Raw genomic sequence first — 55,863 nt, 5'->3', positions numbered from 1 at the left:
GGGCCGATCTTCGCCTGGCTCTGGGTGTGGCTCGGCAAGCGAGGCTGGGAGCCATCGGCTCCGGCCAAGTTCGGTCTCGCGCTCGCGCAGGTCGGCGTCTCGTTCCTGATCTTCGTCTGGGGCGCGGAAGCCGTGGGCGTGGCGGCGATGACCCCGGTCATCTTCGTCTTCCTCATCTATCTGTTCCAGACGACCGGTGAGCTCTGTCTCTCGCCGGTGGGCCTCTCGGCCATGAACCGGCTTGCACCCAAGCAGCTGGCGAGCCTCATCATGGGCGCGTGGTTCTATATGACGGCGGTCGGCAATTTCGTTGCCGGCAAGATCGGCGAGGCGACCGGCGGCCATGATGGCGAGATGACCAAGGAAGGTACGCTTGCCGTTTACAACACCATCGGCTGGTGGACGATCGGCATTGCCGTCGCCGTGCTTGTCGTATCGCCGATCATCACCCGGCTGATGCATCTCGATACGCTGAAGGACGCCGATCCCGTACCCGATCCGCGGCCCGAAGAGGGACTGCGGCCGGCGCCCGGCAACTGACGGGAAGGGGAGGGCGGATGGTCCTCCCCTCTCAAAAATAGCTCGGAAGAAGTGCCGTGCCGCGCTTCAAATTGACCGTATGACCGGCTAAGGACGCCCCATGAGCAGACGCTTTTTTGGCACTGACGGCATCAGGGGACGCACCAACAAATCGCCGATGACGGCGGAGATGGCGATGCGCGTCGGCATGGCTGCGGGCCAGCATTTCCTGCGCGGCGATCATCGCCACCGCGTCGTGATCGGCAAGGACACGCGCCTGTCCGGCTACATGATCGAGAATGCGCTGGTCGCGGGCTTCACCAGCGTCGGCATGGACGTCGTCCAGTTCGGCCCGATCCCGACGCCTGCCGTCGCGATGCTCGCGGCCTCGATGCGCGCCGATCTCGGTGTGATGATCTCGGCCAGCCACAATCCCTATTTCGACAACGGCATCAAATTGTTCGGCCCGGACGGCTACAAGCTATCCGACGCGGACGAGATGAAGATCGAGGCGTTGATCGAGAATGGCGAGATCCCGCTTGCCGATTCCGCCCATATCGGCCGGGCCCGCCGCGTCGAGGACGGACGCGGGCGCTATATCCACTTCGTGAAGTCCACCTTCCCGGCCCATCTGCGGCTCGACGGGCTCAAGGTGGTGCTCGATTGCGCCAATGGCGCTGCCTACAACACCGCGCCGTCCACCTTCTGGGAGCTGGGCGCGGAGCTGGTTACGATCGGCGTTACGCCCAACGGCACCAACATCAATGACGGCGTCGGCTCGACCGCGCCGCTCGCGCTTCAGGAAACGGTCGTCGCATCCGGCGCGGACATCGGCATCGCGCTCGATGGCGATGCCGATCGGCTGATCGTGGTCGATGAGGCCGGCGAGATCGTCGATGGCGATCAGATCATGGCGCTGATCGGTACGAGCTGGGCACGCCAGGGCATGCTGAAGGGCGGCGGCGTGGTCGCCACCGTCATGTCCAATCTCGGCCTGGAGCGGCTGCTCGCCAGCCAGAACATCCCGCTTATCCGCACGAAGGTCGGCGATCGCTATGTGCTGGAGGAGATGAAGGCGCGCGGCTGCAACGTGGGCGGCGAGCAGAGCGGCCACATGATCCTCTCCGATTATGCCACGACCGGCGACGGCACGATCGCCGCGCTGCAGGTGCTTGCTGCGCTGGTCGAGAGCGGCAAGCCGGCCAGCGAACTGCTCCGCCAGTTCGAGCCGGTGCCGCAATTGCTCAAGAACGTCCGCTTCTCCGGCGGCAAGCCGCTCGAAGCAGACAGCGTGAAATCCGTGATCGCCGATGCCGAGCAGGAACTGAACGGCTCCGGCCGCCTCGTCATCCGCCCCTCGGGCACCGAGCCGGTCATCCGCGTCATGGCCGAGGGCGACGATGGCGAGCAGGTGAAGCGCGTCGTCGAGCGCATCTGCGACGCCGTGGCGAGCGCGGCGGCCTAGGAACGAACAATGCTGGATATGCGCCCCGATTGCGAACGCTGCGGCACCGATCTGCCGGCCGATGCCGGTGGCGCCTTCATCTGCTCGTTCGAATGCACCTTCTGCGCCGAATGCGCCGATGTTCTGGACGAGCGCTGCCCCAATTGCGGCGGCGAACTGCTCGACCGGCCGACCCGCGTCGGCAAGGCGCTGGCGAACAACCCGGCATCGACCGAGCGCAAATTTAGAGCTTAGGTGTGAGCAGCCTCAGACGGTCGGATGCGTGACAGGAGAGGGATGAGCGATGGCGGAAGCCGATTTCGAGTTCGTACCCGGGCCGCGTCCGTCCACCGTCCGAATCGTCTTTCGTGGGTTCTGGGATGAAGCGGTCGTGCAGCGCTATCGGCAGGCATTGCGCGAGCGGGCGATCCAGCGCGGTGCGTCGGCACCGGTCGGCAAGGTTCTGCTCGATTTTCGGGATTGCGAGACCCAGTCTCAAGCGGTGATCGATGCCATGGCCCAGATTCTGGTGGACTATGCGCATGACGTGGAAGGCTATGGCGTCGTCCTGCCCGGTTCCACGCTCTTCAAACTTCAGACGAAGCGGCTGATGACGCCGACCGGCGCAGCCATCTTCGAGGATGAGGAGAAGGCCGCGGCCTGGCTCTCGTCCTGACCGGAGCCGTTGCCGCTCTCACTTGCCCGTCGCGGCGCAATTTCAGACCTTCCCTGCTGGCTTCGTTGCGAAACTGTTTATCATGAGTAATAGTCTGCTCGCACGTCCGCGATGGAGTCGCAGAAGCGACCGCCGCTCCCTGCAAGACCCTGACATGCGAGAGGATCCGCCATGCGCTACAATCACCTCGGCAATACCGGCCTGATCGTTTCCGAGCTGTGCCTCGGCGCCATGACCTTCGGCAAGGCGCCGGGCCGCTTCGCCCATATCGCTGGCCTCGGCCAGGATGAGGTGAATGCCCTCGTGAAGCAGGCCTTCGACGGCGGGATCAATTTCATCGATACGGCCAATGTCTATTCCGATGGACTCTCCGAAGTCGCGACGGGCCAGGCGCTGCGTGATGTCGGGATCAAGCGCTCGGACGCGATCCTGGCGACCAAGGCCTATGCCCGCATGGGCACGGAGGTGAATGCCGCCGGCTCCTCGCGCAAGCATCTGATGGACGAGATCGACGCCAGCCTGAAGCGGCTCAACACAGACTATGTGGACCTCTATCAGGTCCATGGCTGGGACCCCGAGACACCCGTAGAGGAGACGCTCCGCGCGCTCGACGACATCGTCCGCTCCGGCCGCGCGCGCTATGTCGGTGTGTCCAACTGGTCGGCCTGGATGGTCGCCAAGGGGCAGGGCGTCGCCGTCGCACGCGGCCTTGAGCGCATCGCCAGCATCCAGTCCTATTACACGCTCGTCGGGCGCGATCTGGAGCGCGAGATCGTCCCCATGATGGCCAGCGAAGGCGTCGGCCTGATGGTCTGGAGTCCGCTCGCCGGCGGGCTTCTCTCGGGCAAATACAGCCGCACCGCGACCGGCGTCGAAGGCGACGGCCGCGTGACCAAGGGCGGCGGCGCCGGCGGGCATATCGACATGGACATGGTCTATAGCCTCATTGATGCGATGCGGCCCATGGCCGAGAGTCGCGGCGTCGGCATCGCCTCGATCGCGCTGGCCTGGCTGCTCCGGCGCCCGTTCGTCAGCAGCGTCATCGTTGGCGCGACGCGACCGGACCAGCTCGTGCAGAATCTGACGGCCAGCGACGTCGAGCTGACCAGCGAGGACGTCGCCACGCTCGATGCCGTAAGCGCGCTCAAGCCCGAATATCCGCAGTGGATGTTCGTCAATCAGTGGCCGCGCCGTGGCGGCGCTTCCCCGCGCCGTTCGGCTCCGTTGCCGGCTGCCTGAAGGCTTATCGGAACAGGTCGTGCGGCGCCGGCATCGGGTCGCGCGTCTTGCCCGTCAGTACGTAAAGCAGTCCGATCGCGGCGAGCAGCCCTGCCGCGATGATCGGCGCGCGTTCGTCGCCCTCCAGCAGTCGCCCGCCCAGCATCAGCAGGCAGACTGTGGCGCCGAGCACCGGAATGATGACCGGCACGTTGAAGCAGCCTTCCTTGTCGCCCTCGCGTCGCTGCAGCACGACGAGCGCGCCATTCACCACCGCGAACACCAGCAGCAGGAGCATGACCGTCGCACCGGCAAGCTGTTCGATGTCGCCGGCAAGCTGCAGCAGCAAGACGATGGCAAGCACGATGCCGATGGCGAAGTGCGGCGTGCGCCGGGTCCCATGGACGCGGCCGATCGGCTCGGGCAGCAGCTTCTGTCGTGACATGCCGTAGAGCAGCCGCGATCCCATCACGAAATTGACCAGCGCCGTATTGGCGACGGCGGCGATCGTGATGATCGTGAAGCCGATCGCGGGAAACCAGGGCGCCGCACGCGCGACAACGAGTTGCAGCGGTCCCGGTGCGTCGGCCAGCTCCCGCCACGGCACGACGGAGACCGCCGTGATCGCGACGGCAATGTAGATGACCGAGGCGACCAGCATCGCGCCGATCAGCGCGATCGGCATGGCGCGGCGCGGCTCCTCCACTTCCTCGGCGACATTCAGCATGTCCTCGAAGCCGAGGAAGGAGAAGAAAGCGAGGATCGCCCCTTGCATGACGAGCGTCATGGTAAGCGCCGAGCTTCCATCCGCCGACGCAGGCACGTCCAGCAGGTCGGCACCGCCCCAATAGCGCAGGCCGACCGCGACGACGAACAGCAAGCCGAGCGCTTCGACAGCCGTGCAGAGCGCATTGACCCAGAGGGATTCGGTGATGCCGCGATAGACGATGGCAGCGACGATCAGGAGGAACGCGATGGCGAGTGCGATGATCTCTCCTGGCGCGCCCAGAATGGACCAGCCCCAGTCCAAGCCGATCAGCGTGTTGAGATTGCCCGCGATCACCTTGGATTGCGTGGCGATGGAGGAGAGGCCCGAGCAAAGCACGGTGAGGCCGATCACATAGGACACGAAAGGCGAATGGAAAGCGCGATGCGTGGCATAGGCCGCGCCGCCCGCCTTTGGATAGCGCGAAGCGATCGAGGCATAGCTGAGGCCGGTCAGGAGCGCCGCGATCATCGCCGCGAGAAATGCCAGCCAGATCGCGCCGCCCATCACCCCGGCCGCCTTGCCGACAAGCCCGTAAATGCCGGCGCCGAGCATCGATCCGATGCCGTAGAGCATGAGTTGCGGCCAGCGTACGCTACGATTGAGCTCGGTTTCCCGCGTCACCTGGGATCTCTCTTCCATAGGATGGACGCCGCAAAGCGGTAAACGGTTCCTCATTGTGCGCAAGCGCCTCGACTTCCCGGGTCGCGCCCGGCAAAAGCACCTTATGAGCACCCCACGCATCCTCATCATCGCCGGTTCGGATTCGGGTGGCGGCGCGGGCATTCAGGCCGATATCCGCACGGTCACGATGCTGGGCGGCCATGCCATGACGGCGATCACGGCGATCACCGCGCAGAACACGTTGGGCGTGCAGGGCGTCCATCCGGTCCCGACCGAGATGGTGCTCGCGCAGATCGACAGCGTCGTGAGCGACATCGGCGTGGATGCGGTGAAGATCGGCATGATCGGCTCGGCGCAGACCGCGCTGGCCGTGGCCGAGCGGCTGGAAACGATCGGCGCGCCGGTGGTGGTCGATCCGGTGATGGTGGCGTCGAGCGGCGGCGTTCTGGCCGATGCGGAGACGGTCGAGAGCCTGCACGAGCTGATGGGCTGGGCTTTCGTGACAACGCCTAACCTTCCGGAACTCGAAGCGCTCGGTGGCGAGGCGGAACTGACCGCGCGCGGCGAGATGCTGCTCATCAAGGGCGGCCATGCGCCGGGCGCGACCGTGATCGATCGCCTGGTCGGCCCGGAAGGCGAGATCGCCCGCTGGGAAGATCCGCGCATCGAGACCGAGGACACGCACGGCACCGGCTGCACGCTCGCCAGCGCCATCGCGACCGGTCTGGGCCAAGGTCTGGACTTGCCCGAAGCAATCGCGCGCGCCCGCACCTTCGTCCGCCTTGCGCTCAAGGATGCGCCTGGCCTTGGCGGCGGCCACGGCCCGATGGGTCATCCCTCGGTCCGGCTCGATCTCGGCCCCGCCATGCGCTTCAATCAGGCGTCGGTGCCGGTCGCCGACTATGCCGCCTCGCGCGACTTCTACGAGGAACTTGGCCTTCGCCTCATCGTCGATAGCCCCGGCAACAACTACGCGCGCTTCGAGACGCCCGGCGGCGCGACGCTGTCGTTGCACGGCGATGCCCATGCCATCTATCTCGAATGCGACGACCTCGACGCCCGCGTCGCGGCCCTCCAATCCATCGGTTTCGCGTTCGACAGCGAGCCGGTCGACCAGAGCTGGGGCTGGCGCGAGGCATGGCTGGTCGATCCGGCCGGCAATCGCATCTGCCTGTTCAGCGCAGGAGAGTACCGCCGCTATCCGCCCTGGCGCGTGGTGGGGTAAAGAGGAGATTTGAAATGGTAAGGGCAGGATGAGGTTGAGGGAGTGGCTGGTGGCCGTGTGTCTGGCCGCAATGTTGACTGCGCCAGTGATCGCGCAAAATCAGATGGTAATAGATAGGATCAAGGCGCTCGACGCCTCGGCTCCCGTGCCATCCGAAGAAGCTATTTTAAAGGATTTGAAGATCACAGCTGGCGCTTACGCCGAAGCCAAAAAACAATGCCCGCCAACCGCTCTGAATGTGAAGTCGGTCGCTCCGATCACAGGCGCGCGCGCCATTCTGTCGGCCGTGCTGTCCGGGCAGCTCAAAAATGGCTGGTCGATAATGGTGGAGCAGTCGGGCTGCGGAAATGAAAGACTCGTTCGCTACGCTCTGGTCCAGAAGGCGGATGGCAGTCTGCTTAGCGTTCGGACGAACGAAGGCAAATCCAACGCCAATCTCTCGATAATGCGCGATACGAGCGCCTCTGCGGCCCTTGGCGCCTATGCGGCTATCAAGAAGATAGACGCTAGCTGTGCGGGTGAAAATCCCGTCATGGGCGAGACGCGAATCATGGAGGAAAGCGCCGATCTCGGACCCGAGATTTATGGCGTGCGCTACACCGGAAGTTGGGTGGAGATTTGGCCTTTCTCGATATGTGGTCGAACGGCGGAGGTTACGGTGAGTTTTCGTGCCGATGGCGACGGCGGAGCGTATACCAACATTGCGCCGACCGGTGTTGTCGTTCTTGCAGCTTCGAAATGAGGATCGGCGCGCCCCACTCCTGTGTCGCGGGCGTGGACGAAGCGGGCAGGGGACCGCTGGCCGGACCGGTGGTCGCCGCCGCAGTCATCCTGTGCAAGCCGCGCCCCTCGGGCCTCGACGACAGCAAGAAGCTGAGCGCGCCCCGCCGCGCCGAGCTGGAGCAGACGATCAAGCGCCGCTGCCATTGGGCGATCGGCGTGGTCGATGTGGCGGAGATCGACCGGCTGAACATTTTCGGCGCGACGATGCTGGCGATGACGCTGGCGGTCGACGCGCTCTGTGCCAAGGTCGGCTGCGATCCGCTCGAAGTGCTGATCGACGGCAATCTGACCCCGCATGGCCGCCGCCCGGAATGGCGCTGGAACGCCCGGCCCATTGTCGGCGGTGATGCGCTGGAACCCTGCATTTCCGCCGCCTCGATCATCGCCAAGGAGCATCGCGATGCCCTCATGCGCGAGGCCGCGCGGGCGCATCCCCATTATGGCTGGGAGCGCAACAAGGGCTATGGTACCGCCGATCATCTCGCGGCGCTGCGCGAGCATGGCCCAACGCCGCTCCATCGCCGCAGCTTCGCGCCGGTCGCGCAGTTGGTGATGATCTAGGCCGCGATGCTGCCGAAAGCCGCAGCGCGCATCATTTCCAGCCGCATCCTTCCCATCTCGGCCATCATTTCGAGGCTCGGCGGACCGGCTGCGCCGATGTCCGGCATCTTCTCCAGGCCCTCCTGCATCTCCCGCCGCTCATTGACGCGCGGATAAGGGATGGTCGGCACAGGCACGCCGAGAAAGGCGCACAACGGCTGCCATCCCTGCTTCGCCTCGAATACCAGCAACCGCTCGGCCGGAATCGCCTCGATCACTGCCGCATTCCAGCGCTTGAAATAGTCGATCATATGGTCGGCGTCCGCGATGCCATCGCCAAAGGCGCCATGCACCGTGGCGTCGAAAAACGGCTTGGCCGGCGTCTCGTCCAGCATGTGCAGCATACCCGGCGACAGGATCGTGGCATTGGCCGAGCGGAACCAGCTTTCGGGATCACGAACGGTGAGGATGACCTTTGCGTCCGGAAAGTGCGCGGCTATCTCGCGCCAATACTGGCAGCCTGGGTGATCCACGGTCGCCGCATAACCCTCGAACACCGCGTCCCAGTCCGGCCGCCCGTCGATGACGTCCAGCCATTTGGGCAGCGCCGTCGGCATCGACGCCATGGCTTCGACCATATGATAGCAGGGGCCGAAGCCCAGATGTTCCAGCGCGAACTTGAGCGACAGCGTGCCGGTGCGCCCCAGTCCGGCGCCGATCACCTTGAGTGCCATGAGGTCGGTCCTCCTCCCCGCGGTGGGCGGACACTATCAGAAATCGCGTCGCCCTGCCGCCGTTTTCTTGACGCGCTGGCGGCTTTCCCCTAGCGGGGGCCCGGTCATCTGGGGAGTAGCCAGCCGCCCACCCAGGCGGGCTCATGCGTCAACATACTCGGTCGAGAGGCCGTGGCGCGCGGGGGATCAAGCATCCAGGCGAGACCAATGGCATGACGTGTCCGCTTCAGCCCGGCGGGACACGTGATGTCGTTGCGTGTCTTCTGCCGGGCCGGATTTTTGCTCCATGGATGCTCTGTTCACTTCCTCGCTCGTCGTCGCTCTCGCCGAAATCGGCGACAAGACCCAGCTGCTTGCCATCCTGCTGGCCACCCGCTTCCGCAAGCCCGTGCCGATCATCTTCGGCATTCTCGCCGCGACGCTCGCCAATCATGCCTGCGCCGCCTTTCTCGGCGCCAGCGTCGCCTCGCTGTTCGAGGCGGACTGGTTCCGGATCGTCATTGCGCTCTCGTTCATCGCCATGGCGGCCTGGACGCTCATCCCCGACAAGATCGACGATCTGGAGGACAAGCCAGCCCGCTTCGGCGCGTTCGTCACGACGACGATCGCCTTCTTCCTCGTAGAGATGGGCGACAAGACGCAGGTCGCGACCGTCGCGCTCGCCGCGCGCTTTCAGGACGTGGCGCTTGTCACGCTCGGCACCACGCTCGGCATGATGCTCGCCAATGTCCCGGCCGTCTTCCTCGGCGAGGAACTCGTGCGCCGCGTGCCGCTCAAGGCGGTGCGGATCGTCGCCGCGTCGCTCTTCGCCATCATCGGTCTGTGGCTTCTGGTGTCGATCTGGCTGGGCTGAGAAAATATTTTATCCACCGGCTGCGACATGAGTCCCGCGCGCAACACCACAAGATATTGAGTCTCGCCTGAATCGCGAGACTCCATCCCTCGTGTGGGACTCGTTTCGTTCTCCCCGGAATCAGTCACTTAGGGAGCCGTTCGCAGGGATTACGGCGCTTGACGCGGGACTCGCGACGACTCACACCGGTCCTCGAACCAGGGGGAAGGACCATCATGGGGGTCATAGAACGGGTCGGCACCAGGCCGACGAGCAGGAAGGTTGCGCGGCAGGACCTGCCCGTGACGTTGCCGCTCGACACGCTGCTGCAGGGCGATTGCATCGCCATCATGCGCTCGCTGCCGGCCGCCAGCATCGACATGATCTTTGCCGATCCGCCCTATAATCTCCAGCTCGGCGGCGATCTGTTCCGGCCCGAGGGCGGCCGTGTGGACGCGGTCGACAATGACTGGGACCAGTTCGACAGCTACGGCGCCTATGACGCTTTCTGCCGCGAATGGCTGGCCGAGGCGCGCCGAATCCTGAAGCCGGACGGCACGCTGTGGGTGATCGGCAGCTATCATAATATCTTCCGCGTCGGCGCGCTGATGCAGGATCAGGGCTTCTGGATCCTCAACGACATCGTCTGGCGCAAGGCCAATCCCATGCCCAATTTCAAGGGCACGCGCTTCACCAACGCGCATGAGACGCTCATCTGGGCGAGCCAGGGCGAGAAGGCGAAATACACGTTCAATTATCGCGCGATGAAGACGCTCAACGACGAGCTGCAGATGCGCTCGGACTGGGTGCTGCCCATCTGCGCGGGGCAGGAACGCCTCAAGCGCGGCGGCACGAAAGCGCACCCGACGCAGAAGCCCGAGGCGCTGCTCTATCGCGTACTGCTCGCCTGCACGAACAAGGGCGACGTGGTGCTCGATCCTTTCTTCGGCACCGGCACGACCGGCGCCGTCGCCCGCCGTCTCGGCCGCCGCTGGATCGGCATCGAGCGCGAAGACGATTATTGCGAAGTCGCGCGGGAGCGCATTGCTGCGGCGCTTCCGCTCGATGAAAGCGCGATCGCGACCATGCAGTCGCCGCGCAGCCAGCCGCGCGTCGCCTTCGGCACTTTGGTCGAGACCGGCATGATCAAGCCCGGCGCCGTGCTGCGCGATGCGAAGAACCGCTGGCAGGCCAGCGTCCGTGCCGATGGCAGCCTGTCTCATGGCGATCAGACCGGCACGATCCACAAGCTTGGCGCCACTTTGCAGGGCGCCCCCAGCTGCAATGGCTGGACCTTCTGGCACATCGAGCATGAAGGCACGGTCAAGCCGATCGACGCCCTGCGCCAGCTCTATCTTCTCGCGACGGAGCCTTGATCCTAAACTCCGTCGCAAGGGGCCCAGGGCGGGAACTCCCACACCCGCCCTGGGCCATCAACTCTCATTGAGCTTCCCTTAGCCCCTCCTCTTCAGAGGAGGGGTTGGGGTGGTGCTGCGAGCTGGGCATCGCAGACCTCACCCAGCGCCAGCCGCCTGCGCCCGCCATCTTCGCCCCAGGACATCACCTTCCCGTGATTCCATGCAAAGGCGGGCCGCAGCACCGGCGCCATCAGCCGCATCCACGGCTTGGTCACCTCGACGCGCCACTCATAGCGCACCACCGTCCGCTCGCCGTCCGCCGCGAAGGTCCATTGGCCCACGCCGTCCAGCTCGCCGCTCGCGCGCCCCTCGATGAACGCCAGCGGCTCGATCTGCGTCACCTCGACATCGAAGCTCAAAGAATAGGGCAGGGCAGTCCGCCAGCTCAGCCGCCGCACCGCGCCGATGCCGCGCGCGTCGCCCTCGCGCAGGGTCGCCACGGCGCGCACCGCCGGCCACCAGAGCGGCCAGTCGTCCGTGCGTTCGATCAGCGTCCAGACACGCTCGATCGGTGCGTCGAAATGCCAATGCGTGACGAGGACGAATTCCCGGGCAGCCACGGTCCCACTCCGATTTCGCTGCGGCGCGCCATATCATGAAAGCGCAGGGTTTCGAAGGGGCGGCCCATGCGGTTCTAACAAGACTGCGAAGACCGAGCGACGTCGCGCGCTAGCTGTTCCCCGGCGCAGGCCGGGGTCCATGCCCGCTAAAAGTGCGCGCGGCAGCGCGTCGGCGCTTTGCGCCGAGTCTGGACCCCGGCCTACACCGGGGAACGGTCGAATTCAAAAGTCCGCCCTGCGATCCAACACCACCCGTTGCGGTGTGACAAGACACACCCTACGGCTTCGGGCATGAGCGATCATCTCTCCGGCCCGCCAGCAGGCGCGCGCCTCTACCTCCGCCCGATCTGGTTCATCGACACGCCCGTCGGCCTGGAGGAGGATCAGTTCCGCCGTCTCGCGGGCGGGCTCATCTGGTTTCAGGCCGTCGAGGCGCGCTGGATCACCCCGGATGGCGAAGCCGGCAAGGCGCAAATCCCGCTCGAAGCCTTCGATCGTTGGCAGGCGAGCCTGCCCGACGAGGTTGGGGAGCGCGCCGCACGCCTGATGGCCGCCCTCGTCGCGCAACGCCCGCCGATGACCTTCGGCGAGCGCGTCCTGCGCTTCGATACGCCACAGGTCATGGGCATCCTCAACATGACCCCGGACAGCTTCTCGGACGGCGGCAAGCTGATCGGCGATCCCGAGAAAGCCGCCGATTCCGGCTTCGCGATGCAGCTCGCTGGCGCTGCCATCGTCGATGTCGGCGGCGAGTCCACGCGGCCGGGTGCGGAAGCCGTGTGGGAAGGCGACGAGATCGCCCGCACCGTTCCGGTGATCGAGCGGCTCGCGCGCAGCGGCATCATCGTCTCTATCGACACCCGCAAGGCCGCGGTGATGGAAGCCGCGCTGGCCGCCGGTGCCGGCATCGTCAACGATGTGACCGGCCTGACGCACGATCCGCGCGCCTTGGAAGTCATCGCGGCCGCCGGTTGCCCGGTGATGCTGATGCACAGCCCCTCTGCCGGGGACGATCCGCATGGCGGCGCGGTCACATACAAGGCCGGCGCGCCAGGTAGCATTGGGGTCGGCGCAAGCATCGATCTCCAGATTTTCGACTGGCTGGAAGCGCGTATCGCCGCCTGCGTCGCGGCAGGCATCCCCAAGGGGAAGATCATCGTCGATCCCGGTATCGGCTTCGGCAAGGCACTGCAGGACGATACGCGCATCGTGAACAATCTCGCGCTTTTCCATGGCCTTGGTGTGCCCATCCTGTTCGGCGCGAGCCGCAAACGCATGGTCGGCGCCCTCACGGACGGCGCCGCCGTCGCCGATCGCCTCGGCGGATCGGTCGCCCTCGCGCTCAAGGCAATCGAGCAGGGCGCCCAGATCGTCCGCGTCCACGATGTCGTCGAGAGCGTGCAGGCCGCGCGCGTCTGGCGCGGGCTGAGGGATGCGGCGCTGGTGGCGGGGTGAGGCAGTAGTCAGCCGGGACGCGATGACTTAGCCGTCGATCTGCGCTTCCCAGGGGAGTGCGCTGAGGAGTTCCTGAACGGAGCCGTTGTGTCCGACATAGAACGGACCATTGCCGACCAGACGATCGCTGAAATTGCCTGAACGAAGATATTCCGTCGATTGATAGAAGCAGACCCAGCCACCAGAAAGTTCGATTGTCTTGTCGCGCATAATCGAACACGGCGGATCATATCGACCGACCATGTCCTGGAGTGTTTTGTCCGCGAGGGCTTCTGCCTCAATCCTCGTCATCGCCTTACAGTAATTGCCGAACCAGATGCGTTCAAGCGTCGCGCTTTGCTGAGAAAAACCACTATCCTACATTCGAAAACCCTTGGCATCCTGCCCTCAGGCAAGGCGCGTTCCGTCATACCGACTCGCTGAAAGCTCGAAAAAATTCCGCACGACCCCCAAACCTTCCGAACCTTCGCAAGAAAATTGCGCAAAAGATGGATGCTCCCGTGCCACAACCGCCGGCAAATCATCGACGCTCTCGACCCCGTACCAATGCTTTACGCAGCTTTCACATTCGCGCAGTAACGGCATTCGTGACCATCGGTGAGGGGTGAGCACGCTCGTGGGAACGCAGAAAGTCATCGTTGTGTTCGGCACGCGCCCGGAGGCGATCAAGATGTTCCCGGTCGTGCATGCGCTTCAGGCCACGCCGGGCATCGAGACGCGCGTGTGCGTCACAGCGCAGCATCGCGCCTTGCTCGATCAGGTGCTCGAACTGGCCGGCATCGTGCCGGACATCGATCTCGACATCATGCAGCCCGACCAGACTTTGGACTCGCTGACCGCCCGCCTCATCACGGCGCTGGGCGAGGCGTTCGATGCCGAAAAGCCGGACCGCGTCCTCGTCCATGGCGACACGCTGACCACGATGGTCGCGAGCCTCGCCGCTTATTACCGCAAGATCCCGGTCGGCCATGTCGAGGCTGGCCTGCGCAGCGGCGACATTCATCATCCCTGGCCGGAAGAAGTGAATCGCCGCGTCGTCGCTTGCATCGCCGACATGAACTTTGCGCCGACCGATGCCGCCGCCAACGCCCTGCGCGCTGAGAGCCGCGACGAGGCGAGCATCCACGTCACCGGCAACACGGTGATCGACGCGCTCCTCGCGACGCAGGCGCGCATCCGGGAGACGCCATCGCTCGCGGCCGGTATCGGCCCGATCGCGGCGCGCTTCGCGGGCAAGCGGATCATCGCCGTCACCAGCCACCGTCGCGAGAATTTCGGCGACGGCATGGCCAATATCGCCGGCGCCATCCGCGATATCGCCGCGCGCGATGACGTGGCCGTGATCTTCCCGGTCCATCCCAATCCCAATGTCCGCAAGGTCATGGACGATGCGCTGGCCGGTCTCGGCAATGTCGCGATGATCGCGCCGCTCGATTATCCGAACTTCGTCGGCCTACTCGATGCCTGCGAGATCGTCCTGACCGACAGCGGCGGCGTGCAGGAAGAAGCGCCCTCGCTCGGCAAGCCGGTGCTGGTCATGCGCGAGACGACCGAGCGGCCCGAGGGCGTCGAGGCGGGCACGGCGAAGCTCGTCGGCACGGATCGCGCACGGATCGTTGCTGAAATTTTCACGCTTCTGGACGATAAGGAAGCCTACAGCGCCATGGCGCGCGCCCATAATCCCTTCGGCGACGGCCAGGCCGCCAGCCGCATCGCAAGGATCATCGCCGATGCCCGTTGAGCACGACACCAAGGTTGCCGTCATCGGCCTCGGCTATATCGGCCTGCCGACCGCCGCTTTGATCGCCCGCTCGGGCATGAGCGTGCTCGGCGTCGACGTGACCCCGCATGTGGTCGAGACGGTCAACAGCGGCAAGGTGCATATCGAGGAAGTCGATCTAGATGGTCTCGTCCAGGGCGTCGTTGCCCGCGGCACGCTGCGCGCCTCGCTCACGATCGAGCCGGCCGACGTGTTCGTCATCGCCGTGCCGACCCCGGTCAGCGAGGATAATGCGCCGGATATCAGCTATGTGCTGAGCGCCGCCCGCACGATCGCGCCGGTCCTCAAGCCGGGCAATGTCGTCATTCTCGAGAGCACCTCGCCGGTCGGCACGACCGAGGCGATGCGCGACGAGCTGCAGAAACTGCGTCCGGACCTCAAGATGCCCGGGCTGCCCGGCAACGGTGCCGAAGTCTCGATCGCTTACTGCCCGGAGCGCGTGCTGCCCGGCCGCATTCTCATCGAGCTGGTCAACAATGACCGTTGCATCGGCGGCATCACCCCGCGCTGCGCCCGGAAGGCTTTGAGCTTCTATCGCAAGTTCGTGCGCGGCGAGTGCATCACCACCACGGCCCGCGCCGCCGAAATGGTGAAGCTGGTCGAGAACAGCTATCGCGACGTGAACATCGCCTTCGCCAACGAACTGTCGGTCATCGCGGACGGCATGGGCATCGATGTCTGGGAAGTCATCCGCCTCGCCAATCGCCACCCGCGCGTGAACATCCTCCAGCCCGGCCCGGGCGTGGGTGGTCACTGCATCGCGGTCGATCCCTGGTTCATCGTGCATGGCGACCCCAAGAATGCCCGCATCATCCGCACCGCGCGCGAGGTCAATCTCGCCAAGACGGACTATGTGGTCGAGCAGGCCAGCAAGCTGATTGACGAGCTCCCCGGTGCGCAGGTCGCCTGCCTCGGTCTCGCCTTCAAGCCGAATATCGACGATTTCCGGGAGTCACCCGCGCTCGAGGTCGCCCATCGCCTCGCCAAGCGCTACGGCCCGCGCATCAAGCTGGTCGAGCCATATGCGCAGGGCGTACCCGCCGAGTTTGTCGGCACCGGCGTCACTCTGATCGACATCGACGATGCGATCGAGGATTGCGCGGTTTTCGTGGTCCTCGTCGATCATGACGTGTTCAAGTCCGTGCCCCTCGACGAACGCGCCGACAAGGCGGTCTATGATACGCGCGGCATGTGGCCGGACCAGCCCGCGCCGGCCCGTTCCGAGCAGGGCCTGCGCAAGGCGGGTTGAGTCAGGGTAGGGGAGTCTGTTCGGCCTTGGCGAGGCGCCGGCCCGCAGAGAGCGTCTGGGCGATGAACAGGATGACGAACAAAGTCCCCATGCCACCCACGATCAGGTCGAAGCCCGAAAATGCCGGGCGTCGAATGGGGTCGGACAGCATCATCGCGATGGTCATGCCGATGAGCAGGAAGCGCAGTTCCGTCGGCCCGGCAAGCCCATAAGAGAGCTTGAACTCGCCCATCACCCGCGCCGCCAAATAGGCATGGATCGAGAGCAGCAGATAGCCGACCACCGCGAACATGGCGAGGTCCACCCGAACGAACGGGCTGAGCCCCATTCCGCCCAGGATCAGCAATGTCACGATGCCGTCGCAGCTATGATCGATGAAATAGCCATAGCCGGGCCGCTCGATGCGGCGGTAGCGCGCCAGGCTGCCGTCGAGCGAGTCGCCGAACCACTGGAAGACATAGCCGACGATCGCCAGCCACAGCCAAAGGTCGCCGAAGCCGCTCGCCGCATAGCCGACGAAGGTGAGGACCGCGCCGAAAACGCCGAGCGACGTCAGCTTGTCCGGCGTCACCCAGGCGGGCATGATACTGCATAGCCAGGTCAGCAGCCGGCGCTCGGGCACTGCGAGAAGGTTTTGCTGGATCCTCTGGACAGGTTCAGCGGCGGCTGGGTTCGGTGGCTTGAGCATTGTATTTGCTGATCGTCATAAAAGTGTAATTCGAAATGATCCAGCGCGTAGAACGATCCAGCTGGTTTATTCCGACACATGCTGCTGTTTTTCGGAGGAGCGGCTGGGGAGGCAGATGCCAAAGCCCATTGACCTGCACCCAGCGCCGAGCCAAGGCGCGCGGCGATGACTGCGAACCGAGCGCCGTCCAAGGAAGTGGCGCGCCTGCGCCTCTACATTGTCAGCATCCTCATCGACATCGCGGTGCTGGGGCTTGGCTTTCTGTTGGCCAACATCCTGGTGCTGCACTCGCTCTGGGGCGAACCGGGAAAGCCGCACGGCATCATCATGTTCGCCATGATCGCGCCCGTTTATGCGCTGATCGCGATCCATGGCGGCGTCTACGGCATCCGCATGATCGGCAATCGTCAGGCGAGCGCGGTGAAGGCGATATGGAGCCTGGCGCAGGCCGTGATGCTGATGCTCATCATCGTCTATCTGGGCAAGGTTGCCGAGCAGCTTTCGCGCCTCACCTTCGTCGTCGGTCTCGTGATCGCGGCTTCCGGGCTTTACGTGGCCCGATTGCTGATCGAGCGGATCGGTATTGCCCTGCTGGGCGAAGTGCCGCACATCACCGTCTTGCTGGTTGACGGCGTCGATGTGGAAACACCGCCAACGGCCTGGCGGATCGACGCGGCTGCGATCGGTGTCGATCCGGCGCAACGCGGTGCGGCCATGGCTGAGCGGCTCGCGCATGGCGTCGGCGGAGCGGAGCGGGTGGTCGTTGCCTGTCCGCCCGAACGGATCGAGGACTGGCGTGTCGCACTCACGGCGCTTTCGGCCAAAGGCGAGATCCTCGTGCCGGAGATGCGCCGGTTCGCGCCGACCAAGGTCAGCGCGTTCGACGATCATCCGACCATCGTCGTGGCGGGCGGGCCGCTCCTGTTCCGTGACCGGATCGTCAAGCGCATGCTGGACCTGGTGATCGGCGTGCCGGCGCTGCTTCTGCTCTCACCCGTGTTGATCGGCGCGGCGATCGGCATCAAGCTCTCCGGTCCCGGCCCGGTGTTCTTCCGCCAGCAGCGGCTCGGCAAGGATGCCCGTCCGTTCACGATTTTCAAGTTCCGCACGATGCATGCCGGCAAGACCGATCATGCAGCGGCGAAGCTCACCGAGCGCGATGACCCGCGTGTCACGCGCGTTGGCGCATTCCTGCGCAAGACCAGTATCGACGAGCTGCCGCAGCTGCTGAACGTGCTGAAGGGCGACATGAGCATCGTCGGGCCGCGTCCGCATGCGCCGGCAGCCAAGGCCGCAGACAGCCTCTATTGGGAAGTCGACGAGCGCTATTGGGCGCGGCATTGCATCAAGCCCGGCATGACTGGCCTGGCGCAGGTGCGCGGCCATCGCGGGCCGACTGATCGGCATGAGGATCTGATCAACCGCCTTCAGTCGGACCTCGAATATGTGACCAACTGGTCGATCTGGCGCGATCTGCGGATCATCGTGGCGACACTCGGTGTGCTGGCGCATGATAACGCGTTCTGATCCTGTCTCGTCATGCCAGCGCACGCTGGCATCTTCGGGAGGCGCGCGCGTCGATGCTGCACGAGAGCGCAAGGCGCCGAGAGCCGCCCGATGAGCCCGATCGACCTCCTCCTGATCGCAGCGATGCTGCTCAGCGCCATCCTGCTGCTCTGGCCGTTCCTCTTCTACCCGTTGATCCTGCGCCTGCTGCCCGAGCGCGCGATTGCCCGCGAGCAATCAGGCGCAGTCTCGGCCTCGCTGCTCTTCTGCGCCTATAATGAGTTCGCCTCGCTCCCGGCAAAGATTGAGAATCTGCGCCAGCTCAAAGCACGGCATCCCGATCTTGAGATTCTGGCCTTCGACGACGGCTCGGCCGACGGCACCGGCGATCTGCTGACGGCAGCCAGCGACATCCTGACCCTCGTTCGCGGGCCGGGCCGCAGCGGCAAGGCGCACGGCATGAAGCGCCTCGCCGCGCACGCTTCTGGTGATGTCTTGATCTTCACCGATGCAAACGTGGTGCTCGATAACGATGCGATCGAGCGCCTCGCGCCTTATTATGCCGATCCCGATGTCGGCGGCGTGCTCGGATCGCTCCGCTATGGCGGCGCGGAGAGCAGCGCGTCCGCCTCTGTCGGCGCGCTCTACTGGCGCATCGAGGAAAGCCTGAAGGACCTCGAATCGCGCAGCGGCAACGTCATGGGCGCCGACGGCTCCATCTTCTCGATCCGCCGCGCGCTCTATCCCGACTTCCCGGACAGCGTGCTGGACGATCTGACCGTGTCCATGTCGGTTGTCTTCGCCGGCAAGCGCCTCGTCAAGGCGAAGGACGTGATCGCTCGCGAGATGATGGTCTCCCGACGTGAGGACGAATATCGGCGCAAGGTTCGCATTGCCGCCCGCAGTTGGCACACGCACCGCCATCTCCGCCCGCAACTCGTGCGCATGAACCGGCTCGATCGGTTCAAATACTTTTCGCGCAAGATCGTGCGCTGGTTCGGCGCGGCGTGGATCGGACTCGGTCTCGTCGCTGCATCGATCCTCGCTTGGCGGATCGCGCCCTTTGCGGCCATTGCGCTTGCGGCCGCTGGCATCGTCCTGCTCATGCTTGGCCTCACGGTGCGGCGCGGGCCGCTCGCCTCGATTACGGACATGTTGCTGGCCTATGTGGCCACTTTGAAAGGCGTCCTCCTTGCCATGCGCGGGCAGACTTTCACGACCTGGGCACCGGCCAAGTCGCGCGACTGAATTTACGGACTGTTACACTCGCATTCGCCGTCCATCGCGCTATAGGCTGGGCCGATGATAACCGCACAGAGGGTCCTGAAAGCCGCCGGCAAACATGTCTCGCGCACGCTGCTCGGTGCGCGCGCGGCGATGGGCGCCGCGAAGGACCGGCATTGCCCGGCGTGCCGCTCGGATGTCGCGGGCTTCTTCCGCTACGGTGACGAGGCGGAATGGGGCTGCATTGCTTGCGGTGCCTCGCCGCGCGAGCGCCTCATGCATGCCCTACTGGATGCCGGTCGCATCGCCTTGCCCGCGAATGGAGCGATCCTGCACTGTGCGCCGAACGAGGGCAGCCTCGTGCAGCGCTTCTATGCAAATGCCGGCGACTATGTGCCCGCTGATATCGATCCCGATCGCTATGGCGTGCCCGGCATGCAGCGGCTCGATTTGATGTTGATGAGCGACGCGGCCCGGTTCGACCGTATCTATGCGAGCCATGTCATGGAGCATGTGCCCGACGATGCCGTGGTCCTGCGCAATCTGCTGGCCGCGTTGAAGCCCGGCGGCGAGGCCTGGCTGCTCGTGCCCCTGTGGGAAAAGGCGAGCGAAGATGGCCCGGCCGACCTTTCGGGCCACGAGCGCGAGCGCCGCTTCGGCCAGTGGGACCATGTCCGCCAATATGGCCGCGATTTCGCCAAGCGGATCGAAGCCGCCGGTTTCGTTGTCGAAATGATCGACGCCACCGTGCTTCCGCCCGATCAGGTCCGTCACATGGCGCTGGCCGACACCTTGTTCGTGGCGCGCCGGCCGGCATGACGCAAGCGGGGGGCTTGGTCGCGCTCGCCGGGCGGCTCGAGCGCCGGCCCGGGCTGCTCGGAGCGGCCAAGCTCGCCAATGTCGTCCTCGCCATGGCCTGGGGCTTCGTCGTCACCTTCGTCTTCGTGCGCCTGCTCCCGCTCGACGAGTTCCGGGTATTCCTGCTGTTCATCGCCTTCGCCAACTTCACCGTGTCGGCCGAACTCGGCTTGACCTCGATTGCCTATAGCCGCCTGCGCCGCGACAGGATCGCCGGGGAGGGGGCCTTTCGCAACGAGGAGATCGTGGCGCTTCTGTGGTTGATGAGCGGGCTGATCCTGCTCGGTGCCTGTCTCCTCGGCGTCGCCATTGCCACGGGTCTGCTTCCCACACGCCATCCGCTGTTGTTCGTCGCCTTCTATGGCGTCAGTGCCATCAATCTGCTGGCGGTCTTGACCCGCCGTGTTCTCGCGGCGCTGGATCACAATCTCTGGTGGGAAGCGCTCGATCTGGTTCGGCGCGTGACGGGCATCGGGCTGCTGCTTGCTGCGCTTGTTGGCCTGCCGATCCTCAACTCGGTGCTGCTCCAGCTTGCCGTAGCCGTGCTGATGCTCTGGCTTGGCCTCAACACCGTGCATCGCTCGCTGGCGATGACGGGCGCGCGCTGGCTCGGCGTGCGCACCGGCGCCGCGCATGTCCGCACCCACTATCTGGCGGATTTCGGCCGCACCGGTGCGCTCACCCTGTTCGATGTGACGGCCTATAACGCGCCCTATCTCACCATCGCCGCGGCGACGAGCGATGTGCGTCCGCTGCTGCTGTTCGATTTCGCCTTCAAGACCTCGCGCGCACTGTCGGCCGTCATCCGCGCGCTGGTCGAGACGATGCTGCCGGCTCTCACCCGCGCCCATTTCGCCAAGGATACCGCGACTTTCCGCGCCTCCCTGGTGCGCTGCCTGCGTTGGACACTCGGCCTGACATTGGTCGCCGCGCTCGCCGTCATGATCGCCGGGCAACCGCTCGCGCACATCACATTCGATGGCAACATCACGCTGAATATCATTGAATTACTGTGTATCATGCTGCTGCTCGTCGGCCTCGGCGTCATCTGCGTCTCGGTCTATGTGCAGAACGGCCTCGGCCGCTTCGGTGCGCTCGTCGGCCCGTCCTTCCTCTTCCTCCTCGGCAGCCTGCTCAGCGTGCCCCTGGCGCTCTGGCTGCTTCCCGCGAGCCTCTCGCTTGCCTTCATCGCGCTCTACGCCGCCGTCCACCTCCTGCTGGCCCTGATCCACGGCCGCATGCTCGCCAGCCTCCGCCATGGCGCACACGCATGAAGATAGCGATGATAGACCCCTCGCTGTTCACGCCGCGCTATGACGACGGTCTGTGCGAAAGCATCGCCGCGCGTGGTCACGACGTCACTCTGCTCGGTCGCCCGATGCGTGAAACTGACGCCATCGTACCCAAGCGCTACCGCTACGTACCGCGCTTCTTCAGCCTTGGCGAACGGCTGCGCCCGTTGCTGGGTGAAGGGAAAGCCGGTCAGGCGGCGAAGGGCATCGACTATCTGATCGATGCGCGTCTCGGCTCGCTCAAGTCCCTGGACGGTGACGTCGTGCATTTCCAATGGCTGCCGTTCGCCCGGGCGGACAGCGCGTTGCTGCGGCGGTTGCGCGGAAAGGTGCCGTTGGTCCACACCGTCCATAACGCCAATCCCTATCATGGCGATCGTTGCGCCTCGGCAAAGGACTATCAGGCGCTACTGGCGCAGTTCGATACGCTCATCGTCCACGGCGAGCCGACATTGGAAGCGTTGCTGGCGCAGGGCCATGATCGCTCGCGCATCCACATCGTTCCCCACCCGCCCATGCGTCTGCGCGAAGCCACGCGGGCCGATCTCGAGGCCGTGCCGCGTTCGGGCCTGCCCCGCATCCTCTTCTTCGGTACGATCCGGCCTTACAAGGGCCTTGATCTGCTCGTTCAGGCCTGCCTGACGCTCTGGCGCGACGGGCACGAGTTCGAGCTGGCAATCGCGGGCAAGCCGTTCATGCCGGTCGAAGCGTTTCTCGGCGCCATTCGCGGCGGTGGCTTCGGCGAGCGGCTGATCACGGATCTGAGCTTCCTGACTGAGCCGCGTCTCGATGCGCATCTGCGCGCCGCCGACATTCTGGTGTTTCCCTATCGCGCGATCGATTCGAGCGGTGCCTTCCTGTCGGCGCTGCGCTATGGCGCGGCGATGGTGACGAGTGATGCGGGAATGTTCGGCGATTTGCCCGATGGCGTGGCGTCGCGATTCCCGGCGGGCAATGCCGAAGCGCTGACGGTGGCGCTGCGCCAGCTCGTCGCTGACGGGAATCGCCGGCAGGAGGCCGGTGCGGCCGCATTGACGCACGTCGTCTCGCTCGATGGCTGGGACAAGGCCGCCGAGCAGACCGAGGCCGCCTATCTCGATGCGATCGAGCGCTTCAAGGCGCGGATGGCGGCCGCGTGAGCCAGTTTGCCCGATACAGGCGCGAGCTACGCGATCGCTGGCTGGCGATGCGCCTCGGCCTGTTCGGCCGGCAGCATCAATATGGCGAGATCCTCGCCCTGCGCCGCTTCATCGCGCATTTCGGCGTCGATTGCGTGATCGATGTGGGCGCCAATGCCGGCCAATATGCCACGATGCTTCGCCGCGACGTCGGCTTCCGCGGCGATATCCTCTCGTTCGAGCCCAATCCCGACGTCTGCGCGAAGCTCGAGAAGGTCGCCGGCCGCGACAGCCGCTGGCATGTCTACAACATCGCCTTGTCGGATCGCGACGGCGAGGCCGAGTTCAATATCATGGCGGCGGACCAGTTCAGCTCGCTCAATCGGCCGGGGCAGGGGCTGGAGCCGATCTTCGCCCAGCGCAATGCCGTGACGCGCACGGTCCATGTGCCCTGTTCGCGGCTCGACAGCCTCTTGCCGGAGCTGGAACCGGCCTGGCGGGCCCGCGCGGTGCTGCTCAAGATGGATACGCAGGGGCATGACGCGCAGGTCTGCTCCGGGGCGAATGACGTGCTGGCGCGCTTCGTGGGCGTGCAGACGGAGCTTTCGGTACGGCCAATCTATGCCGGCGCGACCGATTACCGCACCATGATCGCCCTGCTGGAGCGCGCGGGCTTCGTGCCCAATGCCGTGTTCGCCAATAACAAGGGGCATTTCCCGTTGCTGGTCGAGATGGACGGCCTGTTCGTGCGGAGCGATCTGACGCAAGGCGGCAATGTTCCCATTGTCTGACCGATCGCAGGGACGCGCGCGCACTTTCGCCATCATGTTGACGCTTTTCGCGCTGCTGGCGCTCGGCCTCTCCTACGGCGGATGGCTGTGGCACATCGCCGGGAGCAATGTACGCGGACTGTCCGAGTTCTTCTTCGACCGGCAGGATAAATGGGTGCTTGATGGTCAGGCACTGACGCTGATCTGCCTCGCTATCTGGGCCTGGCTTGTGCGTCGTCCGGCCGCTCGAGGGGCCGTTGCGCAGCATCGCACGACCCTGATTGCGGCGGGCATAGTCCTTGCGGTGCTGGTCGGATGGGCGGGGCGCTCGCTCGTTTTTCATGACTATAGTCCGTCCCGCGATGAGCTGATGGTCGAGATGGCGGGTGCGTATCTCGCCAATGGTCATCTGGGTTGGCCGGTGCCGGCGGAATGGGCGCCCTATCTCCGTGCGATCCAGCCGGAGTTCTACAGCCCTTACGGCGCCAATACGCACTGGACGGCGATCTATCTGCCTGTCCATGCCGCGATCCGGGCATTGTTCACGTGGATCGGCATGGCCGATCTGGCGGCGCCGGCAACGCTGGGCGTCGGACTGCTGGCGCTCTGGCACAATGCCCGCAAGCTCATGCCGGATCGGCCCGATGCGGTGCTGGTCGTCATGCTCATGGCGCTGACCTCGGCACAGTTGCTGACGACGGCGATGACGCCCTACGCCATGACCAGCCATTTCGCGTTCAACATGGTCTGGCTGGCGCTGGTGCTGCGTGGCGACAAGCTCGGCCACATCAGCGCGGCGCTGGTCGCGTTGCTCGCCGCCGGCCTGCATCAGTGGCACTTCCCGTTGCTGTTCATCGGCCCGTTCATCCTCTGGATGGCGGCGAACCGGCGATGGGGCGCTGCGGTCTTCCATGGCCTAGTTGCCATCATGATGATGCTGGTCTGGGCACGGCTCTGGCCGATGGCGCTGATCGAACTGGTCGGTTCGCCGCCGCCGAGCGATGTGCATCGGACCAATGGTGTGCTGGACAAGCTGGAGAGCCTCTTCGGCCGGCTCGACAAGTGGCAGCCGCTGCTCAACAATGCGCGGCTGATTGCCTGGAACAATGTGCTGCTGCTGCCGCTGGCGGTTCTGGCCCTCTGGGGCGTTCGCTGGCGCCGACTGTTGCGCGAGGTGCCGATCGCCCTGCCGATGCTGCTCGGTGTGCTGGCGGGGATGGGGCTCGCGCTCTACCAGGGCTATGGATGGGGCTTTCGCTACATGCATGGGCAGATCGGCGCGCTCTGCCTGCTTGCGGGGCTGGGCTGGCGTGCGGTCGTGCCGCAAGGGAGTCAGGGGCATCGTCCTTTGCTGGCGGCTTCGGCGGTCGTGGCGCTGCTCTCCGGCCTGTGGCTGATCAGCGATACGGAGCGCTACGTGCGGGGCTACGCGCGGACGATGGCGGCGATACGGGCGAGCGATGCCGATGTCGTGCTGGTCGACATACGGGGCGGCTATTACATGACCGACCTTGTGCGCTTCGACGAAGGGAAGCTCGGGCGCCCGGTGGTGATTGCGCTGCAGATGCTCGGCTACGACCAGCTCGACAGGCTTTGCGCGACCAGGGATGTCGCCATCATGGACCGGAGCCAGTTCTGGCCGCTCGGGGTCCATCGGGTCCGCCCGGTCTACCGCGGCAGCGAGTTCATCCAGCGGCGACGGGATCATCTCGCGGAAATCGGCTGCGGCCGGCCGGTGAATGCATCCCCGGCCGGCGTGCCTTAGGGCCTGTTACTTGACGAAGGCGGCGACGATCTCGAGCTTCACTTCATCGCTGACCATCGGAATCGCATAGCCCACGTTGAACTCGCTGCGCTTGATCGCGCCGGTCGCGGTGAAGCCGACATTCTCCTTGCCGCCCATGCCCTTGCCGGCGCCGTAGAACTTGGCGGCGAGGGTGACGGGCTTGGTGACGCCGTTGAGCGTCAGATTGCCGGTGATCGTCGCGTTCTGGCCGCTCACGGCGACAGCGGTCGAGACGAACTTGGCGTCGGCGGGGGCTGCGCCGAAGAAGTCGGCGGCCTTGCCGGCCTCGGCGGGCTTCAGCAGATGGCCGGTGAGGCCCGCGCTGGCCGTCGTCACCTTGGCGACCGGGATGGTCACATCGACCTTGGCGGCGCCGGGATTCTTGGGATCGAGCACCAGCGTACCCGTGACGTCGCCGAAGATGCCGAAATAGGGCGTGAAGCCGAGATGATCGACTTCCCACTTCACCAGCGTGTGGCCGGCGTCGGCTGTGTAGGTGCCGCCGGTGATGGCAGCGGGATCGGGCTTGCCGGGCTGGGCGATCAGCGCGCCGGCGAGGCCGGTCAAGGCAAGAACAGGGAGGGCGGCGTGAATGAGGCGCATAATAGTGTGTCTCCTGATCGATTCTGCCGGTCTAAGGGGGCGGCGGCGCTAACCATAACGCCCGGGTTGATTCTGTCATCATGCTAAAAGCAGTCGCTGCTTGTTGCGCGCCGGGCTGACGGAACGGTCGAATAGGACCAGCGCGCCGCAATTTTCTTTCGAAGGTTCGGAAAGTTCGGGGGTCAGCCTGAATCTTTTTTTGTCTGTCCTTCCGGCATCGGGAAGCCTGGCGCGCGATGCGCCAAACGGAGATCGTCGTCATGCCATGATGAATATCCTGTAGGACAGGATCAAATGAGGCTGTCGAAGAGATCGAGATAGGCGCGGGCGGCGGGGCCTGCGCGATGCACGCCAATGCCCGCCTCGATCTGGCCGGCGCTTGGCGATGGGAGCTTCGAGCGGGCGATGACGGCGGCGGCCAGTGCATCCGCTTGCCGCTCCCCGACGACCGTGCCGAGCGTCGGGTTCTCGCGGGCAAGCGCGGTCAGCCATGACGAGCAGTCGGTCGCGACGAACGGCAGCCCATGCGTGAGCGCCTCGCCGATGGCGGCCGGGACACCTTCGAAGCGCGACGTCATGAGGAGGAGATCGGCCGCGCGGTAGTAGGGAGCGGGGTCTGTCACATAGCCCGCGAGCATCACCTGCTCGGCAAGGCCGGCGCGCTCGATCTCGGCCTGCAACCCGTCCCGCATGGGGCCGCCACCCAGGATGGTGAGCTGGATATCTTGACCGCCTGCCTTGAGGGCGCCCGCAACGGCGATGGCGAGTTGCGGATCCTTCTGCGCTTCCAGGCGACCGACGACGAGCATGTCGAGGCTCTTGCCGGATGCCGGAACCGGGCGTTCCGGGAAGATCGTGTCGTCGTCGAGAAACGGATCGGGGATCGTGACGACTCGCTCGGCTTTCACGAAGCGCGCGACTTCCGGCGCCAGCGCACCGGCCATGGCGACGATACGGTCGATCCCGCGCGTGCCGAACGCCACAAGCCTGCGCGCGATCGGCAGCGGCACCCAATCATCCGACCAGACGGGATTGCTGGCCTTGGCGACGATCGCGGCTTTCGGCAGCGCCCTGCGCAGACCCTTGGCGACCACGAAATGGAAATTGCCGGGGATGAAGATGGCGTCCGGCGCGATGGCTGCGGCGTCAGGAGCCATCTGGCTACCCAAAAACATCCGCGATATCGGCGAGCGCGGCCGCTCGGGCGAGAGCACATGGAGCTCGACGCCTTCCGGCACGCGCGGCCGCAGCGGGCCGTCGCTCGCACCGGCGAGGATCGATACGCGCCGACCAGCTGCGAGCCAGTGCCGCGCCAGGCGAAAGGCGATCAGCTCGGTCCCGCCGGCCGAGAAGTCGTGAATGGGGATGAGGATATGGCGGACAGGCACGTTGCTCGTTGTCCTGACATCGGCGCCGTTCCGCTGGCAAGCGAAACTCGTCGGATTATAGGAAGGCAATGACCATGTTGCCCCGATCCGGCGCGCTGCCGGACAGTCATCTCGTGCCCGACCTGCTGGCGCCAGGGCTCAGGCTGGTCTTCTGCGGCACGGCGCTGGGGCGCAGATCGGCGGAGGCGCGGGCTTACTATGCCAATCCGACCAATCTCTTCTGGCGGGCGTTGCACGAAGTGGGTCTGACGCCGGAGCGTTTGAGGCCTGTCGATTATGCGCGGCTGCTGGAGCATCGCATCGGGCTGACCGATCTTTCGAAGCGGCATTTTGGCAATGATGTGGAACTGCCGGACGGCGCGTTCGACGGGGCGGCGCTGCGGGACAAGGTGATGCTGCACCGGCCGGCGATCCTTGCCTTCACCAGCAAGACGGGGGCGGGGGTGTTTCTGGATCGTCCGACGGGGCAAATCGCGCTTGGGGAGCAGGCCGAACGGATCGGGGAGACGCGGCTGTTCGTGCTGCCGTCGCCGTCAGGGTCGGCGCGGCGTTATTGGGATCTGGCGGTTTGGGAGGAGTTGGCTGAGGCTGTGCGGAGTATGAGGTAGTTCCTCCCCGAGCGAACTCGGGGAGGATTTAGAAGATCAGTTCTTTTCCTGATCGACCAGCTTGTTGGCGCCGATCCAGGGCATCATGGCGCGCAGCTGCGAACCGGTCTGTTCGATCGGGTGCGCGGCGGCGGCCTTGCGGGCGGCCTTCAGCTCGGGCTGGCCGGCGCGGTTGTCGAGCACGAAGTTCTTCACGAAGCGGCCCGACTGGATGTCGGCGAGGACGCGCTTCATTTCGGCCTTGGTCTCGTCCGTGATGATGCGCGGGCCGGTGGTGATGTCGCCATATTCGGCGGTGTTCGAGATCGAGTAGCGCATGTTGGCGATGCCGCCTTCATAGAGCAGATCGACGATCAGTTTGGTCTCGTGGAGGCACTCGAAATAGGCCATTTCCGGCGCATAGCCGGCCTCGACCAGTGTCTCGAAGCCCGCCTGGATCAGATGGGTGATGCCGCCGCACAGAACGGCCTGCTCGCCGAACAGATCGGTCTCGCACTCTTCCTTGAAGTTGGTTTCGATGATGCCCGAGCGGCCGCCGCCCACGCCCGAGGCGTAGGAGAGGGCGATGTCATGGGCATTGCCGGTCGCGTCCTGATGGACGGCGATGAGGCAAGGGACGCCGCCGCCCTTGGTGTATTCGCTGCGGACCGTGTGACCCGGGCCCTTCGGCGCGATCATGATGACGTCGATGTCCGCCGGCGGCTCGATCAGGCCGAAATGGACATTGAGGCCATGCGCGAAGGCGAGCGCGGCGCCGGGGCGCAGATTGCCCTTGATGTCGTCATTATAGATCGCGGCCTGATGCTCGTCGGGCGCGAGGATCATGAGGACGTCGGCCCACTTGGCCGCTTCCGCATTGGCGAGCACCTTGAAGCCGGCGCCTTCGGCCTTCTTGGCCGAGGCCGAGCCGGGGCGCAGCGCGATCGCGACCTCGGCGACGCCGCTGTCGCGCAGATTCTGCGCATGGGCGTGGCCCTGGCTGCCATAGCCCAGGATGGCGACCTTCTTGCCCTTGATGAGGCCGATGTCGGCATCGCGATCGTAATAAACACGCATGTCCCTAAACCCTTCTTCTGATGCGTCATCCCGGCAGAAGCCGGGTTCTGGTGCGGTATGAGACCCCGGCTTCCGCCGGAGTGACGGTAAAACTGAAACTCAGCCGGCAGCGCCGCGCAGCATGCCGACGACGCCGGTGCGGCCGACCTCGACAAGGCCGAGATCGCGCATGAGGCCGACGAACGTATCGACCTTGCTGGTCGGTCCGGTAATCTCGAACACGAAGCTCTCCAGCGTGGTATCGACCACCTTGGCGCGAAACACGTCGGCCAGGCGCAGTGCCTCGATCCGTGCTTCGCCCGTGCCGGCGACCTTTACCAGCGCGAGCTCGCGCTCGACATAGGGGCCGACCTCGCCAAGATCGACGACCTTGTGGACGGGCACGAGCCGATCGAGCTGGGCGATGATCTGGTCGATCACGCGGGGAGGGCCATTGGTGACGACGGTGATCCGGCTGACCGCATGATCCGCGCTTACATCGGCCACGGTCAGGCTCTCGATATTATAGCCGCGCGCGGAGAACATGCCCGCGATACGCGCGAGGATGCCGGCCTCGTTATCGACCGTCACCGAGAGGACGTGCCGCTCGCTCTCTTCCTGCCGGATGTGCATCAAACCTTCTTCTCGTCACGTTGGTGGGCAAGCGTGCCCGTCATCAGATAGTGCCATTCCTCGCCATCGAAGCAGGCGATGCGAATGGCGGCGGTCACGAAATCGTCGACGACACGGTCCAGTCGCTCGCCGATATAGCGGGGGCTGACCAGCACATGATCGAACGGTTCCTCATTCAGGATGAACGTTCCTTCCAGCATCACTTCCCAAGTGTCGTTTTCCGGATCGAGATGATCCATCGTAGAGCCGACCATCGAGGTGACGCCATTCTCCCGTTCGAAGGCCCAGGGCTCGTTGACATGGACGTGGAGCCGCAGGGGGAGCGGCTCGGCGTCCTCCTCCTGCGGTTGGTCCGTCATACCAGTGCCTTCGCCTCATCATTGAGCGTGCCGGACACCTGGCTCGGATCGAGTAGCATGTCGGTATGCGCAGCGCCCGAGGGGATCATCGGGAAGCAGTTGGAGAGCTTGGCCACGCGGCAATCGACCACGACCGGGCCGGGCGAGTCGATCATTTCGCGAATGCCGGGGATGAGCTGGTCCGGCGTCTCGATGCGGATGCCGGTCGCGCCATAGGCCTCGGCCAGCTTCACGAAGTCGGGCAGGCTGTCCGAGTAACTGTGCGAATAGCGGCTCTCATAGGTCAGTTCCTGCCACTGGCGGACCATGCCCATATATTCGTTGTTGAGGATGAAGATCTTGACCGGCAGGCGATACTGGATCGCGGTGCCGAGCTCCTGGATGTTCATCTGGATCGAGGCATCGCCGGCAATGTCGATGACGAGCGCGTCGGGATTGCCGAGCTGCGCGCCGATCGCCGCCGGGAAGCCATAGCCCATCGTGCCGAGGCCGCCGGAGGTGAGCCACTTGTTGGGCTCGTCGAAATGGAAATGTTGGGCGGCCCACATCTGATGCTGGCCGACTTCGGTCGTGATGATGACATCACGGCCGCGCGTCGCCTTGAACAGCTCTTCGATCGCGCGCTGGGGCATGATCTCGGAACCGGTCTCGACATAATCGAGGCTGCGGCGCGCGCGCCAACCCTCGATCCGCGCCCACCATTCCGAATAGTCCGGGCGCTTGTAGCCGCGGGCCTTAAGTGCCGCGATCAGCGCCTCGATGCCACGGCCGCAATCGGCAACGATCGGCACATCGACCGGGATGATCTTGTTGATCGAGCTGCGGTCGATATCGAGATGGACCTTCTTGCTGTCGGGCGCGAAGGCATCGAGCCGACCGGTTACGCGATCGTCGAAGCGGGCGCCGAGGCAGAGCAGCAGGTCCGCCTTGTTCATCGCCCAATTGGCTTCATAGGTACCGTGCATGCCGAGCATGCCGAGCCATTGCGGCGAGGAGGCCGGGAAGGCACCGAGGCCCATCAGGGTCGAGGTGACGGGTGCGCCCATCATCTCGGCGAGCGCACGCAGCGACTGGCTCGCAGCCGGGCCGCTATTGATGATGCCGCCGCCGGTGTAAAGGATCGGCCGCTCCGACTTCATGATGAGATCGGCGGTCCGCTCGATCGCGTCGGCGTCCGGTTCGACCTGCGGGCGATAGCTGGGATGTGCGTTGAGGACCGGCTTCACATAGGGGGCGGTCGCGACCTGCACGTCCTTGGGGATGTCGATGACGACCGGGCCGGGGCGGCCGGACGTGGCGATGTGGAACGCCTCATGGACGACGCGCGCCAGATCGCCGGGCTGCTTCACCAGATAATTATGCTTGGTGCAGTGCCGCGTCAGGCCGACCGTATCGGCTTCCTGGAAGGCGTCGGTACCGATGAGATGAGTCGCAACCTGGCCGGTGATGACGACCATGGGGATCGAGTCCATCAGCGCGTCGGTGATGCCGGTGATCGCATTGGTCGCGCCCGGGCCGGAGGTGACGAGCACGACGCCGGGCTTGCCAGTCGAGCGGGCATAGCCCTCGGCCGCATGGGCGGCGGCCTGCTCGTGGCGCACGAGGATGTGATTGATCGACGGATGATCGTAGATCATGTCGTAAATCGGCAGAACCGCGCCGCCCGGATAGCCGAACACCGTATCGACCCCGAGGTCGATCAGGCACTGGACCAATATGTCGGCGCCGCTTTTCTCGGCCACGCTGGAAACTCCCTGAAAAACACTGTGCCGGGCCATGGTGCAATGCCCCGACCTTGGCAAGGCTGGTGCCACTATGCGTCATAAAATGATGTGTCAAGGAAAATGATTGTACTTTTATTACAATCAATGAAGATATTTCGTCATTTCATGCCTCGCTGGTGCGTTCCCGGGAGCCGTGCAGTAGCGTCAGATCGCCCAGACTCCGGATCTGATCCGGCTCGACCTTGATCCAGTCGCGCTGGCGATTGCGCGCCCATGTCGTCTGCCGCTTTTGGTAGGCACGGGTCGCCGCGAGGATGGCCGTTTCCGCCTCCGCCAGGGTCGATCTGCCCGCCAGCAGCTCTCCCAGCTCATGGACGCCGAGTGCGCGCATGACCGGGCGATCGGGCGGCAGGTGCCGCGCGACGAGGGTGGCGACTTCTTCCAGCGCACCGCCCGCGAGCATCGCCTTCAGTCGCTGCGCCGCGCGTTCCCAGAGGATCGGGCGCGGCAGCATGATCACGGCGGCATGAACGGGCATCATGCCGGCGATGCCGCCCTCGCGCCGGGTCTGCCATTCGCCAAGCGGCGTGCCCGTCGAGCGAACGACTTCCAGCGCGCGGGCGACGCGGGTCGTGTCGGTCGGGTTCAGACGCGCGGCGGCGACCGGGTCCTCGACGCTGAGCGCTGCATGGCTTTGCGCGACCGGCAAGGCCCGCACCGCGGCGCGGATGGCCGGATCGATGTCGGGCACCGGCGCGAGACCATGGAGCAGCGTCTCGAAATAGAGGCCGGTGCCGCCGACGAGGATGGCCGGGCGGCCCAGCGCGTGGGCGGCGTCTATCTCGGCACGCGCTTCGGCCGCCCAGAGCGCGGCATTGTGGTTTTGTGCGCCATCGACATGGCCGAACAGGCGATGTGGCGCGCGCGCGGTCTCTTCCTTAGGCGGCCGGGCGGTGATCACGGTCAGATCGGCATAGACCTGGCTCGCATCGGCATTGATGATGATGCCGCCGGTCTGTTCTGCCAGCCGAAGCGCGACTGCGCTCTTGCCGCTGGCGGTCGGCCCGGCAATAAGCGCGACCGGCGGCCGCTCCGGGTCGCGTTCTTCGGGAATTGAGATGGCAGAAGGCAGGGACATGATCGCGACCTTAGTCGCGCATGACGGACTTGGGCAGGGGGACGTGAGCGCGGCGCGCGATGCGCTCGCATCGGCGGGGCTCGATGTCGGCGCTATCTCCTGGGTCGAGCCGGGCGAAGCCGCCGACCTGCCCTTTGCCGGTGACCGCGCGACGGCGCGCGCCGCGATCGAAGCCGCGGCGCCGACGGCTGACTTCTTCGTGTTGGAAGCCGCCAATCGCGACTGCCGCCTGTTCGTGGCCGACATGGATTCGACCATGATTACCGTCGAGTGCATCGACGAGCTGGCCGACTATGCGGGCCTCAAGGCGCAGATCGCCGAGGTGACCGAACGCGCCATGCGCGGCGAACTCGACTTTGCCGAGGCGCTGGCGAGCCGCGTGGCGCTGCTCAAGGGGCTGGCCGAGAGCGTGATCGAGCAATGCCGGACCGAGCGGGTCAAGCTCATGGGTGGCGCCAGGGAACTGGTGGGCACGCTCGGCGCACGCGGAGCGCGAACGATCCTCGTCTCGGGCGGGTTCATCCCGTTCGCGGTGCCGGTCGGTCGGGAAATCGGCTTCGACCTCCAGATCGCCAATGTGCTGCATGTCGCGGATGGGAAGCTGGCCGGCACGGTCGAGCAGCCGATCGTCGATGCTGCCCGCAAGCGCTCGGAACTGCTTGGCGCGATCGATGCGCTCCGCATCGCACCGGCACAGTCCATCGCGATCGGCGACGGCGCCAATGACATTCCGATGATCGAGGCGGCAGGCCTTGGGATCGCCTATCATGCCAAGCCGAAGACCCGCGCGGCGGCAGATGCGGCCATCGAGCGCGGCGATCTGAGCACCTTGCTGCACGCGCTCGGCATATCGCGGAGGGACTGGGCGGCCGCCTAGACCGTCCGCCGACGCTTTAGGGGCGAGGCTTACATTCCCTGAACGACGCAGGGCGTGCCGGTCTGCTTGATGCGCGAGCAGAGGCTTTGCGCATCGGCGCTCGTGGCCAGCGGGCCGACCAGCAGGCGCGTAAAGCCGTTCGTGACGACATAGCTGGGCTGGAAGGCGGAGAGACCGCTCACCCGGCCGCTGACGCTTTTCCACAGGGCCGGCGCGCGGCCTTGCTCGCGGAAAGCGCCGAGCTGGACACGGTAGCGGCCGGCAGTCACGGGTTTCGGCGAAGGTTTGGCGGCTGCGGGAGGCGGGGCTACCGGGACGGAAGGCGCCACGGGCGCCGTCGCGACCTGTACCGGCGGCGGCGTGCGATTTCGGCTCTTGCGCACCGGTGGCCGATCGGTGGGACCGTCGGTCGCGACGGCCGGTGTCTCGGCGGCGGCCGGTACGCGGCGCTGGGGTTCGGTCTGCGCCAACGCGGGCGAGGTTGGCGCACTGCCATTGCCAATCGCGGAGGCAAGCGCGAGCCCCTCGCGTCTCTGTGCTTCGGAAATATGCTGATCCATGAGCGCCAGGCTGCTCTTGGCCTGCGCGACGCCAGCTTGGGAAGCGCGCGTCATCAGAGCATAAGCGCGGACCCAGTCGCGCGGCGCGAGATCGCCGTTGAACAGCGCGGTCGCATAGACATATTGTGCGCGCGGGTCGCCACGATCGGCCGATGATTTGATGTAGGGCATGGATTCTTCTCGCCGTCCCTGCTGGAACAGCATCAGCCCGAGATTGTCGGCGGCCTTTTCATGGCCTTGATCGGCCGCCTTGCGGAACCATTCCAGCGCGACCGGCAGGTCCACCGGGACTCCGCGACCGAGCTTGTAGGCCTGGCCGAGGTTGAATTGTGCATCCGAATTACCGCTGATCGCGAGTGGGCGCCATTCGGCGACGGCACCCGCATAGTCGCCCTGATTCCAGGCATCCACGCCGGATTTGACGTCGGCAAATGCGGCGGTCGCGCTCAGCAGGCATGTGGCGATCGCGCCGGCCAAAAAGGGTCTCATGTCCACACTCCCCGGAGAATGCTGAAAATCGACCGGCTTCTAGTCCGTTCATGGTTAACGTCATCTTAGCATAGTCCCGGGCAGTTGAGCGCTCTGACGAGCGCGCACTTAACCAAATCTTAGGGCGCGCCGTGTGATTTTCCGCATGAAGCGGACGATCGACCAGGGGAATAATGTGCGAATTTTGGCACTTGCGTCTCAAAAGGGCGGGTCGGGCAAGACGACCCTATCCGGCCACCTCGCCGTTCAGGCGCAGCGCGCCGGCGCGGGACCAGTTGTGCTCATCGACATCGATCCGCAAGGATCGCTGGCCGATTGGTGGAACGAACGGACGGAAGAATTCCCCGCTTTCGCCCAGACCACGGTGGCGCGCCTCGCCATCGATCTGGAGACATTGCGCCAGCAGGGCTTCAAACTCGCCGTCATCGACACGCCGCCCGCCATCACCATGGCGATCCAGAGCGTGATCGGCGTTGCCGAACTGATTGTGGTCCCGACTCGTCCCAGCCCGCATGATTTGCGCGCCGTCGGTGCGACGGTCGATCTGTGCGAACGCGCCGGCAAGCCGCTGCTCTTCGTCGTCAATGCCGCAACACCCAAGGCGCGCATCACGTCCGAGGCGGCCATTGCGCTCTCGCAGCACGGCACGGTTGCCCCCGTCACCATTCACCACCGCACCGATTTTGCCTCGTCGATGATCGACGGGCGCACGGTCATGGACTTCGATCCCAACGGCAAGTCCGCCAAGGAGATCGAGGCGATCTGGGCGTATATCGCGGATCGGCTCGAACGGAATTTCCGCCGCACGGTCTTCTCGCCCGGCCATGCCGCCGTGGTGGCCCGTCAGCAGCAGGGCGGTTTTGGCAGAAGGGTTGTGAGCTGATGAGCGGATCGGAACATCCCGTGCCCGAGGCGCGTCCCGCCGCTTCGCTGACCGCGAGCCTGCTCGCCCGCCGTGGCGCCGCGCGCCCGGCGATGCGTCGCCAGCCGATGGGCAATCTCGCCGTTCTCCCGATCACCGAGGATCTGGGCTGGAACGACATGGGCGAGGACGCGCAGTCCGCGGCATATGGCGCGCCGGAGCCGGAGGAAACCCCGGCCGTCTCGCCGATCAACCAGCAGATCCAGGCGCTGGCCGAACGCATCAACGCCAGGCCGACGCGCGAGACGAGGCGTCCCGCCACGTTGACCGGTGATGCGCGCAAGGCCGCCTTCACGCTGCGGATCGACGCTGACCGTCATTTGCGCCTTCGCTTGCTGAGCGCCGTCACCAACCGTTCGGCCCAGCAGCTTCTCATCGAGGCACTCGATGCCCTCATCGCCCGGAACGACCAGCTCAAGGACCTCGCGGAGCGGGCCGTCGACGGAAACATCACCGCGGACATGAAATGGGGTTCATGATCATGCAGAAGCAGAAACTCTCGATACTGATGGCCTCGGCGGCCATATTGGGCTCGTCCATGGTCGGCTGCAGCGGCGCGAGCCTCGACCGCCGGCCGGCGCTCAGCGCGCAGAACGCGCCGTCGCTTGCACCGCGTGTCGAGAAGGCGCTGGCGGGCAAGGACTTTGCAAGCGCGCTGATGCAGGCCGAGCAACTGGTCGAGGCCAAGCCGAACGATCCGGCCTATCGCGCGCTGCTGGGCCGGGCCTATCTCGCCAATGGCCGCTATGCCTCTGCACGCACTGCCTTCTCCGACGCGGTGACGCTCGGAAATCGGGACGTGCGCACGATCGTCAGCCTTGCGCTCGCCGAGACCGGCCTCGGCAATGCCGAGGGTGCGCGGACTCTGCTGGCCTCGCATATCTCCGATCTTCCGGCGGCCGACTATGGCCTCGCCATGACCATGGCGGGTGACCCGAAGGAAGGCGTGCGCGCGCTCCTCGAAGCGGTCAAGCAGCCTGAAGCAACGGCGCAGACGCGCCAGAATCTCGCTTATGCGCTGGCGCTCGCCGGTGCCTGGGGCCAGGCGCGCCTGGTCGCGGGCCAGGATCTCGCGGCGCGGGAAGCGGAACAGCGCATCGGTCAATGGTCGATCGCCGCTCAGAAGGGTGACGAGCAGCGCGTCGCGGCCTTGCTCGGCGTGTCACCGCGCGGGGACGATAGCGGCCTGCCGGTGCGCCTTGCGCTCGGTGGTGCAGGCAGTGCGCCGGTGCAGACGGCTTCGAGCGATCTGATCGGCGAAGCGCGGCAGGATGTTGCGCTGGCAGCGGCGGAAACCTCTCCGGCACCCGCCGATGCCGTCGCCGAGGTTTCACCGCAAGCTATGCCGGCCAAGCCGGACAGCTTTGCCGTCGCGATGACTTTCGATGCCGCCCGCACCAGCGAGGCGCCGCTCATCCGCGCATCCAGCGATCCGATGCGTCAGGCTGTGCGCGCCGCCTTCAAGCGCAGCGCCGCCGATGATGCGCAGACCCTGATCAACCGCACCGGCATGAGCCGCATCGCCAAGCTGACGGCGCCGGCCGCCGATGCCGAGGCGAGCGACTGGGTGATCCAGCTCGGCGCCTTCGACAATGCGGCGATTGCCAAGGAGAAGTGGGCGCGGATCAGCCGTGGCCGCACTGGCCTCGGCGAGTTCAACCAGATTCACAGTGAGTTCTCGCTGAACGGACGGGCGTTCCATCGTCTTGCGATCCGCGGTTTCGCCGATCACGGTTCGGCCAACGCGCTTTGCAAGTCGCTGCGCGCCGAGGGGCAGGCATGTTTCGTGCGCCTCGACGACACCGACAGCACGCGCATGGCCCGGTCTCAGGCCAAGGGCGGTGTGCAGAGCGCGTCGCGCACGGTCAAGGCGCCGGTCAAGCAGGTCGCCTCGCGCTGAGGCGGTCGGCCGCGTCGATCAGCGGATCACGCCGCCCTTCATGATCATCCGCGCCCGTCCCTGAACGGGCAGCTTGTCGAACGGCGTGTTGCCGGCGGCGGCGGCCATCTTGTTCGAATCGACGATCCACGGGACGTCGGGGTCGATCAGGATGAGGTCCGCCGGGGCGCCGGGCGTGAGCTGGCCGGCATCGAGACCGAGCAGCTTCGCCGGATTGGCAGCGAGCAGCGCCATCATGCGGGTTTCAGAAACGCGCTTGTCCCGCACGAGATTGAGGGACAGCGGTAGCAAGGTTTCGGCGCCGGCGATCCCCGGTTCGGCATCGGCGAAGGGCAGGCGCTTGTCCTCCGGCCCGCGCGGATCATGGCCCGAGCAGAGCACGTCCACCGTCCCGTCCGCCACGGCCTCGATCGCTGCCAGACGATCGCGCTCGTCGCGCAGTGGGGGCGAAAGACGCGCAAATGTGCGGAAATCGCTGACGGCAGCGTCATTGAGGAAGAGATAGGACGGGCTGACGCCACAAGTGACAGCGAGCCCTTCAGCCTTGGCCGCGCGGATCAGCGCGAAACCGGCGGCGGTTGTCACAAAGCGGAAATGGATGCGCGCACCGGCCTCGCGGGCGAGCGCAATATCGCGTGTGATGGCGATGGCTTCGGCGCAGGCGGGGGCGCTCGGCAGACCGAGACGCGAGGCTGTCTCGCCGTCGGTGGCGACGGCGCCATTGGCGAGGCCGCCATCCTCCGCATGCGTGACGACGACCAGATTGAGCGAGGCAGCATAGCGCAGGACGCGGAGCATGACGCCCGAATCGGCGATCCAGCGGCGTCCCGTGGCGATGGCGCGCGCGCCCGCCGCCTTCATCAATGCCATCTCGGCAAGCTCGGCGCCGTCAAGGCCGCGCGTGGCAGCCCCCAGCGGATGCACCCAGAAGTCCGGCTTGCCGGCGCGGGCAGCATGCTGGACGAGGCCCGGATCATCCAGCACAGGCGACTGATCGGGCATCAAAGCCGCGCGCGTGATGCCCGAGAAGTGGAACGCCGGCTTGTCCGTCTTGAACACGCCGAGATCGATGATGCCGGGCGCGACGAGCATGCCCCTGGCATCCACGATTTCGGCGGCCTCCGGGAAATCGGCCTGACCGACCGCTTCGATCCTGTCGCCATGGACCAGGACGATGCCCTCGCTCAGCGCCTCGGCGGCGGGATCGCAGAGGCGCCCGTTGACGATCGCGATCATGCCCATCCCGGCACTCCCCGCTGGCGGCGCGTCAGCACGTCGAGGCAGGCCATGCGCACGGCGACCCCCATCTCGACCTGCTCGGTGATGGCCGATCGATCCTTGTCGTCCGCGACGCCACTCAGGATCTCGACACCGCGGTTCATCGGGCCGGGGTGCATCACGATCGCGTCGTCCTTGGCGCGCTTGAGTCGCTCCGGGGTCAGGCCGTAGAGCAGGCTGAACTCGCGCGCGGAAGGGATGAAGCCGCCGTCCATGCGTTCGTTTTGCAGGCGGAGCATCATCACCACATCGGCGCCGTCCAGCGCCTGGTTGAAATCCGTGAACGGCATCACGCGGTAGCGCTCGACAGCAGGCGGCATCAGGGTTGCAGGCGCGCAGACGCGGACCTGCGCCCCGAGCGCGGTCAGGCAGAGCATGTTCGAGCGCGCCACGCGGCTGTGGAGGATGTCGCCGCAGATGGTAACAACCAGCCCCTCGAACCCGCCCTTGCGGCGACGAATCGTGAAGGCATCGAGGAGGGCCTGCGTCGGATGCTCGTGCCGACCGTCTCCCGCATTGAGAACCGGGCAATCGACCTTGTCGGCGATGAGCTGGACGGCGCCCGAACTCATGTGGCGGATGACCATCACGTCAGCGCGCATGGAATTCAGCGTCACCGCCGTGTCGATCAGCGTTTCGCCCTTTTTCACGCTGGACTGGGCGGCATGCATGTTGACCACGTCGGCACCCAGCCGCTTGCCCGCAACCTCGAAGGACAGCAACGTTCGCGTGCTCGCCTCGAAGAAGGCGTTCATCTGCGTGAGGCCGGCGAGGCGGTCGTCATGCTTGCGGGCTTCGGACCGGTTGAGCGCGGCCCAGATCTCGGCCTCATCGAGGAGAAAGCGGATCTCGTGCGGTGCGAGATTGGCGATTCCCAATAGATGCCGATGCGGAAAATTGTCGCGGCCAACAAGGCCGGTCGCGGGGGAGGGTGACAATGTCATTAAAGGCCCCCGATAGAGCGCGCCACGCAAAGACTCAAGGGCGGATGACGCGCTCAATCGGGAATCTGCGAACGACGAATATCCGCGTCAGAATTTCTGCTCCCGCGACTGGATGTCGCGGTAATGAGTCAAGCGCGTCTGACGGAGGCCATGCACGCCAAACCGGTTCACGGCGCGCTCCCAGCCGGCATATTCCTCGATCGTCATGTTGTAGCGCTGGAGCGTTTCCTCCAGCGTGAGGAGCCCGCCATGTACGGCAGCGACGACTTCCGCTTTTCGGATCGGCAGCCAGTGTTGATAGTCGGGAGGCGGAAGTTGATCCAGGGTCAGTTGCTGGCCGAGCGGCCCGATGACCCATGACGGACGGTGATTGCCCGTTCCGGGATCGGCCTTGGCCACTTTGGCCATCTCGTCTTTGAAATTATGCCTCCCCATTTGCCTAAAACGAACGCCGGCGGATTTGGTGCCCGGCTGGGAAGAATTTTTTCGTCCTATGCCTCAGACCATCGTCAGCCCGTCGATTGCGCCCTGCAGGATGAGCGCGGCGGCGTGAGCGTCGATCTTCTCGGCGCGCTTCGCCCGGCTCATGTCCTGCGCGATCATCGCGCGCTCGGCCGCGACGGTGGACCAGCGCTCATCCCAGAGCAGGACCGGCAGGCCGAGCACGGCGATGTTGCGGGCGAAGGCGCGGCTCGCCTGGCTGCGCGGGCTTTCGCTACCGTTCATGTTGAGCGGCAGGCCGATGACAAGACCCTTGACCGATTGCTGCTGGATGAAGGCGGCGAGCGCATCCTTGTCCTTCGTGAACTTACCGCGCTTGTGCGTGTGCGCCGGGCTGGCAATGCTCCAGCCGGCATCGCAAAGGGCAAGGCCGATCGTATGACTGCCGACATCCATGCCGAGCAGGCGGCCGCCGGTGGCTAGAGCCTGCGCGAAAGCGGCCTTGTCGAGCGTGATCAATCCGGCTTCTGCCATGCCGCCACTCGCCGCTGCGCATCCGCTCGGACATTCGCCCAGAAGAGCGGATAGTCATAGACGTGATAATTGTTGCCGGGCAGGACGGCGGCGCCGAGCTTCACTTGCCGGTCCAGCATGAGATAGCCGCGCCCTTCGCAGCGCGCTCCGGCTCCGCCCGGCGGCGAGAGCAGGGTCGAGGCCGGTTCGCCATCGCCGACCAGCATGCCTAGATTGGCATCGGCCGGTGCGTCGGGCGCCACGCCGCCGTTCATCGGATTGGTGCAGAGCATCGCAGACCCCTTGCGCGAGCGCCCGTCGAAACCCCGCTCGCGATCGAACACCTCGTCCACGGCCGAAGGGTCGGCCGGCGCGGCAAAGCTCTGCCAGCTCAGCAGGCATCCGGTCTGATCGGCCGCCGTGCAGGCCTTGATGCCCATCGCGGGCAAATCATGCTGGATCGAGACCGGCCAGCCCACCGCATAGGCTGCGACAAGACGGCGATGAAGCGCGGCGTTTCCGCGTTCCTCGCGCAGCAGGCGGATCAGATGCTTGCTGCCCTGGCTGTGGGCGGCGAGAATCACCGGACCATTCGGATTGGCCGCGAGAAAGGCGGCGAAGGCCGTCTTGACGTCCCCATAAGCCCGCTCGAGCGCCAGCGCCGCATCGGCCTTGTCGGTAAGGAAGGCGCCGAACACGGCCTGACGGTAACGCGGCACCCAGATCTTGCCGGCTGCCGAGAAGGCGCTGGCCTGCATGCGGATGAAGCGTTCCGCCTGTAGCGCTGCCGTCACGTCGCCAATCGGGGCATTCCAGTGCAGCGTGTCGAACGAGCTGGTCGGATGGACGAAGAAGATCGCCGCATTGCCGGGCTGGGCAGGCGCTTTCGCCGTCGGGGGGAGCCAGCGTGCCGGATCGGTCCGCCGCTCGTCCGGGCGGCTGATCCAGCCATCCGCATGCTCATAGAAGCCGGTGGGGAGGGGGGCAGGCTCGGAAAAGCCGATGCGGGGCACCAGCGCGCCCTGCATCAGCCGGGCGCCGAAGAAGGAGAAGGCGATCATCGCGGCTATCGCAAGAGCAATGAGGATCGCGACGGCATACAGGAATTTGCGAGCCAAACGGGCACGACTCCATCTCTTGAACGGGTCGAGCGCTCATGCCCGGTTGGCGCGGCGCAGGCAAGCGAGCCGCAGATTTGCCTCCGGGCGCGATCATGTTAGGTCTCTGCTCGAATACCGGGGAGGAGAACGACCCAATGGCAAGCGCGCCGCAGACCGTCGAGACCGAATGGCCGCTGCGCACCTGGGTGCTGGCGATCCTGGCCGCGCTGTTTGCGCTCGCCATTCAGCAGCTCGGCGCGTTGCAGGACAACGGATCGGAATGGGGACCGCGCATGGTCGCCGCCGCCATCGTCTTCCTCGGTTCGAGCGGCCTTGCGTTCGGTCTGGCCTGGCAGCGCGGGCGACTGATCGGTGCGATCGCGATCGCGCTCATCTGCGGCCTGATCGGCGGCGGAGTCCTGCTTTGGAACGGTACGCCGGAGGGATTGTTCAAGGGCTCGGACGGCTGGCATCTCTTCTGCGGGCTGATCGCTTCGGGCTTTCTGCTGACCTTGTTCCAGGCCGCGCAGAGCTGGGGAGCGGGGCCGCCGGTGCGCTGGTCGCCGTTGGGCCTGAACGGCTGGCGGCGCGAGGCGATCCACTATGCCGACGTCCACGACCAGCTCTGGACCAACGTCCTGACGGTCGGGCTGAGCGGGGCCTTTGCCGGGCTGGCCTTCGGCCTCGCGCACTTGCTGGCCGAGATGTTCTGGCTGGTGAAGCTGGGTTTCCTGCGGGAGCTGCTTCGCAAGGACTGGTTCAATGCGCTGCTGCTCGGCGCGGCCTTTGGCGGGGCGATCGGCATGCTGCGGGATCGTGGCGCGATCATCTCGCTGCTTCAGCGTGTCGCGATGATCGTCCTGCGCGTGCTGGCGCCGGTGCTGGCGGTCGGCGTGCTGATCTTTCTGGTGGCGCTGCCGTTTACAGGGCTCGCGCCTTTGTGGGACACCGGCGGGACAACGCCGATCATGCTCGTCGGCGCGATGCTGGCGCTCTTCCTCGCCAATGCCGTGGTCAGCGATACGCCGAAGGACGAATCGCGCTCGATCGTGCTGAGCTCGAGCGCCGCCGCGCTTGGCCTCTTCCTCGTGCCGATGGTCGGGATCGCGGCCTTCTCGTCGGGGCTGCGCATCCAGCAATATGGCCTCAGCCCCGATCGGTTGTGGGCGCTCATCTTCATCGTCGTCGCCAGCATCACTGCCATTGCCTATGCCGTGGCGATCCTGGGCACGCGCGGATGGTTTGCCCGATTGCGGCGGACCAATCTCCATCTCGTGTACGTGCTCTGCGGGATCACGCTGCTGCTCTCGACGCCGTTGGTCAGCATCGAGCGGATCGCGACGGCGCATCAGCTCGCGCGGCTGGCGGGCGGGCAGGTGTCTGCCGAGGCGTTCGACTATCGCGGCCTCTGGTTCGACTTCGGTCCACCGGGTCGAGCGGCCATCGAGCGGCTGGCGGCGCATTCCTCCGACAGGCGGATCAAGGGCTATGCGGCCGCGGTGCGCAAGCTGGAGAACCGGTGGGACGATCCGCCCAATGCCGGCACCACCGAGACGGGCGTCGCTCTGGAAAAGCGCCTGACCATGCTGCCCGCGCCGTTTCCCCTCGACCAAGCGACGCGCGCGCGTCTGGTCAAGTATGACGCTTGCAACAACTACACCGGCGTGCCCTGTGTCGTGCGCTTCGTACCCGGACAGGACTACATGGTCGTCTATGCCGGCCCGTCGCCGAAATGCGACCGCTGCAAGGGGCAGATCAGCCTGATCATGCGCGATGCCAAGGGCGGCTGGTCGGATGACAGCTTCTATGTCGGCCGTGATGATGAGATCGACGCGCAAGTCGCGGCGATTCGCGAGGGGAGGGTGGAGATGCGCCCGGTCCAGCAACGGCAGTTGTTCCTTGGCGGCAAGGCAGTGGGCAATCCGATGCCGCCGGCACCGGCGGGCGCCTCGCCCACCCAAGGAAATCCTCCTCCGAAGCGCTAAGGCATATCACATTATCCTGCGGTCGCATTTGGCCGCGAGTCTGTCAGGCTGAGAATGGCAGTTTTCCGTGTTTCGGGTATCTAGATACCGCAAAAGGTCACACCAAGGTCACACTATCGCGCATGTTCTCCCGCTCGGGCGCCGGTGGCGCGGGGAGGGATTTTCGGACCTGAGAAAGAGCTCGATCCGGGATGCCATGGATGGGGAAATGTAGGACAGCGGTTTTTTGGAGCGCCGGGCGGCTTTTCCTCGCGGACGGACTGTCAATGCGGTCTGAGGCGATTGCCGCTGCCTACGACGCTTGAAGCGTGCCGGAGGCGGTGCTAGCGCGCCTGCCATGAGCGTAGACCTGACAACCGTGAAGCGCGTCGCCAGCCTGGCGCGACTTGCCGTGACCGAAGCCGAGGCGGAGGCCCTGGTGCCCGAACTCAACGGAATCCTCGACTGGGTGGAGCAACTGGGCGAAGTGGACGTGACCGGCGTCGAGCCGATGACTGCCGTCATTCCCAACACGCTGCGCCTGCGCGACGACGTCGTGACCGACGGCGATGTGCGCGACAAGGTGCTGGCCAATGCGCCGCAGGCCGAGCATGGCTTCTTCGCCGTGCCGAAGGTGATCGAATGAGGACCGAACTGACTGATCTGACAGTTGCGGAAATCCGCGACGGATTCCGGGCGGGTGATTTCTCGGCGCGGGAAGTGGCTGAGGCGTTCAATGCCAATGTCGCGGCAGCCAAGGCGCTGAATGCCTTCATCGTCGAAACGCCCGAGCATGCACTGGCGGCCGCGGATCAGGCCGACAAGGACAAGGCGGCCGGGACGCTCAAACCGCTCTCCGGCGTGCCGATCGGCATGAAGGACCTGTTCTGCACCAATGGCGTGCAGACGACGGCAGCGAGCCACATGCTGGAAGGCTTCAAGCCGACCTACGAGTCCACCGTTTCGCAGAAGCTGTGGGATGCGGGCGCGGGCATGCTCGGCAAGCTCAATCTGGATCAGTTCGCCATGGGTTCGTCCAACGAGACCAGCTATTTCGGCAATGTGATCTCGCCCTGGCGCAGCAAGAATGGCGGGAATGCGCCGCTGGCGCCCGGTGGCTCCTCGGGCGGCAGCTCGGCGGCGATCGCGGCGCGGCTCTGCCCGGCGGCGACCGGCACCGACACGGGCGGCTCGATCCGCCAGCCCGCGGCCTTCACCGGCATTTCCGGCATCAAGCCGACCTATGGCCGCTGCTCGCGCTGGGGCATCATCGCCTTTGCCAGCTCGCTCGATCAGGCCGGCCCGATGGCCCGCACGGTCCAGGACTGCGCAATCATGCTCGAGAATATGGCGGGCTTCGACGCTAGGGATTCGACCTCGCTCGACCTCGCCGTGCCGCAGTGGGAAGCGGGGCTTTCCGCCGATCTCAAGGGCAAGAAGGTCGGCATTCCCAGGGAATATCGCGTCGATGGCCTGGACGCCGATGTCGCGCGGGTCTGGGACGACGGCATTGCCTGGCTCAAAGATGCGGGCGCGGAGATCGTCGAGGTCTCGCTGCCGCACAGCAAATATGCGCTGCCGGCCTATTACATCATCGCCCCGGCGGAAGCCTCGTCCAATCTCGCCCGCTATGACGGCGTGCGCTACGGCCTGCGCGACCTGCCGGACGGCGCGAACCTGCAGGACATGTATGCCGCGACGCGCGCAGCCGGCTTCGGACCCGAGGTCAAGCGCCGCATCATCATCGGCACCTATGTGCTCTCGGCGGGCTTCTACGACGCCTATTATACGCAGGCCCAGAAGGTGCGGACGCTGATTGCGCGCGACTTCGCGACGGCGTTCGAAAGCTGCGACGTGATCCTCGCGCCGACAGCGCCGAGCGCCGCGTTCGCGCTGGGTGACAAGACGGCCGATCCGCTGGCCATGTATCTGAACGATGTGTTCGCGGTGCCTGCCTCGCTGGCCGGGCTGCCGGCCATGTCGGTGCCCGGCGGGCTGAGCAAGGACGGGCTGCCGCTCGGCCTGCAGATCATCGGGCCGGCGTTCGATGAGCAGTCGGTGCTGAATGCGGGTCTGGCAATCGAGCAGCGGGCTGGCTTTACGGCGCGTGCGGAGAAGTGGTGGTGAAATGGGATTAACATCTGCCAGTGATTGGATCGCTTGGGCGGGTATAGTTATACCCTTGGCAGCTTTAGCTTGGTCTGCAGTATTTTACACTCTGGCTCGCCGTCGCGAGGTGTCTCATCAGGAGTACCAGCGACTTTCGGAAGTCATGCGAAATTTGGGAGATCATCAAGCTAGCGTCACTCAAAAAATGGCTGCAGCTTTCGAACTTAGGAAATATCCCGAATATGCACCTGTGATCATCACAGTCTGCGAGAATACCAAACTGACCGGCGATCGAGATTACGTTGATATGTTTCGAGCTGAGTTGGATAAGACGGCTGACTATTTGAGAGCCAAACTATGACTGAATCGACTTATCGCATTGCAGGCGCAACCGGTGACTGGGAGGTCGTGATCGGCCTCGAAGTGCATGCGCAGGTGACATCGCAGGCCAAGCTCTTCTCGGGGGCGGCGACGGCCTTCGGTGCCGAACCCAATACACAGGTGAGTCTCGTCGATGCGGCGATGCCCGGCATGCTGCCGGTGCCGAACAGGGAGTGCATCCGTCAGGCGGTGCGCACGGGCATGGCGATCAATGCGCGGATCAACAAATGGTCGCGGTTCGATCGCAAGAATTACTTCTATGCCGATCTGCCGCAGGGCTATCAGATTTCCCAGCTTTATCATCCGCTTGTCGGCGAAGGGTCGCTGGCGATCGAGGCGGACGAGAAGGCCGGCATTGCCGAGGAGAAGGTCATCGGCATCGAGCGCATCCATGTCGAGCAGGATGCCGGCAAGCTGATGCATGACCAGCATCCGACGCGCTCCTATGTCGATCTCAATCGCTCGGGCGTGGCGCTGATGGAAATCGTCAGCCGGCCGGACATGCGCTCGCCCGCCGAAGCCGGCGCCTATCTGCGCAAGCTGCGGGCGATCCTGCGCTATGTCGGCTCGTGCGACGGCAATATGGAAGAAGGCTCGATGCGCGCCGACGTCAATGTCTCGGTGCGCAAGCCGGGCGACGAGTTCGGCACTCGAACCGAGACCAAGAACGTGAACTCGGTCCGGTTCGTCATGCAGGCGATCGAATATGAGGCGCAGCGCCAGGTCGATGTGCTGGAAGGCGGCGGCCGGATCGTCCAGGAAACGCGGCTGTTCAATCCCGACACGGGCACGACGCGCTCGATGCGCTCCAAGGAAGATGCGCATGATTATCGCTACTTCCCGGACCCCGACCTGCTCCCTTTGGAGCTGGACGACACGTTCCTCGACGCATGCCGCGCGTCGTTGCCCGAACTGCCGGACGCCAAGCGCGCGCGCTATGAGGGCTTGGGCATCACTGAATATAACGCTGCCGTGCTGACCGCCGAGGTCGAGACGGCGCGCTGGTTCGACGCGCTGCTTGAAGCTGGCGCCAAGCCGCAGCAAGCCTCCAATTGGGTCTCCTCCGAACTGTTCGGGGCGCTCAATCGTCTCGGCAAGAGCATCGAGGACTCGCCCGTCGCGCCTGCGCAGGCGGCCGAGCTGCTCGCGCTCGTCGCGGACGGCACGATTTCCGGCACCATCTCCAAGCAGGTCTTTGAGATCATGCTGGAAACCGGCGATGCGCCCGGCAAGATCGTCGAGGAAAAGGGCCTCAAGCAGACGTCCGATACCGGCACGATCGAGGCGGTGATCGCCAAGGTGCTCGCCGACAATGGCGACAAGGTCGAGCAGTATAAGGGCGGCAAGGAAGCCCTGTTCGGCTTCTTCGTCGGTCAGACGATGAAGGCGATGCAGGGCAAGGCCAATCCGCAGATCGTCAACGAACTGCTGAAGAAGGCGCTGGGCTGAATCCCCACACCCCTAGTCCGGCGGTGGCGGCACTTCACCTGGCCCTTTCCCGGGCTCATCGATATTGGGCTTATCGGGGATGATCTCCGGCGGCTCCTGATACGGTTGCTCGGGTGCGGGTTCTAGTGGCGGCGTCTCCGGCGGCGATTGCGGCTCGATGGTGTCGGGCGGCGGGATATCGGGTTGGCTGGCCATCATGTCCTTCCTTTCGGAAGTGAACGACGAGCGACGCGGATTGTTCCGCGTTGACGCGAACGGACCGCGCGGCGATCTGCCCCGGGAATCTGACCTCCCGACTTGCCGTCAGTCCAAGCATCCCGCATGAATGCTGCGCTGCACAGTATTTTCACGAATCGTTGTCACGGATGCTGACCGGCCATTTGATGGCGTCAATTGAGGTGGGTGCATGGGACTTCTCGACAAGATCAAGTGGCATCTCAGATTTTGGCGCGACACCAGAAAATTGAGCAGTGTCTCTCGCCAGGTCCTGAAGGAGCGGCTGACTTATCTTGCCATTCCCAAGTTCGAACGGCTCGAAAACGCCCTCAAGGAAACGCAGCATCTGAAGGGCGACCTGATCGAGTTCGGAATCGCGCTCGGCGGCTCGGCAATCGTCATGGCGCAGGCCGCTAAGCCCGACCGCCGTTTTATCGGTTTCGATGTCTTCGCGATGATCCCCGAGCCGACGTCCGACAAGGACGACGAGAAGTCGAAGAAGCGCTACGAGACCATCAAATCGGGCAAGTCCAGCGGGATCGATGGCGATACATATTATGGCTATCAGGAAGACTTGTACGGGATCGTCTCGGCATCCTTCGCCAAATATGGCGTGCCGGTTGATGGCGACAGGATCCAGCTGATCAAGGGACTCTTCGAGGATACCTGGCCGACGACCGACATCGAGTCGATCGCGATCGCGCATCTCGATTGCGACTGGTACGATCCCGTCAAATATTGCCTGGCAGTCTGCGCCGACAAGATGTTGCCGGGCGGTCAGATCATCATCGACGATTACCATGCCTATGGCGGCTGCCGGACGGCGGTCGATGAGTTCCTTGCCGAGCGCAAGGACTATCGGATGGAGCCTGGGCGCAACCCGATTCTCCACAAGCTATAGGGTCTTTTCGCGTGCTTCTCCGGGTGAAGCGGAGCGCGTGTCGATCTGATCCGGCGCAATGCCCAGCCAGCCTTGCCCTTTGAGCGCTCTTGCACTATGCCGCGCCGACCGGCGACCGATGCGGGCGTGGCGAAACTGGTAGACGCGCCAGATTTAGGTTCTGGTATCGCAAGATGTGGGGGTTCGAGTCCCTTCGCCCGCACCAGTTTGCGCGGCACTCGCCCCGTTCGGTCCCACGAGATTTGGCTTAGCTTGGAAAGCGTTGAGTTAGAGATATGCAGATTGTCGAGACATTGAACGAGGGCCTGAAGCGCGCCTATACGCTGACTGTTACGGCCAAGGATATTGACGCGCGCGTCGACGAGGAAGTGAAGACCATCGCGCCGCAAGTGCGCATGCCCGGCTTCCGCCCCGGCAAGGTGCCCGCGAATCTCGTGCGCAAGATGCACGGCGCATCGCTGCAGCGCGAAGCGCTCGACAAGTCGGTGCGCGACGGCGTCGAGAAGCTGATTTCCGAGAACAAGCTCCGTCCGGCGATGCAGCCGACCGTCGAGCTGACCGAGGATTATGAGGAAGGCAAGGACGCCGAGGTCAAGGTGACGCTCGAGATCCTGCCGGTGGTTCCGACCCCGAGCATCGACGGCCTGAAGCTGGAGCGCCTGACTGTCGAAGTGACCGACGCGCAGGTCGACGAAGCTGTCGAGCGCATCGCGTCGCAGAGCCAGCGTTATGAGGATGCACCCAAGACGGCCAAGGCGAAGACCGGCGACCAGGTCGTCATGGACTTCACCGGCAAGGTCGATGGCGTCGCGTTCGAAGGCGGCACCGGGACCGGCATGGCCGTTGCCATCGGCTCGGGCAATCTGATCCCCGGTTTCGAGGAGCAGCTCGTCGGCGTGAAGGCTGGCGACGAGAAGACGATCAACGTCACCTTCCCGAAGGACTATGGCGCCGCCAATCTGGCCGGCAAGGACGCGACGTTCGATCTCGTCATCACCGCTGTGAAGCATCCGAGCGACAAGCCGGCGGACGACGAGTTCGCCAAGCAGCTTGGTCTCGAGAGCATCGAGAAACTGCGCGAACTGCTCAAGGGGCAGATCGAGCAGGAGCATAATGGCCTGACGCGCACGTTCATGAAGCGTCGCCTGCTCGACCAGCTTGCCGCCGGTCATGACTTCGAGGTGCCTCCCGGCATGGTCGAGGCCGAGTTCGGCCAGATCTGGTCGCAGCTCGAGCATGAAGCGAGCCACGAGGAAGATCCCGAGGCCGCGCTGGCCGAGATGGAGAAGGAACGCGACGATTATCGCAAGATCGCGGAGCGCCGCGTGCGCCTCGGCCTGCTCCTGTCCGAGATCGGCCAGGCCAATGGCGTGGAGATCAGCCAGATCGAGATGAACCGACTGATCGCCCAGGCCGCACAGCAATATGCGCCGCAGGACCGCGAGCGTTTCGTCCAGTATGTCCAGAACGAGCCGATGGCTGCCGCGCAGCTTCGCGCGCCGCTCTATGAGGACAAGGTCGTCGACTATCTGTTCGAGAAGGCCGAGATCACCGATCGCGTCGTCGAGCGCGCCGATCTCGAAGCCGCGATCGAGAGCGAAGACAGCGATCTGCACGTTCACGGCCCGGGCTGTGGCCATGATCATCACGATCATGATCACAAGCCGGCGAAGAAGGCGGCCGCCAAGAAGCCAGCTGCCAAGGCTGAAGCGAAGGCCGAAGAGCCTGCTGCCGAGGCGAAGGCACCGGCCAAGAAGGCTGCTGCCAAGAAGGCCGCCGAGCCCAAGGCAGAGTCGACCGAGGCCGCTGAAGCGCCTGCCAAGAAGCCTGCGGCCAAGAAGAAGACCGCCAAGGCTGAAGGCTGACAAGCCCTTCTATGGTGAATGCGCCTCCCTCCGGCCGGCCAGCCTTGCCGGAGGGGCTGCGTGTCGCCGTTCTGTTGCCCTGCTATAACGAAGCCACCGCGATCGGGCGGACGGTCGAGGAATTCGCGCAGGCCTTGCCCGGCGCCACCGTCTATGTCTTCGATAACAACAGCTCGGACGGCAGCGATGCCGTCGCGCTGGCCGCAGGCGCGCAGGTGCGGCGCGTGCGTCAGCAGGGCAAGGGGCATGTGGTGCGCCGCATGTTCGCGGACGTCGATGCCGACATTTATGTGATGGCCGATGGCGACGCGACCTATGAGGCGGCGGCTGCGCCGATGCTGATCGAAGGCATGCTGGCCGACAATCTCGACATGGTCGTCGGCGCGCGCAGATCGGAAGTGGAGGCGGCCTATCGGCGCGGGCATCGCCTGGGCAACCGATTGCTGACGGGGCTTTTGCGTCAACTTTTCGGCCGCAGCTTCACGGATATTCTCTCGGGCTACCGCGTCTTTTCGCGCAGGTTCGTGAAGAGCTTTCCGGTGTTGTCCGCCGGCTTCGAGATCGAGACCGAGATGTCGGTCCACGCGCTCGAGCTGCGCATGCCGGTCGGAGAGATGATGACGGCCTATGCCGCGCGGCCGGAAGGGTCGCACAGCAAGCTCAGCACGTTTCGCGATGGCTGGCGGATTCTCCGGATGATGATCCAGCTCTATCGCGTCGAGCGGCCGCTCTGGTTCTTCGGCTTCATCGCGGGTCTGCTGACGATTCTCGGCGTGATCCTGGGTATTCCGGTCGTGCTGACCTTTGTGGAGACGGGCCTCGTGCCGCGCTTTCCAACGGTCATCGCGATTGTCGGCCTCGGTATTCTCGCCGCGCTTAACGTCATGACCGGCCTCATCCTCGACACGGTCACGCGCGGACGTCAGGAAATGAAGCGGCTCGCCTATCTCGCGCATCCGGCCCCTGTCACCTGATCCTTTCCGAACAGGGTGAACGGGCTTTCCCTGCCGGGCAAAGGCAGGCAAAGCTCGCACGGAGCGCAGCGAAGCGCTCCCGGGAGGCTCTCGTGACGCTAGAAGCGGCCAGGCCAAAGCATCGCTACGTCGCGCTGGATAGCTTGCGCGGCGTCTGTGCCTGCATGGTCGTGCTGCTGCATTGCGTGACGCAGGGCGCGATCAGCGGATCGCCGGTCGTGCAGAATGCCTTCCTGTTCGTGGATTTCTTCTTCGTGCTGTCCGGCTTCGTGATCGGATCGAGCTATGGCACGCGCCTTGCCAGCGGCGAGGTTTCCGTGCCGCTGTTCATGGGCCTGCGGCTCGGTCGCATCTATCCGCTGCATCTGGTCATGCTGATGGCTTTTGCGGCATTCGAGTTGATGATAGCCCTGTTCCTCTCAAACCTGGTGGATCGCCCGCCTTTTTCCGGGCCATCCTCGGTCGAGACGCTCGTCCAGTCGCTGTTCCTCGTGCAGATTTTCTTCGGGCCGGATGCGCTGAGCTGGAACGTGCCGAGCTGGTCCATCGCGGCCGAAATCTGGAGCTATCTCGTCTTTGCGCTGCTGCTTCGCTACGCGGCGCGCCGGCTCGTGCCGATCTGCCTGCTCATCGCGCTCGCGGCGCCCGTTTATCTGGCGCTCATCGGCGATCGGTACATGAATGTCTTCCATGATGGTGCCTTCGTGCGGTGCCTGTTCGGTTTTGCGCTCGGGATGGTGGGCTGGCGCTGCGCGTCGCGGGTAGAGGCGCTGCACCTGCCGCGCTGGGCGGACACGGCGGCGGAATGTGCCATCGTCCTTGCGACAATCCTGTTCGTCGGCCTGATCGGCCCAGCACCGGCTTCGCTCGCCGCGCCCTTGTTGTTCCTGGCCGCTGTGCTGATCTTCGCCCGTGAGCGGGGCGCCGTCAGCAAGCTGCTGCGGTTCGCGCCGTTCGTGCTGATCGGCACGTTGTCGTACTCCATCTACATGATCCACTATTTCCTGCTGCTCCGCTTCATGAATGGGCTGACCCTGGCGGAGAAGGCGAGCGGCATCGATCTGGTGGGGGAGGGCGGGCATATCATCGTGGGCGGTCCGCTTCTGGGCGACGCGATGTCGATGCTGTTCCTCGCGCTGGTCATCGCGGTCTCCTATGTCAGCTACAGGCTGATTGAACTGCCCGGCCAGAAAGCTGTCCGTAACCTCCTTCGCGCTAGGTCTTCCACCTCCCTGCTGACGGCGCCCGGAGCACCTTGAAGTTCGCCGCCAAACGTCCGATGTAGGCACCCGCAACGGCCATCAACGAAAGAACATCATGACCGACCTTCCTTTCGATCCGCTCGGCGCTCTCGTTCCCATCGTCATTGAACAGTCGAACCGGGGCGAGCGCAGCTTTGATATCTATTCGCGCCTTCTGCGCGAGCGGATCATCTTCCTGACCGGCCCGGTCGAGGATCACATGGCCTCGCTCATCTGCGCGCAGCTGCTCTTCCTCGAGTCCGAGAACCCGAAGAAGGACATCTGGATGTACATTAATTCGCCCGGCGGCGTGGTGACGGCCGGCATGGCGATCCATGATACGATGAAATATATCCGTCCCAGGGTCGGCACGGTGTGCATCGGCCAGGCCGCATCCATGGGCAGCTTCCTGCTGACCGCCGGCGAGAAGGGCATGCGCTTCGCGACCACCAATGCGCGCATCATGATCCACCAGCCCTCGGGCGGCGCGCAGGGCATGGCGTCCGACATCGAGATCCAGGCCAAGGAAATCCTGCGCATCAAGCGGCGCCTGAATGATCTCTACGTGAAATATACCGGGCAGCCGCTCGAAAAGGTCGAGGCCGCGATGGACCGGGACACGTTCCTTGAAGCCGAAGAAGCGCTGGCGTTCGGCCTGATCGACAAGGTCTATGATCAGCGCGAGGGCATGCCCGAAGAAGCGACGCCGCTCTGAGCTTATCGATCCTGAAGCCGGCGAGCGTGATCTCTCCCGCCCGCCGGCTTTTTCGTGCCCGCTAACCAGGGAAATGCGCCGCATCGCTTCGGCGCAGGCGTTGCGATCAGGTGATGGTTTACGACGTTGCAAAATGATGACGGCGCGCCCATCTCTTCGCCTGTGACAGGCAAAAGGCCCATGGCAACGCCAAATTTACGCAAATCGGGTACGGTTTCGCCACTTGTCGTGTGGCAAGAACCCGGTTTAGGATGACGCTGGGGCCAAGCAGCCCGGATGGAGTGATGCAGAGTTGCTCGCCGGGCCAAGGAAGGCATTGAATGACGAAACTCACAGGATCGGACTCGAAGAGCACTTTGTACTGCTCGTTCTGCGGTAAATCGCAGCATGAGGTGCGCAAGCTCATTGCCGGGCCGACCGTTTTCATCTGCGACGAGTGCGTCGAGCTGTGCAACGACATCATCCGCGAGGAGACCAAGGGTGGCCTCGTCGGACGCAAGGACGGCAGCACGCCGACTCCGCAGGCGATCTGCGATGTTCTGAATGATTATGTGATCGGCCAGAAGCGCGCCAAGCGTGTACTCTCGGTTGCCGTGCATAATCACTACAAGCGCCTGGATCATGGCGGCAAGGCGGGCGACGTCGAGCTGGCCAAGTCCAACATCCTGCTCGTAGGCCCGACCGGCTGCGGCAAGACGCTGCTCGCCCAAACGCTTGCCAAGACCTTCGATGTGCCCTTCACCATGGCGGACGCGACGACGCTGACCGAAGCCGGCTATGTCGGCGAGGACGTCGAGAACATCATCCTCAAGCTGCTGCAGGCCTCCGACTATAATGTCGAGAAGGCGCAGCGCGGGATCGTCTATATCGACGAGATCGACAAGATCAGCCGCAAGGCCGAGAATCCCTCGATCACGCGCGACGTGTCGGGCGAGGGCGTGCAGCAGGCGCTGCTGAAGCTCATGGAGGGTACTACGGCCTCCGTGCCGCCTCAGGGCGGCCGCAAGCACCCGCAGCAGGAATTCCTGCAGGTGGACACGACCAACATCCTGTTCATCTGCGGCGGCGCCTTTGCCGGCCTGGAGAAGATCATCGGCGACCGCCTCGAAGGCAAGTCGATCGGCTTCGGCGCGCATGTCGCCGCGCCGGAGGAGCGCCGCACGGGTGAACTGCTCCGGCAGAGCGAGCCGGAGGATCTCCTCAAGTTCGGCCTGATCCCCGAGTTCGTGGGCCGTCTGCCGGTCATTGCCACGCTCGAGGATCTCGATATCGCGGCGCTGGTGCAGATCCTGTCCGAGCCCAAGAACGCTCTGGTGAAGCAGTATCGCAAGCTGTTCGAGCTGGAAGATGTCGATCTGACCTTTACCGACGAAGCGCTGACAGCGATTGCCCAGCGGGCGATCGAGCGGAAGACCGGTGCGCGTGGCCTGCGTTCCATCATCGAGGCGATCCTGCTCGATACGATGTTCGATCTGCCGACGATGGAAGGGGTGACCGAGGTCGTCGTGGACAAGGATGTGGTGGATGGCCGCAAGGATCCGGTTCGCGTCTTCGCCGAAACCAAGCGCAAGGCCGGCGACGCCGCCTGAGCGGTTCTCCGGCGAGCAAACATGGCATGAGCCGGCGTGGAGATGTCCACCGCCGGCTTTTTGTTGCCTGTGGTTCGTACTGGCTCCTGCCGGCACGACCGTGCGCCCATATCAAGGATCGAGTCGATCGCCCGCGCCGGACCTGCATGCCGCATAAAGGAAAAGTGGCTCCCCGGATCGACGAAGCTGAGAAATTCGAATTCGCGATTCCTTCACGCCAGAGTGCGCCCCGGTGACGAAAAGCGCAAACGTGATCGTGACCACACCGAAGCCCTACGCCTTGCTGACGAGCCACAGCTGACGCTGAGAGACCGAGCGGTTGCCCTCGCGCGTGAGTGTGCGATGAGGCTGCTCATCAAAGTCGGTCATGGAGTGTATCCTGCGTCTCGATCGCGATCAGCACCAATGGGAGCAAGGCGAAGGCGGGCTGATCCTGAGCTATGACGCGGTCGATCAGATACCTGGTGTTCCGGGCTTTGCCGAAGGCTGGGGCAGGTCCATCGTCCCTTGCCCCTATTGCGACGGCTTCGGAGTCGCCGGCCAACCTTGGGGCCTCGTCTGGTCCGGCCGCAGTCGATGAATCAAGTCAGGCTGTTCCACTATTGGACCGACACGTTGACGGTCCTGGCCGATGGTCACGACATTCCATCCGATGTCCGGGCCGATCTGGCCGCCGCAAGATATCTGTCGTCGAGGGTCGGATCGCCGGGATCGCCCGTCATGGGGACCATGGGGCCGTTGTCATGCTCGATACCGGGACTGTCAGATATTTTGTGCGCGAGGCCATAGAGATGGATAGGAAGGACCATCGATATGGCGATCGACAAGGCCATGCTGGACCAGCTTCTGGCTGGTCGTGATCCGCAGGATTTGTTCGCGAAG

Annotated in this window: 56 protein-coding genes and 1 tRNA gene (1 of these 57 only partly in view); 38 read left to right on the top strand and 19 right to left on the bottom strand. The window is 64.9% G+C overall.

Annotated elements, in window-relative coordinates:
* The 5 genes from KM135_RS03380 to KM135_RS03360 all read left to right on the top strand — a co-directional run.
* Positions 1-540, top strand: the end of a protein-coding gene (locus tag KM135_RS03380) for a peptide MFS transporter (protein WP_221712581.1). 1,038 nt of this gene lie to the left of the window's left edge; only the last 540 of its 1,578 coding nucleotides appear in the window; its start codon lies off the left edge, out of view; its stop codon occupies positions 538-540.
* Between the two features lie 100 nt (positions 541-640).
* The gene (glmM, locus tag KM135_RS03375) at positions 641-1,984 is read left to right on the top strand and encodes a phosphoglucosamine mutase (protein ID WP_221712580.1); all 1,344 of its coding nucleotides are present in this window, start codon (positions 641-643) and stop codon (positions 1,982-1,984) included.
* A gap of 9 nt (positions 1,985-1,993) precedes the next feature.
* Positions 1,994-2,218, top strand: a complete 225-nt coding sequence (locus KM135_RS03370) for a DUF1272 domain-containing protein (RefSeq protein WP_221712579.1) — start codon at positions 1,994-1,996, stop codon at positions 2,216-2,218.
* Positions 2,219-2,267: 49 nt separating this feature from the next.
* Entirely contained in the window at positions 2,268-2,639 is a 372-nt protein-coding gene (locus tag KM135_RS03365) for a hypothetical protein (protein WP_221712578.1), read from the top strand.
* Between the two features lie 171 nt (positions 2,640-2,810).
* Positions 2,811-3,878: an aldo/keto reductase gene (locus tag KM135_RS03360; RefSeq protein ID WP_221712577.1), complete on the top strand. Its 1,068-nt coding sequence runs from the start codon at positions 2,811-2,813 to the stop codon at positions 3,876-3,878.
* Between the two features lie 4 nt (positions 3,879-3,882).
* On the opposite strand, the gene KM135_RS03355 is transcribed toward KM135_RS03360, so the two are convergent.
* Complete coding sequence (locus KM135_RS03355; RefSeq protein WP_221712576.1) at positions 3,883-5,265, bottom strand: APC family permease; 1,383 nt, start codon at positions 5,263-5,265, stop codon at positions 3,883-3,885.
* 85 nt (positions 5,266-5,350) lie between these two features.
* Between KM135_RS03355 and thiD the strand changes: the two genes are divergently transcribed.
* From thiD to KM135_RS03340, 3 genes are read left to right on the top strand one after another with little or no spacing between them, the layout of a single operon-like run.
* On the top strand, positions 5,351-6,472 hold the full coding sequence (gene thiD, locus KM135_RS03350) for a bifunctional hydroxymethylpyrimidine kinase/phosphomethylpyrimidine kinase (RefSeq protein ID WP_221712575.1): 1,122 nt from the start codon (positions 5,351-5,353) through the stop codon (positions 6,470-6,472).
* Positions 6,473-6,521: 49 nt separating this feature from the next.
* Positions 6,522-7,214, top strand: a complete 693-nt coding sequence (locus KM135_RS03345; protein WP_221712574.1) for a hypothetical protein — start codon at positions 6,522-6,524, stop codon at positions 7,212-7,214.
* Entirely contained in the window at positions 7,211-7,816 is a 606-nt protein-coding gene (locus KM135_RS03340) for a ribonuclease HII (protein WP_221712573.1), read from the top strand. Before KM135_RS03345 ends, KM135_RS03340 begins: the two co-directional genes overlap by 4 nt.
* Here KM135_RS03340 and KM135_RS03335 read toward each other — a convergent pair.
* Complete coding sequence (locus tag KM135_RS03335; protein WP_221712572.1) at positions 7,813-8,529, bottom strand: sulfotransferase family protein; 717 nt, start codon at positions 8,527-8,529, stop codon at positions 7,813-7,815. The genes KM135_RS03340 and KM135_RS03335 overlap by 4 nt on opposite strands.
* Before the next feature lie 286 nt (positions 8,530-8,815).
* Here KM135_RS03335 and KM135_RS03330 point away from each other — a divergent pair, with 286 nt between their 5' ends.
* Together KM135_RS03330 and KM135_RS03325 are read left to right on the top strand one after the other, a co-directional pair.
* Positions 8,816-9,382, top strand: a complete 567-nt coding sequence (locus KM135_RS03330; protein ID WP_221712571.1) for a TMEM165/GDT1 family protein — start codon at positions 8,816-8,818, stop codon at positions 9,380-9,382.
* A gap of 215 nt (positions 9,383-9,597) precedes the next feature.
* Positions 9,598-10,737 carry a site-specific DNA-methyltransferase gene (locus tag KM135_RS03325; protein WP_221712570.1) on the top strand — a complete coding sequence of 380 codons (1,140 nt, stop codon included), beginning with the start codon at positions 9,598-9,600 and terminating at the stop codon, positions 10,735-10,737.
* A gap of 92 nt (positions 10,738-10,829) precedes the next feature.
* On the opposite strand, the gene KM135_RS03320 is transcribed toward KM135_RS03325, so the two are convergent.
* Positions 10,830-11,339 carry an SRPBCC family protein gene (locus KM135_RS03320; RefSeq protein ID WP_221712569.1) on the bottom strand — a complete coding sequence of 170 codons (510 nt, stop codon included), beginning with the start codon at positions 11,337-11,339 and terminating at the stop codon, positions 10,830-10,832.
* 291 nt (positions 11,340-11,630) lie between these two features.
* Here KM135_RS03320 and folP point away from each other — a divergent pair, with 291 nt between their 5' ends.
* Positions 11,631-12,794, top strand: coding sequence for a dihydropteroate synthase (gene folP / locus KM135_RS03315; protein WP_221712568.1), 1,164 nt, complete (start codon positions 11,631-11,633; stop codon positions 12,792-12,794).
* A 27-nt stretch (positions 12,795-12,821) separates the two neighbouring features.
* On the opposite strand, the gene KM135_RS03310 is transcribed toward folP, so the two are convergent.
* The gene (locus KM135_RS03310; RefSeq protein WP_221712567.1) at positions 12,822-13,085 is read right to left on the bottom strand and encodes a YrhB domain-containing protein; all 264 of its coding nucleotides are present in this window, start codon (positions 13,083-13,085) and stop codon (positions 12,822-12,824) included.
* Between the two features lie 379 nt (positions 13,086-13,464).
* On the opposite strand from KM135_RS03310, the gene wecB reads away from it, so the two are divergent.
* Entirely contained in the window at positions 13,465-14,535 is a 1,071-nt protein-coding gene (wecB, locus tag KM135_RS03305; protein ID WP_246605762.1) for a non-hydrolyzing UDP-N-acetylglucosamine 2-epimerase, read from the top strand.
* A complete protein-coding gene (gene wecC, locus KM135_RS03300) occupies positions 14,525-15,823 on the top strand; it encodes a UDP-N-acetyl-D-mannosamine dehydrogenase (protein ID WP_221712566.1) in 1,299 nt (432 codons plus the stop codon). The genes wecB and wecC overlap by 11 nt, the downstream gene beginning before the upstream one ends.
* A gap of 1 nt (position 15,824) precedes the next feature.
* Here wecC and KM135_RS03295 read toward each other — a convergent pair whose 3' ends face one another.
* Positions 15,825-16,511 (bottom strand): CDP-alcohol phosphatidyltransferase family protein, encoded by a 687-nt coding sequence (locus tag KM135_RS03295; RefSeq protein ID WP_221712565.1) that lies wholly within the window; start codon positions 16,509-16,511, stop codon positions 15,825-15,827.
* 165 nt (positions 16,512-16,676) lie between these two features.
* Here KM135_RS03295 and KM135_RS03290 point away from each other — a divergent pair, with 165 nt between their 5' ends.
* From KM135_RS03290 to KM135_RS03260, 7 genes are all read left to right on the top strand, one after another.
* Positions 16,677-18,038, top strand: coding sequence for an exopolysaccharide biosynthesis polyprenyl glycosylphosphotransferase (locus KM135_RS03290; protein ID WP_221712564.1), 1,362 nt, complete (start codon positions 16,677-16,679; stop codon positions 18,036-18,038).
* 90 nt (positions 18,039-18,128) lie between these two features.
* Positions 18,129-19,265 (top strand): glycosyltransferase, encoded by a 1,137-nt coding sequence (locus tag KM135_RS03285; RefSeq protein WP_221712563.1) that lies wholly within the window; start codon positions 18,129-18,131, stop codon positions 19,263-19,265.
* Between the two features lie 54 nt (positions 19,266-19,319).
* On the top strand, positions 19,320-20,060 hold the full coding sequence (locus KM135_RS03280; RefSeq protein WP_221712562.1) for a class I SAM-dependent methyltransferase: 741 nt from the start codon (positions 19,320-19,322) through the stop codon (positions 20,058-20,060).
* Positions 20,057-21,373: a hypothetical protein gene (locus tag KM135_RS03275; protein ID WP_246605724.1), complete on the top strand. Its 1,317-nt coding sequence runs from the start codon at positions 20,057-20,059 to the stop codon at positions 21,371-21,373. Before KM135_RS03280 ends, KM135_RS03275 begins: the two co-directional genes overlap by 4 nt.
* The gene (locus tag KM135_RS03270; protein WP_221712561.1) at positions 21,370-22,530 is read left to right on the top strand and encodes a glycosyltransferase family 4 protein; all 1,161 of its coding nucleotides are present in this window, start codon (positions 21,370-21,372) and stop codon (positions 22,528-22,530) included. Before KM135_RS03275 ends, KM135_RS03270 begins: the two co-directional genes overlap by 4 nt.
* Before the next feature lie 47 nt (positions 22,531-22,577).
* The gene (locus KM135_RS03265; protein ID WP_221713027.1) at positions 22,578-23,300 is read left to right on the top strand and encodes an FkbM family methyltransferase; all 723 of its coding nucleotides are present in this window, start codon (positions 22,578-22,580) and stop codon (positions 23,298-23,300) included.
* 34 nt (positions 23,301-23,334) lie between these two features.
* Positions 23,335-25,044, top strand: coding sequence for an MFS transporter (locus KM135_RS03260; RefSeq protein WP_221712560.1), 1,710 nt, complete (start codon positions 23,335-23,337; stop codon positions 25,042-25,044).
* A gap of 6 nt (positions 25,045-25,050) precedes the next feature.
* On the opposite strand, the gene KM135_RS03255 is transcribed toward KM135_RS03260, so the two are convergent.
* The gene (locus tag KM135_RS03255; protein WP_221712559.1) at positions 25,051-25,668 is read right to left on the bottom strand and encodes a YceI family protein; all 618 of its coding nucleotides are present in this window, start codon (positions 25,666-25,668) and stop codon (positions 25,051-25,053) included.
* Positions 25,669-25,958: 290 nt separating this feature from the next.
* Positions 25,959-27,056, bottom strand: a complete 1,098-nt coding sequence (locus tag KM135_RS03250) for a glycosyltransferase (RefSeq protein WP_221712558.1) — start codon at positions 27,054-27,056, stop codon at positions 25,959-25,961.
* A gap of 68 nt (positions 27,057-27,124) precedes the next feature.
* Between KM135_RS03250 and KM135_RS03245 the strand changes: the two genes are divergently transcribed.
* Complete coding sequence (locus KM135_RS03245; protein ID WP_221712557.1) at positions 27,125-27,664, top strand: mismatch-specific DNA-glycosylase; 540 nt, start codon at positions 27,125-27,127, stop codon at positions 27,662-27,664.
* Between the two features lie 36 nt (positions 27,665-27,700).
* Here KM135_RS03245 and ilvC read toward each other — a convergent pair whose 3' ends face one another.
* From ilvC to miaA, 5 genes are all read right to left on the bottom strand, one after another.
* The gene (ilvC, locus tag KM135_RS03240) at positions 27,701-28,720 is read right to left on the bottom strand and encodes a ketol-acid reductoisomerase (RefSeq protein WP_221712556.1); all 1,020 of its coding nucleotides are present in this window, start codon (positions 28,718-28,720) and stop codon (positions 27,701-27,703) included.
* 99 nt (positions 28,721-28,819) lie between these two features.
* Positions 28,820-29,332 (bottom strand): acetolactate synthase small subunit, encoded by a 513-nt coding sequence (gene ilvN / locus KM135_RS03235; RefSeq protein WP_221712555.1) that lies wholly within the window; start codon positions 29,330-29,332, stop codon positions 28,820-28,822.
* Positions 29,332-29,691, bottom strand: a complete 360-nt coding sequence (locus KM135_RS03230; RefSeq protein WP_221712554.1) for a hypothetical protein — start codon at positions 29,689-29,691, stop codon at positions 29,332-29,334. The genes ilvN and KM135_RS03230 overlap by 1 nt, the downstream gene beginning before the upstream one ends.
* The gene (locus tag KM135_RS03225; RefSeq protein ID WP_221712553.1) at positions 29,688-31,433 is read right to left on the bottom strand and encodes an acetolactate synthase 3 large subunit; all 1,746 of its coding nucleotides are present in this window, start codon (positions 31,431-31,433) and stop codon (positions 29,688-29,690) included. The genes KM135_RS03230 and KM135_RS03225 overlap by 4 nt, the downstream gene beginning before the upstream one ends.
* A gap of 145 nt (positions 31,434-31,578) precedes the next feature.
* Positions 31,579-32,553: a tRNA (adenosine(37)-N6)-dimethylallyltransferase MiaA gene (gene miaA, locus KM135_RS03220; protein ID WP_221712552.1), complete on the bottom strand. Its 975-nt coding sequence runs from the start codon at positions 32,551-32,553 to the stop codon at positions 31,579-31,581.
* Between miaA and serB the strand changes: the two genes are divergently transcribed.
* The gene (serB, locus tag KM135_RS03215; RefSeq protein WP_246605721.1) at positions 32,552-33,430 is read left to right on the top strand and encodes a phosphoserine phosphatase SerB; all 879 of its coding nucleotides are present in this window, start codon (positions 32,552-32,554) and stop codon (positions 33,428-33,430) included. The genes miaA and serB overlap by 2 nt on opposite strands.
* A gap of 29 nt (positions 33,431-33,459) precedes the next feature.
* On the opposite strand, the gene KM135_RS03210 is transcribed toward serB, so the two are convergent.
* Positions 33,460-34,479 carry an SPOR domain-containing protein gene (locus KM135_RS03210; RefSeq protein ID WP_221712550.1) on the bottom strand — a complete coding sequence of 340 codons (1,020 nt, stop codon included), beginning with the start codon at positions 34,477-34,479 and terminating at the stop codon, positions 33,460-33,462.
* Between the two features lie 175 nt (positions 34,480-34,654).
* Here KM135_RS03210 and KM135_RS03205 point away from each other — a divergent pair, with 175 nt between their 5' ends.
* From KM135_RS03205 to KM135_RS03195, 3 genes are read left to right on the top strand one after another with little or no spacing between them, the layout of a single operon-like run.
* On the top strand, positions 34,655-35,362 hold the full coding sequence (locus tag KM135_RS03205; protein ID WP_221713026.1) for an AAA family ATPase: 708 nt from the start codon (positions 34,655-34,657) through the stop codon (positions 35,360-35,362).
* The gene (locus tag KM135_RS03200) at positions 35,362-35,880 is read left to right on the top strand and encodes a hypothetical protein (protein WP_246605719.1); all 519 of its coding nucleotides are present in this window, start codon (positions 35,362-35,364) and stop codon (positions 35,878-35,880) included. The genes KM135_RS03205 and KM135_RS03200 overlap by 1 nt, the downstream gene beginning before the upstream one ends.
* A 2-nt stretch (positions 35,881-35,882) precedes the next feature.
* The gene (locus KM135_RS03195; RefSeq protein ID WP_221712549.1) at positions 35,883-37,301 is read left to right on the top strand and encodes an SPOR domain-containing protein; all 1,419 of its coding nucleotides are present in this window, start codon (positions 35,883-35,885) and stop codon (positions 37,299-37,301) included.
* Between the two features lie 18 nt (positions 37,302-37,319).
* On the opposite strand, the gene KM135_RS03190 is transcribed toward KM135_RS03195, so the two are convergent.
* The 5 genes from KM135_RS03190 to KM135_RS03170 form a co-directional block, all read right to left on the bottom strand.
* Positions 37,320-38,543 (bottom strand): dihydroorotase, encoded by a 1,224-nt coding sequence (locus tag KM135_RS03190; protein ID WP_221712548.1) that lies wholly within the window; start codon positions 38,541-38,543, stop codon positions 37,320-37,322.
* A complete protein-coding gene (locus tag KM135_RS03185) occupies positions 38,534-39,523 on the bottom strand; it encodes an aspartate carbamoyltransferase catalytic subunit (RefSeq protein WP_221712547.1) in 990 nt (329 codons plus the stop codon). The genes KM135_RS03190 and KM135_RS03185 overlap by 10 nt, the downstream gene beginning before the upstream one ends.
* Positions 39,524-39,610: 87 nt before the next feature.
* Positions 39,611-39,931 carry a CtrA inhibitor SciP gene (gene sciP, locus KM135_RS03180; RefSeq protein WP_221712546.1) on the bottom strand — a complete coding sequence of 107 codons (321 nt, stop codon included), beginning with the start codon at positions 39,929-39,931 and terminating at the stop codon, positions 39,611-39,613.
* 90 nt (positions 39,932-40,021) lie between these two features.
* Positions 40,022-40,498, bottom strand: coding sequence for a Holliday junction resolvase RuvX (gene ruvX, locus KM135_RS03175; protein ID WP_221712545.1), 477 nt, complete (start codon positions 40,496-40,498; stop codon positions 40,022-40,024).
* Positions 40,480-41,595, bottom strand: coding sequence for a DUF3089 domain-containing protein (locus KM135_RS03170; RefSeq protein WP_221712544.1), 1,116 nt, complete (start codon positions 41,593-41,595; stop codon positions 40,480-40,482). The genes ruvX and KM135_RS03170 overlap by 19 nt, the downstream gene beginning before the upstream one ends.
* Positions 41,596-41,732: 137 nt before the next feature.
* On the opposite strand from KM135_RS03170, the gene KM135_RS03165 reads away from it, so the two are divergent.
* The 5 genes from KM135_RS03165 to gatB all read left to right on the top strand — a co-directional run bounded on the left by KM135_RS03165 (position 41,733) and on the right by gatB (position 47,480).
* Positions 41,733-43,562 carry a DUF4153 domain-containing protein gene (locus KM135_RS03165; protein WP_221712543.1) on the top strand — a complete coding sequence of 610 codons (1,830 nt, stop codon included), beginning with the start codon at positions 41,733-41,735 and terminating at the stop codon, positions 43,560-43,562.
* Between the two features lie 337 nt (positions 43,563-43,899).
* On the top strand, positions 43,900-44,187 hold the full coding sequence (gene gatC / locus KM135_RS03160; protein ID WP_221712542.1) for an Asp-tRNA(Asn)/Glu-tRNA(Gln) amidotransferase subunit GatC: 288 nt from the start codon (positions 43,900-43,902) through the stop codon (positions 44,185-44,187).
* A complete protein-coding gene (gene gatA, locus KM135_RS03155; protein WP_221712541.1) occupies positions 44,184-45,668 on the top strand; it encodes an Asp-tRNA(Asn)/Glu-tRNA(Gln) amidotransferase subunit GatA in 1,485 nt (494 codons plus the stop codon). The genes gatC and gatA overlap by 4 nt, the downstream gene beginning before the upstream one ends.
* 1 nt (position 45,669) lies before the next feature.
* Positions 45,670-46,011, top strand: coding sequence for a hypothetical protein (locus tag KM135_RS03150; RefSeq protein ID WP_221712540.1), 342 nt, complete (start codon positions 45,670-45,672; stop codon positions 46,009-46,011).
* Complete coding sequence (gatB, locus tag KM135_RS03145) at positions 46,008-47,480, top strand: Asp-tRNA(Asn)/Glu-tRNA(Gln) amidotransferase subunit GatB (protein WP_221712539.1); 1,473 nt, start codon at positions 46,008-46,010, stop codon at positions 47,478-47,480. The genes KM135_RS03150 and gatB overlap by 4 nt, the downstream gene beginning before the upstream one ends.
* Positions 47,481-47,492: 12 nt before the next feature.
* Here gatB and KM135_RS03140 read toward each other — a convergent pair whose 3' ends face one another.
* Positions 47,493-47,678, bottom strand: a complete 186-nt coding sequence (locus KM135_RS03140) for a hypothetical protein (protein ID WP_425516992.1) — start codon at positions 47,676-47,678, stop codon at positions 47,493-47,495.
* 265 nt (positions 47,679-47,943) lie between these two features.
* Here KM135_RS03140 and KM135_RS03135 point away from each other — a divergent pair, with 265 nt between their 5' ends.
* The 8 genes from KM135_RS03135 to KM135_RS03100 all read left to right on the top strand — a co-directional run bounded on the left by KM135_RS03135 (position 47,944) and on the right by KM135_RS03100 (position 55,561).
* On the top strand, positions 47,944-48,597 hold the full coding sequence (locus tag KM135_RS03135; protein WP_221712538.1) for a TylF/MycF/NovP-related O-methyltransferase: 654 nt from the start codon (positions 47,944-47,946) through the stop codon (positions 48,595-48,597).
* A gap of 120 nt (positions 48,598-48,717) precedes the next feature.
* Positions 48,718-48,802: transfer RNA gene (locus tag KM135_RS03130), tRNA-Leu, on the top strand.
* 70 nt (positions 48,803-48,872) lie between these two features.
* Complete coding sequence (gene tig, locus KM135_RS03125) at positions 48,873-50,462, top strand: trigger factor (RefSeq protein ID WP_221712537.1); 1,590 nt, start codon at positions 48,873-48,875, stop codon at positions 50,460-50,462.
* An 11-nt stretch (positions 50,463-50,473) separates the two neighbouring features.
* A complete protein-coding gene (locus KM135_RS03120) occupies positions 50,474-51,436 on the top strand; it encodes a glycosyltransferase family 2 protein (protein WP_221712536.1) in 963 nt (320 codons plus the stop codon).
* Between the two features lie 92 nt (positions 51,437-51,528).
* Positions 51,529-52,695, top strand: a complete 1,167-nt coding sequence (locus KM135_RS03115) for an acyltransferase family protein (RefSeq protein WP_343228137.1) — start codon at positions 51,529-51,531, stop codon at positions 52,693-52,695.
* Positions 52,696-52,753: 58 nt separating this feature from the next.
* Positions 52,754-53,392 carry an ATP-dependent Clp endopeptidase proteolytic subunit ClpP gene (clpP, locus tag KM135_RS03110; protein WP_221712535.1) on the top strand — a complete coding sequence of 213 codons (639 nt, stop codon included), beginning with the start codon at positions 52,754-52,756 and terminating at the stop codon, positions 53,390-53,392.
* Between the two features lie 320 nt (positions 53,393-53,712).
* On the top strand, positions 53,713-54,981 hold the full coding sequence (gene clpX / locus KM135_RS03105) for an ATP-dependent Clp protease ATP-binding subunit ClpX (RefSeq protein WP_221712534.1): 1,269 nt from the start codon (positions 53,713-53,715) through the stop codon (positions 54,979-54,981).
* Between the two features lie 367 nt (positions 54,982-55,348).
* Positions 55,349-55,561, top strand: a complete 213-nt coding sequence (locus KM135_RS03100) for a hypothetical protein (protein WP_221712533.1) — start codon at positions 55,349-55,351, stop codon at positions 55,559-55,561.
* Positions 55,562-55,863 lie beyond the last annotated feature (302 nt).

Source organism: Sphingobium xanthum, assembly GCF_019737615.1.
In the GTDB taxonomy this organism is placed as follows: Bacteria; Pseudomonadota; Alphaproteobacteria; order Sphingomonadales; family Sphingomonadaceae; genus Sphingobium; species Sphingobium xanthum.
This window is presented reverse-complemented; position numbering and strand designations above follow the sequence as displayed.

Excerpts from the sequence above, each read along its gene's own strand:
- KM135_RS03325 (WP_221712570.1), top strand. The coding sequence starts at position 9,598 with ATGGGGGTCATAGAACGGGTCGGCACCAGGCCGACGAGCAGGAAGGTT.
- KM135_RS03370 (WP_221712579.1), top strand. The coding sequence starts at position 1,994 with ATGCTGGATATGCGCCCCGATTGCGAACGCTGCGGCACCGATCTGCCG.
- wecB (WP_246605762.1), top strand. The coding sequence starts at position 13,465 with ATGTTCCCGGTCGTGCATGCGCTTCAGGCCACGCCGGGCATCGAGACG.
- wecC (WP_221712566.1), top strand. The coding sequence starts at position 14,525 with ATGCCCGTTGAGCACGACACCAAGGTTGCCGTCATCGGCCTCGGCTAT.
- folP (WP_221712568.1), top strand. The coding sequence starts at position 11,631 with ATGAGCGATCATCTCTCCGGCCCGCCAGCAGGCGCGCGCCTCTACCTC.
- KM135_RS03260 (WP_221712560.1), top strand. The coding sequence starts at position 23,335 with ATGTTGACGCTTTTCGCGCTGCTGGCGCTCGGCCTCTCCTACGGCGGA.
- KM135_RS03230 (WP_221712554.1), bottom strand. The coding sequence starts at position 29,691 with ATGACGGACCAACCGCAGGAGGAGGACGCCGAGCCGCTCCCCCTGCGG.
- KM135_RS03280 (WP_221712562.1), top strand. The coding sequence starts at position 19,320 with ATGATAACCGCACAGAGGGTCCTGAAAGCCGCCGGCAAACATGTCTCG.
- KM135_RS03265 (WP_221713027.1), top strand. The coding sequence starts at position 22,578 with ATGCGCCTCGGCCTGTTCGGCCGGCAGCATCAATATGGCGAGATCCTC.
- KM135_RS03150 (WP_221712540.1), top strand. The coding sequence starts at position 45,670 with ATGGGATTAACATCTGCCAGTGATTGGATCGCTTGGGCGGGTATAGTT.
- gatB (WP_221712539.1), top strand. The coding sequence starts at position 46,008 with ATGACTGAATCGACTTATCGCATTGCAGGCGCAACCGGTGACTGGGAG.
- miaA (WP_221712552.1), bottom strand. The coding sequence starts at position 32,553 with ATGTCCCTGCCTTCTGCCATCTCAATTCCCGAAGAACGCGACCCGGAG.
- KM135_RS03190 (WP_221712548.1), bottom strand. The coding sequence starts at position 38,543 with ATGGGCATGATCGCGATCGTCAACGGGCGCCTCTGCGATCCCGCCGCC.
- KM135_RS03360 (WP_221712577.1), top strand. The coding sequence starts at position 2,811 with ATGCGCTACAATCACCTCGGCAATACCGGCCTGATCGTTTCCGAGCTG.
- ruvX (WP_221712545.1), bottom strand. The coding sequence starts at position 40,498 with ATGGCAGAAGCCGGATTGATCACGCTCGACAAGGCCGCTTTCGCGCAG.
- KM135_RS03270 (WP_221712561.1), top strand. The coding sequence starts at position 21,370 with ATGAAGATAGCGATGATAGACCCCTCGCTGTTCACGCCGCGCTATGAC.
- clpP (WP_221712535.1), top strand. The coding sequence starts at position 52,754 with ATGACCGACCTTCCTTTCGATCCGCTCGGCGCTCTCGTTCCCATCGTC.
- ilvN (WP_221712555.1), bottom strand. The coding sequence starts at position 29,332 with ATGCACATCCGGCAGGAAGAGAGCGAGCGGCACGTCCTCTCGGTGACG.
- KM135_RS03290 (WP_221712564.1), top strand. The coding sequence starts at position 16,677 with ATGACTGCGAACCGAGCGCCGTCCAAGGAAGTGGCGCGCCTGCGCCTC.
- KM135_RS03340 (WP_221712573.1), top strand. The coding sequence starts at position 7,211 with ATGAGGATCGGCGCGCCCCACTCCTGTGTCGCGGGCGTGGACGAAGCG.
- KM135_RS03285 (WP_221712563.1), top strand. The coding sequence starts at position 18,129 with ATGAGCCCGATCGACCTCCTCCTGATCGCAGCGATGCTGCTCAGCGCC.
- KM135_RS03165 (WP_221712543.1), top strand. The coding sequence starts at position 41,733 with ATGGCAAGCGCGCCGCAGACCGTCGAGACCGAATGGCCGCTGCGCACC.
- KM135_RS03330 (WP_221712571.1), top strand. The coding sequence starts at position 8,816 with ATGGATGCTCTGTTCACTTCCTCGCTCGTCGTCGCTCTCGCCGAAATC.
- KM135_RS03310 (WP_221712567.1), bottom strand. The coding sequence starts at position 13,085 with ATGACGAGGATTGAGGCAGAAGCCCTCGCGGACAAAACACTCCAGGAC.
- KM135_RS03245 (WP_221712557.1), top strand. The coding sequence starts at position 27,125 with ATGACCATGTTGCCCCGATCCGGCGCGCTGCCGGACAGTCATCTCGTG.
- KM135_RS03210 (WP_221712550.1), bottom strand. The coding sequence starts at position 34,479 with ATGAGACCCTTTTTGGCCGGCGCGATCGCCACATGCCTGCTGAGCGCG.
- gatA (WP_221712541.1), top strand. The coding sequence starts at position 44,184 with ATGAGGACCGAACTGACTGATCTGACAGTTGCGGAAATCCGCGACGGA.
- glmM (WP_221712580.1), top strand. The coding sequence starts at position 641 with ATGAGCAGACGCTTTTTTGGCACTGACGGCATCAGGGGACGCACCAAC.
- KM135_RS03275 (WP_246605724.1), top strand. The coding sequence starts at position 20,057 with ATGACGCAAGCGGGGGGCTTGGTCGCGCTCGCCGGGCGGCTCGAGCGC.
- KM135_RS03365 (WP_221712578.1), top strand. The coding sequence starts at position 2,268 with ATGGCGGAAGCCGATTTCGAGTTCGTACCCGGGCCGCGTCCGTCCACC.
- KM135_RS03195 (WP_221712549.1), top strand. The coding sequence starts at position 35,883 with ATGCAGAAGCAGAAACTCTCGATACTGATGGCCTCGGCGGCCATATTG.
- ilvC (WP_221712556.1), bottom strand. The coding sequence starts at position 28,720 with ATGCGTGTTTATTACGATCGCGATGCCGACATCGGCCTCATCAAGGGC.
- gatC (WP_221712542.1), top strand. The coding sequence starts at position 43,900 with ATGAGCGTAGACCTGACAACCGTGAAGCGCGTCGCCAGCCTGGCGCGA.
- clpX (WP_221712534.1), top strand. The coding sequence starts at position 53,713 with ATGACGAAACTCACAGGATCGGACTCGAAGAGCACTTTGTACTGCTCG.
- serB (WP_246605721.1), top strand. The coding sequence starts at position 32,552 with ATGATCGCGACCTTAGTCGCGCATGACGGACTTGGGCAGGGGGACGTG.
- sciP (WP_221712546.1), bottom strand. The coding sequence starts at position 39,931 with ATGGCCAAAGTGGCCAAGGCCGATCCCGGAACGGGCAATCACCGTCCG.
- thiD (WP_221712575.1), top strand. The coding sequence starts at position 5,351 with ATGAGCACCCCACGCATCCTCATCATCGCCGGTTCGGATTCGGGTGGC.
- KM135_RS03255 (WP_221712559.1), bottom strand. The coding sequence starts at position 25,668 with ATGCGCCTCATTCACGCCGCCCTCCCTGTTCTTGCCTTGACCGGCCTC.
- KM135_RS03100 (WP_221712533.1), top strand. The coding sequence starts at position 55,349 with ATGGAGTGTATCCTGCGTCTCGATCGCGATCAGCACCAATGGGAGCAA.
- KM135_RS03355 (WP_221712576.1), bottom strand. The coding sequence starts at position 5,265 with ATGGAAGAGAGATCCCAGGTGACGCGGGAAACCGAGCTCAATCGTAGC.
- tig (WP_221712537.1), top strand. The coding sequence starts at position 48,873 with ATGCAGATTGTCGAGACATTGAACGAGGGCCTGAAGCGCGCCTATACG.
- KM135_RS03120 (WP_221712536.1), top strand. The coding sequence starts at position 50,474 with ATGGTGAATGCGCCTCCCTCCGGCCGGCCAGCCTTGCCGGAGGGGCTG.
- KM135_RS03140 (WP_425516992.1), bottom strand. The coding sequence starts at position 47,678 with ATGATGGCCAGCCAACCCGATATCCCGCCGCCCGACACCATCGAGCCG.
- KM135_RS03335 (WP_221712572.1), bottom strand. The coding sequence starts at position 8,529 with ATGGCACTCAAGGTGATCGGCGCCGGACTGGGGCGCACCGGCACGCTG.
- KM135_RS03200 (WP_246605719.1), top strand. The coding sequence starts at position 35,362 with ATGAGCGGATCGGAACATCCCGTGCCCGAGGCGCGTCCCGCCGCTTCG.
- KM135_RS03185 (WP_221712547.1), bottom strand. The coding sequence starts at position 39,523 with ATGACATTGTCACCCTCCCCCGCGACCGGCCTTGTTGGCCGCGACAAT.
- KM135_RS03295 (WP_221712565.1), bottom strand. The coding sequence starts at position 16,511 with ATGCTCAAGCCACCGAACCCAGCCGCCGCTGAACCTGTCCAGAGGATC.